Here is a 56,559-nt window from a genome sequence, read left to right as displayed (position 1 = left end):
ACCCGCCGGCCCGACCCGTCGTACGCGAGGTCGGTGAAGTCGCGGCGCAGGAACAGCCGGTAGGCCAGCGCGGTGGCGGCGACCGCCCAGACCACGCTCACCGCGATACCGATGAGGAGGGGGCCGGTCTGCGCCGGGCTGGTGAAGAGCCCGCGCCAGGCGATGAAGGCGCTGTTCGGCAGGGCCGTACGCACCGCCACCGGCAGCGGGAGCAGCTGCGCGAGCTGCAGCACCAGGGCGAGCAGCGCGGGCATCAGCAGCCCCATCGGTGAGCGGCCCAGGGCCACCGAGCCGAGGAGCCCGACGGCGGCGAACGCCACCGTCGGCGCCAGCACGCACAGCCAGGCGAGCGGAACCGTGGCGGCGGCGTCCGCCGGGGCGAGGAGATGGCCGTCCAGGCCGGCGAGCGGCCGGTTGCCGACCGCGGCCAGGCCGCCGATGACGCCCGACACGGCCAGCCCCGCCACCAGCAGCAGGAGCACGGTCAGGCTGGCGAGGCCCTTCGTCACGAAGATCCGCCTCGGTGAGCGGACCGCCACGAGGAGGTGACGCCACGTGCCCAGCCGGTCCTCGGCCGCGAAGACGTCGCCGGCGACCAGCGCGGTCAGCAGCGGAAGCGCCCAGCTGCACGAGAAGTCGAGTACGACCAGCGCCCCCGCCCAGCCGGTCGCGTTCATCCAGCGGCCGAAGACCGTGTCGGCGGGGAGCGAGCTCTGCAGGCTCACGGCGGCCACGAAGCTCGCCGGGGCGATCCAGCAGGCGAGCAGCAGCAGGCGGATGCGCCACTGGGAGAGCAGCTTGGCCAGCTCGAACCGGTAGCCGGGCAGCACGGGCGCCGGCCGGACGCCGACCGGGGGCCGGGTGACGGTTGCGGTCATCGCAGGTTCTCCTGATCGGTCTGCGCCTTCTGGCCGGTCTGCGCCTCCTGGCCGGTCCGCTCCTGCTGGCCGGTCCGCTCCTCCTGGGTCTGCGCAGGGGCGATGCCTGCCCCGGTCAGGGCGAGGAACGCGGCCTCGAGCGGCGTCACCACGGGCGCCAGCTCCCGGAGCGCCACGCCGGCCCGCACCAGCCGTACGACCAGCTCGTCGACGGCCGGCACGGGTCCGCGCACCACGAATGCGTCGGCGTCGAGTCGTTGGGCGGGGTCGCGGCCGGGCACGACGCGGAGCCCGGGCGTCTCCGACGCCAGCCGGTGGGCGGCCGCGGGGTCGGAGGTGAGCAGCCGGTAGTCGAGCTCGCCGCTCTCGGCGGCGAGCTTGCTCACCGGCCCGGAGAAGACGACCCGTCCGGCGGCGAGGATGGTCACCTCGGAGCACAGCGCGGCGAGGTCGTCCATGCGATGGCTGGACAAGACCACGGCGGCCCCGTCCGCGGCGAGTCCGGCGATGACGCGGTGCGCGTGGTGCTTGCCCGCGGGGTCAAGGCCGTTGGCCGGCTCGTCGAGGACGAGCAGTCGCGGCTTGGTGAGCAGCGCCGCGGCCAGCCCGAGCCGCTGGCGCATCCCCAGCGAGAAGCCCCGGACCCGGTCCTCGGCCACGTCGGAGAGCCCGACCTGCTCCAGCGCGTCGTCGACGCCGGTGGCGCCCCCGGCGTCGTACCGGCCCAGCGAGGCCAGGGCCGCGAGGTTCTGCCGCGCGGTGAGCGAGGGATAGAGCCCGGGCCCGTCAACGAAGCCCGCGACGCCGCCGGGGACGGCGAGCGTCCGCCCGACCGGCGTACCCAGGATCTCGAGGCGGCCGCCGTCCGCGACCGCCAAGCCCAGCAGCAGGCCGAGGAGCGTCGTCTTGCCCGCGCCGTTCGGGCCGACCAGGCCGTGGACCTGCCCGTACGCCACATCGAGGTCGACGCCGTCGAGTGCGGCCACATCGCCGAAGGACTTCGTGATCCCGCGAGCCCGGACTGCCGGGCTCCTGTTTCCGTCGACTTTTCCCATCCGTGTCCTTCCTCGGCAGCCGGCACTCGATCGCAGGTTCGTTGATCGGTACGGCAGCGAGAAAGTTAGACCCACTAAGGACGCTGGACGGTGTGCACCATGACAACACTGGGTTCACGCCGAGTAAACAAAGATCGTGACAGGCGGGAGACTTGGCCTGAGCAGTTAAAGATGTCTCCAGGCCACGTTCACCTACTGGTGGGTTTACGCCCGTAATATCCCCGTTTTGTAAACAAGTGCTCAACTGGGGGTTTTTACATGGGTTCCTCCCGCAAGCGTCTGCTGCGGCTGCTTGTGCCGACGACGACTGTGGCCACGGCGGCGGTCGTCGGCACGGTCCTCAATCCCGTCCTGCCCGCGAACGCCGCCACCTCGCACCACCACGACGGCGGCCGGGCACGCAGCGTGATCTTCATCAACGGCGACGGCATGTCCGCGGCTCATCGTGAAGCCGCGCGGCTGCACCTGGCCGGTCTCGACGGGCGGCTCGCCATGGACAAGCTCCCGGTCTCCGGGCAGCTGAGCACCAGCCCGCACGACCCCAAGACCGCCGTCACCGACTCCGCCGCGGCGGCCACCGCCTGGGCGACGGGGACCAAGACCTACAACGGCGCGATCAGCGTGGACGTCAAGGGCAAACCGCTGCCGATCCTGGGCCGTCAGGCCAAGGAGGCGGGCAAGTCCACCGGCCTCGTCACCACGTCTCAGGTGACCGACGCCAGCCCTGCCGCGTGGTTCTCCCAGACCGCCGACCGCGACTCTCAGGACGAGATCGCGCGGCAGTACCTGGCGGTCAGCAAGCCGGACGTCATCCTCGGCGGCGGCGAGGACTGGTGGCTCCCCGCGGGCACGCCGGGCGCGTGGCCCGACAAGCCCGCCGAGGACCCCGACGAGGCCAGCAAGGGCACCAAGGGCAACCTGATCGACAAGGCCAAGCGCGCCGGCTACCAGTACGTCTCCAGCGCGAAGCAGCTGGCCCAGGCAAAGCGAGGGAAGCTGCTGGGCCTGTTCAGCAACGAGGAGATGTTCCAGCAGCGGCCCGAAGGCCAGGGCGACGTCTACGCCCCGGCCGTGGACCTGGCCACCATGACCAAGAAGGCCCTCGACACCCTCAGCACGAACAAGAAGGGCTTCTTCCTGTTCGTCGAGGAGGAGGGCGTCGACGAGTTCGCGCACGAGAACAACGGCACCCGTGTGCTCCAGGCCATGGCCTCCCTGGAGAAGGCCGTCAAGGTCGCCAGGGCGTACGTGGCCGCGCACCCCGACACGCTTCTCGTCATCACCGGTGACCACGACTGCGGCGGCCTCACGGTGGAGGACACCGACGACACCGACGAGAGCGGCAGCGACCTGTCGACCGAGGACGGTCCGTTCAAGATCCACGGCAGCAACCTCACGTTCATGATGGACTGGACCACCACCGGGCACACCGGCGTGGACGTCCCGGTCACGGCCGAGGGGCCCCTGTCCGCCCTCTTCACCGGCAAGCACCCCAACACGTACGTGCACACGGTGCTCTCGAAGGTGCTGACCTCACGTCACTGATCGGCCGTTCGTCGCGCCGCCGCCGCCTCCATCGGCGGCGGCGCGGCCGAAGCTCCGCCGGGCACGGCGATAACCGGTTGCCCGCCGCGACCGGGCGTGGGGACACTCTGCGGCATGAACGTCCCCTACAGGCAGATCCGTGCCGCCTACAGCGAGGAGGCCGTCACCGTCTACCAGGCCTACGATCCGGCGATCGCCGTCAGAGCCGTCGCGGCTCAGAGGTTCGTGCCGCCGTTCAAGCGGGAGCGGATGACCTGGATCAAGCCGTCGTTCCACTGGATGATGTATCGCAGCGGCTGGGCCGCCAAGCCCGGCCAGACCCGCGTGCTCGCCGTCGAGATCACCCGCGACGGCTTCGAATGGGCGCTCGCCCGTTCCTGTCCCAGTCATCCCGGTCCCGGCGACGACCACGCCTCGTGGTCCGCCCGGCTCCGAGACAGCCCCGTGCGGATCCAGTGGGATCCCGAGCGTGACGCCCACCTGAACCCGCTGCCGTACCGGTCGATCCAGATCGGCCTGTCGCGCGAGGCCGTCGACCGCTACGCCGACCAGTGGATCGTCTCCGTCACCGACATCACAGACACACTCGGCGCGGTCCGGGCGGGCGCCTCCGCACCGCCCGCCGAACGGCCCTATCCGCTGCCGCCCGCCCTCGCCGCCGTCATCGGCGCCGCCTGAGCAGGGCCCCGTCTCCCGGCCTGTGCCAGACTGGCGGCGATGGCATCCGATCCCCTCACGCGCGCGACCGCATCCCTGTACGGCCTGGCATTGGGCGACGCGCTCGGTTCCCAGTTCTTCGTGCCCGCCAACCGCGAGGCGCTCGCCGCCCGCACTCTGCCGCCCGGGCCCTGGCAGTGGACCGACGACACGGAGATGGCCTGCTCGCTCTACCGCCTGCTGGCCGGCCGGGGCATGGTCGACCAGGACGCGCTGGCGGCCTCGTTCGCCGCGCACCACGACTTCGACCGCGGCTACGGCCCGGCCACCGGCACACCGCCCGGCGGCGTACGGGACGGGATCGGCGCGGCCCGGCGGCTGCTCACCATCGCCGATCCTGTGCTCGCGGCCCGTGCTCTGGGCAACGGCCGGAACACAGCGGCGCACGACACCCTGCCGTTCACCCTGTGGGCGGCGGCCCGGCACCTCGACGACGTCGAACGGGCGATCTGGACGACGGCGACGGCGGGCGGCGACGTCGACACCACCTGCGCGATCGTCGGCGGCGTCCTGGGTGGCCGCACCGGGCTCGGCGGACTGCCGCGCGACTGGCTGCGCCGCATGGAACCGCTGCCCGGCTGGGCCGAGGTGCCGGCCGGTCTGCGCCCGGAGACGGCGGACGGTTCCTGGCCGCACTCCACGGCCGGAGTTCCGGCGGATCGGTGACCGCGTACGACCGCCCGCTGCTGGAGCCGCTCATCGACACGATCCTGTTGCAGCGCCACGCCCCGCCGCTGGGACGAGCCGACGTCCCTGCGGTCAGGTGGCCGGCCACCCCCGAGGTATCGCTGGCGTGGAAGCTGCTCTGGCTGGCGTCCCGACATCTGGCCGCAGGGCAAGGACCTCTACGACGCCGTCCTGCTCGCCGAGCGCGTGGCGCTCCCCCGTGATCTTCTGTACGGGGTTCTGCGCGACGCGCTCGGGGAGCGCGAGGCCGACGAGTTCGGCCCGGAGACGATCCGTTCCCTCGATGTCGACTGGAACGAGTTCCGCGCCGAATATCCGCAGGTCACCGGTGATCGCTGTGACTGGCTGGAACGGCTGACGAGGGCGCTCGGCCCCGCCTTCGCGGAGGAGTGGCCCCGGATCAGGTGAGACGGCCGACGTAGGCGAGCGCCTGCTTGAGCAGCACGCCCTGGCCGCCGGTCATCTCCTGCTGCACGATCGGGGAGGCCGCCTCCTCGGGCGTGAACCACTCCAGGTCCAGCGCGTCCTGGCGGGGCCGGCAGTCGCCGCGCACCGGGACGATGTACGCCAGGGAGACCGCGTGCTGGCGGGGATCGTGGAACGGCGTGACCCCCGGAGTGGGGAAGTACTCCGCCACCGTGAACGGCGTCGGCGAGACCGGCACGCTCGGCAGCGCGACCGGCCCGAGATCCTTCTCCAGGTGGCGCAGGAGCGCGTCGCGGATGCGCTCGTGGTAGTACACCCGCCCGGACACCAGCGCCCGGCTCACGGTGCCGTCGGCGCCGATCCGCAGCAGCAGGCCGACGCGGGTCACGGTGCCCGTGTCGTCCACGCGCACCGGCACTGCGTCCACGTACAGGATCGGCATCCGGCCCCGCACCGACTCGATCTCGTCGGGAGCAAGCCAGCCTGGCGTCGTTTCGGTCATTTCGGTCACGGCTCGATCGTACTTGCCCAGGCGGGGGGCGGTCCGCATCTCGGAGAGGTTCCCGGTCGGACCTCTACGGCGCTCGCGGCGCATCTGCGAGACGATCCCCGTACGCTGCCCCGGCAGCGGGGAGCCGGAGATCGTCAGTGCGCCGATCGGGCCATGACGGCTCCACGACGCTTGGCAGGCACTCCCGAGGCGAAAGGTCTGGTCATGGTCGAGATCCCCCAGGACTTGCCGATCTTCGAACGTGACGCGGTTCGCATCGTGCTTCGCGATACCGGCGACCGCATCCTGCTTTTCCACACTCATGAACCGACCGCGCCGGAACTCGGCCAGTGGTGGGAACTACCCGGAGGCGGCGTCGACGAGGGCGAGACCTACCGGGAAACCGCGGCGCGGGAACTGCGCGAAGAGACCGGCATCATCATCTCCCCCGAACAGGTCGGGCCGCCGAACTGGAGCCGGACCGCGTCGTTCCGGCACCGCGACCGGCGGCATCTCCAGCATGAGGTCGTGGTCGAGGTACGCCTTGACCAGGCCGGCGACCTGATCGACGAGACCGGGCGCCTCGACTACGAGCGCGAGGACTACTTCGACTTCCGCTGGTGGCCGATCCCCGAAGTGGTGGCCAGCTCCAAACCGTTCTATCCCCGGAGTCTTCCCCGCTTGCTGACCGCCTTCCTGGCCGGGGAGAAGCTCAGCGAGCCGTTCGAACTCTGGTCGTGACCACCGATCAGGCCGGCCCGCGTCGTAGGTGGTGCTCGCCGTGCGGAGGGCCGAGCGGGCGGGCGAGGCGGGGATGCGGTTCGCGCCGCTCCAGCCAGTGGGCGGTCGACAGGGTCGCTCGATCGATCATGTCGGCCGTACCCCGGAAGTCGACGGGCAACACCTCCACCGGGCACAGCGGCGGCAGCACGTGCAGGCGTGTCCGCCGCGTGTTGTGCCTGATCGAGGCGCTGATGCGCTGCTCGCTCAGCAGGTTGTAGCCGTGCAGGGCCATGGCGATCGCCGTCGACGGCGCGGCCGGCAGGTGGCAGGAGAACCCGGGCGCCAGCAGGTACGCCTCGTCGGCCCCCGCGTCCACCGCGTAGTCCAGTGTGGTCAGGTCGGCGACGCCGCCGTCCATGAGCACGTGGTCGCCGATCGCCACGGTGGGATACAGGGCCGGGATCGCGGTGCTGGCCAGCAGGGCCGGCAACGCGGGCCCTCGCGAAAGGATCACCGGCCGCCCCGTCCGCACGTCCGCGGTGAGCACCGACAGCGGAACCCGCGTCTCCTCCAGGGTGCGGATCGGCAGGATGCGTTCGAGGAACCGCCGCAGGGAAGAGTTCTCGAACAGGTAGTTCCGACGGCCCAGCAGCGCCGCGACCAGCGTGGCAGGGTTGACCGGGAACGTGTAGTTGAGCACACCCAGCGCCTGCAGGGCTCCCCGCAGGGGATGAAGGGGAAGGTTTCCGGCCAAGGTACGGAGCACGTCGGGCCCGCTCACCGGATAAACGTCGTGGCTGCTCACCGACAGCCACAGCCGCGCCAGCTCCTCCACGCCTCCGGCGTCGGGGCGGGAGGCGTAATAGGCGCCGTTGAGCGCCCCGATTGAGGCGCCCACCACCATGTCGGCGCGGATCCCGTGAGCGGTGAGCGCGCGGAGCATGCCGACCTGCGCGGCTCCCAGGCTGCCGCCTCCCCACAGGATGAACGCCGTCGTCATCGGCCGCTTCCCCACGTTCCCCCGGCCCCGGTTCCCCCTCCTACCCGTACGCCCCCGTTTCACCCGCCGTACGAAGGGGTGTGGGGTTACGTAAGACAAGGGATTTCGACCGCGCCCTTGTTTATCCTGCCGAGGCGACAGTCGAAAGGCAGGAATCCCCCATGGCCTATGCCGATCAGATTTCTCCCGTTCTCCGTGCCACGTTCGAGATCCTGCGTGAAGCCGGACGGCCGCTGCGGCCCGAAGAAGTTCGGAAGGAAGTCGAAAGCAGAGTGACGATTCCTGCGGAGCTCCGGGGGCCCAACGCCCACGGCCAGGCGCGGTGGTGGGCGCAACTGGGCTTTCGCACGGGCGAGGCCGCCTCGATCGGCTGGATGACCAAGCGGAACGGCTGGGCCATCACCGAAGCGGGAATCCGCGCGCTCGACGACTTCGAGGGCACCGAGCTCTATCAGGAAATGGTGCGCCAATACCGCGCGAGGCGACTGCCGCCGCAGGTACGCGTTTACCGCGACCCCCGCTGGAGCAGCGTCCTGCAGGCCCTGGAGCGTCTGGAGCCGGGCTACTGGACCACGTATGGCGACCTCGCGGCCCTGGTGGGCATGTCGGCACAGGCAGTCGGGGGCTTCATGGCCGAAAGCACCGACGTCGGCAGCGCGCATCGCGTCCTGCAGTCGGGAGGACGGATCTCCCAGCAGTTCCGATGGCCGGACCCGGAACGGACCGATGATCCGCGTGAGGTGCTCGAAAAGGAAGGCCTGACCTTCGACCACGCCGGCCGAGCCGACCCGCAGCGGCACATCACCGCCGATCGCCTCCGCGCGATGCTCGCCGAGGACGGCGTCGCCCTGCCACCCGTGGGAGGTCCCCAGCCTCCGCCTCCGCCCGATCCGACTCCTGCCGCGTTCGAGCAGTTCCAGCAGAACCTCCAGTACGCCCGGCAACTCGTGGACGGGGGTCGCAATCTGGAACGACTCGCGGTCGGCTCCTTCGACGTCACCGACCTCTACCGCGCCGCCTGGACCCAGGCCGTGGCGGCCCTCGACCACTGGGTCACGCGCGAGATCGTCGACCGGGCCGTTGCTCTGGCCCTGAGTCCGGAAGTGCGCCGTCCTCCCAAGTTCAGCAACCTGAGCATCCCTGTTGAGCTGTTCGAGAGGGTTCACCATCACGACGAACCTCTCGGGGACAGCTTCCGCGCCCACCTGGAGAAGCATTTCTCCTTCATGACCTTCCAGAATCCAGAGAAGATCAAGGAAGGGTTCGCGTACGTCAGCACGGTGAACCTCTGGGTGAAGGTCGCCGAGGTCCTGACCGACCAGGACGCCAGGAGCCCGATCACCGCGGACGGCGTCCGTACGAGGCTGCGGGAGATCGCCTGGCGCAGGAACAACATCGCCCACACCGCCGACCACGACCCGCAACGCCCCGGGCAGAAGGCTCCGATCACCGCCGCCGAGGCGGAGGCGACCATCGAGTGGCTCGAAGCGATGGCCATCGCCATCCAGCAAGCCCTCGGAGATCCCCTTCCCGCTATGACCCCCGACGCCGCCGGTGAGCTGCGAGCCGCCCCGGTGACCGCTCAGGCGGAACCGGCCACAGGCCCGCGGGGAAAGCGCGCGTGGGACGAGCCCAGCTTCCTCCAGGCCGTGGAGGAGTACTGCCCCGCCGGAGTGCGCGACACGCTGCTGGCCGTCTACCGTCATGCCGAGAGCCACCCGTCCTTCCATGAGTACTACTTCGGCGAAGGCGAGTATCCCTCGGTCACCGCCTGGTTCAACCTCGGCTCCGACAAGGCATCCGTGTGGAGCATCTACACAGGGCCGGCCAAGTCGGTCCTGGCCGTCAACTTCGGGTCCATACGCAGTCACGGCGCTTCACGAGAACGTATGACACGACTCGCCGAGAGGCTCAGCGTCCTTCCGAGATCGGCCCACCTCCGCGACCAGCTCGAATCCGCCGACTACGGCAAGTACCCGTCGTTCCAGCCGGAAGCCCTCACACGTCCGGAGGCCCGGGAGGTCATCATCACGGCGCTGAACGAGTTCCTGACCGGCGAAACGCCCCGCTGACCGTGGCGAACAGCAGCAACGGCAGGCCGCCCCGGATTGGCTCCTGACGCTGCAGCCCGCACCGGGGAGAACGACGGGACGTGGCCCCTCGGCCTCATTCCGGGGACTGACACGTCTTACCTCGCGGCTATTTCTGTCAGATTGACAAAAAGCTAGTCTCAGCCGCATGACCGAGGACCAATGGGTGCCGCCCGTCGTTCTCCTCGCGGTCGATCTGGTGATCCTGACGTTGCGCCGGTCGCGCCTGCACGTACTGCTCGTCGAACGCGGTATCGAGCCGTACAAGGGTGCTCTCGCGCTACCCGGCGGGTTCCTCCAGCACGCCGAGGAAGAGATCACCGCCGCGGCTCACCGGGAGCTGGCGGAGGAGGCCGACCTCGACGTCGAAACCCTCCGCCTCGAACAACTGGGCGTGTACGGAGACCCGGGGCGCGACCCACGTGGCCGAGTCGTATCGGTGGCGTACCTGGCCATCGCACCCCGCCTGCCGGAGCCGACCGCGGGAACGGATGCGGCCGATGCAGGATGGCAACCCGTCGAAGGGGTGCTCGCCGACGACCTCACGCTCGCCTTCGACCACCGGCGCATCATCTCGGATGGTGTAGAGCGCGCTCGCGCCAAGCTTGAACACTCCTCCCTCGCCACGGCCTTCTGCGGACCGACATTCACCATCACCGATCTGCAGGACGTGTACGAGGCGGTCTGGGGGATCCCGCTCGACCCCAGGAACTTCTATCGCAAGGTCCAGAAGACCGAAGGCTTCATCGTCCCGGCAGGGACAGCCCGCAAAGCCACCGGCCGGCCCGCTCGCCTGTTCCGGGCCGGTCCGCGCACAGTCCTCTATCCGCCGATGGTGCGGCCAACCGAGCCACCGAGCCCAAAGGAGCAGGAGAGTGAGTGACCGCCCGATCGTGATCCTCACCGCGCTTGACCTGGAATATCAAGCGATCCGCAGGAAGCTGCTCGACCCGGAGTTACACCGTCATCACCACGGCACGCGCTTCGAGGTCGGCCGCCTCGACCGCAACCGCTGCCGACTGGCCCTGGCTCATGTCGGGACTGGCAACCAGTCGGCGGCAGTGCTGGCCGAACGCGCCATCAATGAGTTCCACCCGGCCGCGCTGCTGTTCGTGGGCGTGGCGGGCGCCCTGCACTCCCACATCGATCTCGGGGACGTCGTCGTTGCGACCCGTATCTACGCCTACCACGGTGGGACGAGCGAGGACGACGGGCTCAAGAGCCGCCCCCGCAGCTGGGAGACATCGCATGCCGCCGACCAGATCGCGCGCCACATCGGCCGCATCGGCGCGTGGACGCGTGATCTCCCTGATCCCGGCCGTGCCCCGCAGGTGCACTTCGGCCCGATCGCGGCCGGTGAGGTGGTCCTGAACTCCCAGGTGTCCGGACATGCCCGGTGGATACGGCAGAACTACAACGACGCCGTCGCTGTCGAGATGGAGGCCGCCGGAGTGGCCCAGGCCGGGCACCTGAACAGCGCACTTCCCGTCATCGTGATCAGGGGCATCAGCGACCGGGCCGACGGAACCAAGGAGGTGGCCGACCGCGACCAGTGGCAGCAGCGGGCCGTGGCCAACGCCGCGGCGTTCGCGGCGGCGCTGGCCGAAGAGATCGCCGCCGAGGACCGGGACGGTGGCTGGCTGACGAGGAGCACGGCGGCGAAAGGATCCACCATGCCCGAGCACGGGGCGACGTACAACATCGCACGTGACAACGCCCGGGTCGGCGTTCAGGCCGGAGTCGTCCACGGCGATGTTCGGCTCGGCTTCGAACCTGATCGGCCGACCGACCTGACGGAGGCGCTCGCCGGGTTCCGCTCCCAGCTCAAGCACGCACGGGACAACGGTCGCCTCGACGAGGACACCTATATCGCGGCTCAGGAGGAGCTTGCTGCGGCCGAGGAGGCCCTGCAGACGAAGGCGCCGCAGAGCAAGGGCAGACTGACCATGGCTCTCAAGAAGCTCCGCGGGTTGATCAGCGACGTCGGCGAGCTGGCGACGGAGCTCGCGGCCATCATCGCTCTCGCGCAGGCCTTGTCATGACGCCTCCGCAGGACACCACGACGAACGTCGCCGCCGACGACGCCCAGGTCGGCGTTCAGGCCGGCGTCGTGCATGGCGATGTCTACTACTACGCGGTCGCCCCGGATTCGCCGCCGGAGAAGAAGTTTGAAATCGGCGTCCATTTTCTGGAAGGCGGCGCGGCGGGGCGGGCCTTACGGCTCATCGACGAGGCACGTGCATCCAACTACGTAACGAACCGAGTGTGCTTCTACTGGCCGCTCGCCATGGTCAGCGGCAGGACCCGCCGGGAGCTGTCCGCCCAAGAGGCGGCCCGCCTCCGCGACTCGGACCGCTTCCTCCCGCTTACCGGCGACGACTTCTGGGCAGACGGCGTGCGGGTCATCCGCCGGCTCCTGGGCGCCGCGGAGAAACCCGGCGCGGACGTCCGCCTTCTGATGGCAGAGCTCGACGAGCTCCGCCCGACTCATCGGACCACGATCCTGCGCCATATGGGGCTGTTCCTCGACGGGTCGATCAAGGACCAGCTGTGGCATCTCACCCTCCGAGACGCCCGCGAGCAGCAGAAGGCCGGCAACCGCGAGAACCGGGTCTGGAAGTTCTTCGAGCCGGAGCCGGCCACCCCCCAGGTGCGACAGCCCGAGCAGCCGACGGTTCCCGTTGCGACCTGGCTCAAGGCGGTGGCGGGGACGCTGGTCTCCGTACCGGCAACCGTGCACATCGGCCTGCTACTGGTTCAGGGCGGCCGGGTCTCCGCTCTGCTCGCCTACCTGGTGAGTATCAGCGGGGGTTGGCTCGCCGCCCGCGCGGGCCTGGAATGGTGCTTCCGTTCGGGCCGCCGCAAGGCGACCGACGAGGCGTACGGGCTGACACCACGCCCCAGAACCGACACGTCTCCTGATCGCTTCGCGCGGAGAATCGACAATCGGCTCGTGTACTACCTCGCCAAGTACGTGCCGGACGGGATGGACCGCGAGGTGTGGCTCACGTGGACGGCCGGCATCCGCAGGCGTATTCGTGACGAGATCGCGGACGCGTACCGTGACACAGGCATCAAGGTCGAGGCGTTCAACTGGCTGATCCGCCATCGGGTGGACGAAGTGGTGCGCCGGTGGAGAGGCGGCACGCTGTGGAGCTACCGTCAGGAACTGGCCACTCCCCCGCCCACGATGGCGACGGCCATGCTCGGCGCGATGGCCTTCGCCGCCGGAGGAGCCTGGGCGGCGGGCGGCGCGATGCAGACCAATTGGCCTACCGGGATTCCGTCGGTCGTCCTGGCCGTCGCAGCCGGCTGGATCGCCGTAAGCGCCTGGCTGCGGATCGCCCTCGAACGCCGCCGATACAGGGCCGACGAGTCCGATTCCAAGGAAGTGTCGGCCGAGTGCGATAAGGCCTACATCCGATGGAAGAAGCGGCTTGCCGACAAGCCCGACGACGGAGAAATGGCCACCTGGCTGGACTGCGACCGCAAGATGCTGCTGGACGAGGCGCTGCGGCACTACCGGCTCAAGATGAGCGACGTCGTCGCTTACGCCTTCATCGAGGCGCGGAGCGGTTCGGCGACCCGGGCGCGGGTCAAGGGCGGTCCCTGGCGATACCGGAAGTACGACATGAAGATCTTCATCATCACCGCCGACGGGGTACGGCAGTGCAACGCCAAGCTGGACTTCGAGGCCGGCACCTTCCATGATCGGAATCGGCTGAACTACCGCTTCGAGGCGGTCACGGCCGTCCACGTCCAGCAGGCGGACGACAACTCGCATACCTTCGAGCTCTCCCTCATTGACGGCCAGAAGTTCACCGCTCAAATGATCGGGCCGGAACTCGAGGAACAGCAGCAGCCTGAGGATCCCAAAGATGTCTCCGAAGTGTCTCTGGATGCAGCGGGCCTGCGCCACACGCTCCATGTCCTCGAGGGTGTCGCCGCGGAGGGCAAGGCGTGGATGACGCGTGAGCGGGGCGGCCGATGACGAAGCGCTGCACCCCGGCCGGCCTGACACTTACCACTAGCCGCTCAGGTGGACCATGGCCGCGTAGAGCTGCTCTCCGGTCAGCGGAGGTTCCGGCAGTTCGTGCCGGTTCTCGGCCCGGAACGCGTCGATCATGAGATGCAGGTTGCGCCGCCAGGCCTGGGGTGCGGCGTGGCTCGTGGCCTCGATGATGCGGCCGTTGGCCCAGACCAGGGTGATGATGTCGGCCTCGGTGATGTCCGGGCGCACGACGCCGTGCTCCTGGGCGCGGTGCAGGATCTTCTCCAGGAGCTGGTAGAGCCGGTCGTGCATCGCCTCGGTGCGCTCGCTGGCCGGGAAGCGCATCGAGACCAGGTCGTTGAATCCGCGGTCTCCGGCCTGCATGCCGAACAGCGCTTCGAGGAAGACGCAGAAGCCTTCCCACGCGTCGTCCATGGCCAGGGCGTGTTCGGCGGTCTCGACGAACTTCTGCACCTTGGGTTCGAAGACGGCCAGCAGGAGATCGACGCGTGTGGGGAAGTGCCGGTAGAGCGTGCCGATCGCCAGGCCGACGTCGCGGGCGATCTGTTCCAGGGAGGCGTCGACGCCGTGCGCCGCGAACGCGGCCTGAGCGGCGGCGATGAAGCGCTCCCGATTGCGCTGCGCATCCCGACGCCGCGGCCGGGCCGGGGAGGCGGGCTCTTCGGCGGATCGCGACATGATCCCAGGATATCGAGATGAGGCACCCCTCAGATAACCCATCATGAGGGGTGCCTCATGTTAGTGCTACAGTCGAATCAACCTGAGGCATGCCTCACGATACGGATCCGCTCGACCGGCTGACCCTGGAGGGCACGCATGAGCACCCCCGACCGCGCCCCACGACCAGAGAAGAGCACCCCCCGATGAGCGAACATGACGCGACCGAGTCCGTGGAGCGGGAGAGGGTTCGCTTCACCAGCGGCGACACCGAGTGCGCCGCCTGGCACTATCCGGGAACCAACGGCGCCTGTGTGATCATGGCCGGAGGGTTCGCGGTGCCCAAGGAACCGGCCACCGACCTGTTCGCGAAGCGGTTCAACCAGGCCGGATTCGCGGTCCTCGCCTTCGACTACCGCCGCCTCGGGGAGAGCGGCGGGCGACCGCGCCTGGCCCTCCCGGTGAGGGACCAGCTCGACGACTGGCAGGCCGCGATCGGCTTCGCCCGGACTCTGCCGGGAGTCGATTCGACCAGGCTCACGGTCTGGGCCTTCTCCGCCTCCGGCGGTCACATCTTCCGCGTCGCGGCGCGCAACCCGCAGCTTGGCGCGGCGATCGCGCAGACGCCGAACGCCGACGGTCCGGCCATCGCCCGCAACGCCGCACGTCACCAGAGGCCGCTCGCGATGCTGCGGTTCACCGGTCGCGCCGTTCTCGATGCCCTCGGCGGTCTCGTGGGTCGCCCGCCGCGGCTGGTGCCGCTCGTCGGAGAGCCGGGGACCGTCGCGATGCTCACGACGCCGGACGCCCTCGACACCGGCCGCGCGCTGCGTCCGGAAAGGTACCCGGACTGGCAGCAGAGTGTCGCCGCCCGTTCAGCGCTTCGCCTCACGGTCTACCGGCCCGGCCGGTACGCGGCCGGGGTGCGGTGCCCACTGCTCGTCTTCGTCTGCGACCAGGATCAGACGTCACTCGTCGAGCCGTCCGTCCGGGCGGCGAACCGTGCTCCCCGCGGAGAGCTCGTCCGGATATCCGGCGGGCATTACGCCCCGTTCCTGGAGAAGCACGAGCAGGCCGTCGAGGCGCAGCTGTCCTTCCTGCGCCGGCACCTGCTCGAACCTGCGCGAGCGGATCGCTCCGCGCCCGTTGATCGCGTACGGCGCCGAGGAACAGGAACGTGAAGAAGATCGAGCTGTCCGCAGGGACGATCGAGTACGTGGACACCGGCGGCAGCGGGCCCACGCTCGTGCTGTTGCACGGATTGATGATGGACGCCTCGCTGTGGGACGAACTGATCTCCGGCCTGTCCGCCGACCACCGGTGCGTCGCGCCGACGCTGCCGCTCGGGGCGCATCGTCACGCGATGCGCCCCGACGCCGACCTGTCGCTGCGCGGGACGGCCCGGCTGGTCGCGGAGTTCCTCGAACGCCTCGACCTGCGTGACGTCACCCTCGTCGGCAATGACACGGGCGGAGCGCTCGTCCAGCTGCTCATGTGCGACGGCGCCGCGCCCGTGGGGCGCGTCGTGCTCGCCTCCTGCGATGCGTTCGACCGCACGGACAACTGGCCGAAGTGGACGACAGCTACACCCTCATCCCCCTGGACCAGCCGGAGAGACTCGCTCGGCTCATCCGAGACTTCACAGGCGTGGGCCCCGGGTGAGGAGTGGATCAGCGGACGGGGAGGCCGGTGACGGCGCGGCCGATGATGAGGCGCTGGATCTCGCTGGTGCCCTCGAAGATGGTGAAGATCTTGGCGTCGCGGTGGAAGCGCTCGACCGGGTGCTCGCGGGTGTAGCCGGCCCCGCCGAGGATCTGGATGGCCTGCTCGCTCGTCCAGACGGCCGTCTCGCTCGCGACCAGCTTGCTCATCGAGCCCTCGGCCTGCTCGAACCGCCGGCCGTGCCGGGCCATCCAGGCCGCCCGCCAGGTCATCAGCCGGGCGACGTCCACCCGGGTGGCCATGTCGGCCAGCAGGAACGCGACCGCCTGGTTCTCCCCGATCTTGCGGCCGAACTGCTCGCGCTCACGGGCGTAGTCGCGGGCGTACTCGTAGGCCGCACGCGCCACGCCGACGGCCATGGCGGCGACGAGGGGGCGGGTGGTCTCGAAGGTCCGCATCGCGGCCTGCTCGCCGGACCGCGCGCCGGCGCGTACGCGGGCGAGTCGCTCGTCCAGCTTCTCCTTGCCGCCCACCAGGCACCGGCCGGGCACCCGTACGTCGTCCAGGACCACCTCGGCCGTGTGCGAGGCGCGGATGCCGTGCTTCTTGAACTTCTGCCCCTGGGACAGGCCGCGCGTGCCGGGCGGAACCACGAAGGACGCCTGGCCCCGGGTGCCGAGCGAGGGGTCGACCGAAGCGACGACGACGTGCACGTTGGCGATGCCGCCGTTCGTGACCCAGGTCTTCACACCGTTGAGGACCCACTCGTCCTTCGCCTCGTCGTAGACCGCACGCGTCCTGATCGCGCCGACGTCGCTGCCGGCGTCCGGCTCGGAGGAGCAGAACGCGCCGAGCTTGACGTCGTCGGCGGTCCCGAACATCTGGGGCAGCCACTCCCCCATCTGCTCGGGGGTGCCGTTCGCGGCGATGGAGGCGGCGGCGAGGCCGGTGCCCACGATCGACAGGCCGATGCCGGCGTCCCCCCAGAACAGCTCCTCGAACGCCACGGGCAGGCCGAGCCCCGACTCCTCGAACCACTGCTGGGCGAAGAAGTCCAGCGAGTACAGCCCGATCTTGGAGGCCTCCTGGATCACCGGCCAGGGCGTCTCCTCGCGCTCGTCCCACTCCGCCCCAGCCGGGCGGACGACGTCCCGGGCGAACTCGCGGACCCAGTCGCGCAGTTCGCGAAGGTCGTCGCTCAACTCGGGGCAGAAGGTCATCGGGGGCTCTCCTCTCGTAGGGGTGTTACCAACGGTAACACTAGGAGGGAGCCCGATCAGCGCAGCCGGGACGCGTACTGCGGGACCGTCGCCATCGGCGGTCGCTCGGCCACCCCGACGTCCCTGGTCAGCGGGCGGTGCCCGGCAGGCCCGCGTTCGAACTGGACGAGCCGCGCGGACGGCTCGTGCAACGGAACGATCTTGTCCTGGCGCTCCAGCCGCGCCCAGGCGGTGTGCATGATCTGCCCGGCCATCCTGCCGAGCGCCTCCGTCGACTGGTGCGAGTGGACGCGGCGGCCCAGGTCGACCTGGGCGAGCGCGTCCAGTCCCACCATGTCGAGGAGGTCGATGAGAAGCCCCAGCTCCACGCCGTATCCGGTGACGAACGGCGCCCGTTCCAGGACCGAACGGCGGCCGGCGTACTCACCGGCGAGCGGCTGCACGAACCCGGCGAGCAGCGGCCAGTGCAGGTTGAGCAGCGGACGGGCGACCAGCTCGGTGACCCTGCCTCCGGCGTTCGGTTCCGTCGCGCCGAGCAACGGCCGGTCGTAGCACGCCTTCACGTATCCGACCGCGGGGTCGGCCAGCAGGGGCCCCAGCAGGCCGGTCACGAACGAGGTGCGGAACTCGCGCAGGTCGGCGTCGACGAACACCACCAGGTCGCCGCTCGTCACCGCGAGGGACTTCCACAGCGCCTCGCCCTTGCCGTCGTAGTCCGGATCGTGCAGCTCGGGCAGGATCTCGTCCTGCGCGAAGACCTTCGCCCCCGCGCGTAAGGCCCGGGCCGCCGTGTCGTCGGACGACCGGGAGTCGATCACGACCAGCTCGTCCACGAGCGGGACGGCCTCGACGAGGTCGCGCCGCACGGCGGAGACGATCTCCCCGACCGTCTCCTCCTCGTTCCTCGCGGGCAGCACCACCGAGATCGTGGTGCCTCCCTTGGCGGCCAGCAGGGCGCGGGCCGGCCAGTCGGCCGCCGACGAGGTACGCCGACTCAGCCAGGCCTCCACCTCAGCCAGCACGCCCGTCCTCCCCCTGTGCGCCACGTTTTACTGGCATCACCTTATGCGGCGGCCGGAAGAGGCGATCAGCACGAGCCCCCTCCCAGCGCCGGCACCCCCGCCATGCCGTACACGAGGGCGGCGAAGCCGTACGGCGCCGCGGCCGAGGCCGGGGCACATGCCGGCGCCGGTGAACAGCGCCGCCCTGCGGACCGGGAAGACCCGGGCCTCGGCCCAGGCCTTCCCTCGATCCCCCTGCATGTGCCGGACCAGGCGGCAAGGATCAGCTGCGCAGGCTCCACCGCTGGTTGTCCTGCCCGTTGCAGGACCACAGGATGAGTTTCGTGCCGTTCGCGGTGGCGGCGCCGTTGGCGTCCAGGCACAACCCGGACTGCACACCGGTGATGGTGCCGTTGCCGTTGACGTTCCACTGCTGGTTGGCCTGGCCGTTGCAGTCCCAGATGATCACCTGGGTGCCGTTCGACGTACCCTGGTTGTACGCGTCCAGGCACTTGTTGCCGTACACCTGCAACTGCTTCCCGGAGGTGTAGGTCCAGCGCTGCATGGTGCCGCCCCAGCAGTCCCACAGCTGGACCTGGGTGCCGTTGGCGGTGCTGCCGTCCGGCACGTCGACGCACCTGCCGGACTGGCCGCCGACGATCTCGACGTTCTGCTGCGGGCTGCCGCCTCCGGCCGACGCGTAGCCGGCGGCGGCGATGTTCGCCTGTACGGCGTTCTCGGTGGCCTCCGTCGGATAGCCGGAGGTCAACACGCCCTCATAGAAGGTGCCGCGCCCGGAGACGCTGTTGTCGCCGCCGATGCCGAGCAGGATGGCGCCTTCCTTCTTCATCGGGTTGTAGCCGTTGGGGCGACGTCCGTCGAAATAGGTCGTCAGGCCGCCCGACTGCGCGTTGCCGCCCCGGATCGCCCAGTGGTTCGGCTCGCCCTTGACGATGGCGGTGACGAAGCGGTGGTTGATGGGTGCGAGGTCGTTGTAGCCCGCGTTCACCCCGGAGAACAGTCCCCACTCCAGATCGGCCATGATCCAGGGACCGGCTCCGGATCCGTAGCCCCACTGCTTGTCGGCGCCGAAGTAGACCGTCTCCATGATGGCGGGGGCGTCGGCCTGGCCGTCCGTCTGCGCGTTGCCGTAGTCGAAGCAGCACCACTGGTTGTAGTGCGTGCCGTCGACGACGGCGTAGATGCCCTCGGGCTGGTCGCCGGTCGCGACACCGTTGGTGCTGTTGTTGCGGTAGCCGGTGCCGGGAGAGATGTAGACGCCGTAGGCCTTCTGGCCTCCGATGGTGATCGGGGCCGCCTTCGCGTCGGCGAGGTTGTCCCATCCGCCGGCAGCGGGACCGGGCCAATAGCCGGGTGGCGCCTGGGTGAGCCGGTTGTTGCGGCCGGACTGGTCGTAGATGATCGTGATCACGCAGGTGGTGCCGGAGCAGAACGAGTCCTGTGTGGCGGCGTCGGCCACGCCGCCCGCGCTGAGCACCCCGATGTCGCGGGTGGCGTTGTCCGAGGAACGGCGCACCTGGTAGAGCGGGCCGTTGTAGCCGCCGTAGAGAGCGCGCGTCGTGCTGTGCGCCGCCACACACGGCGTCCCGCCCGCGGCGTAGATGTCACACGGCCCCTGCGTGGCGGCCTCCGACGGTGCGGAGAGGCCGACGAGCAGGCCGGCGGCGACCACCGCGCTCGCCCCGGCTGCGAACGCCCTTCTCAGTCTTCCCAAAACCATGACGCCTTCTTCTCTCGGTCAGGAATCATGAGCGGACGGCGGCAGCCCGGCCAGGCGGTGTTAGCGCTAACATCAATCGACGCCCGACATCGATTCGCGGTTTGACGGTAATGCGGAGTCAATGCGCTGAAGGCTTCTGCGTCAAGGGCAAAGATGTGATGTCTCAGGCGGCCCGGTGCCGCCGGCGCACCGCTTGGACTCTTCCATTACCGCGGTCACCCCGCATCGGTGGGATGTCGTGAAACTTTCATCCGTGAGCCCGCCACCCGTCAGCCGTGGGCGGCGTGGCGCTCCAGGAACGCGTACACGTCGGCCTCGTCGACACCGGGGAACGACCCGGGCGGCAGCGCGGCGAGCACGTGGGAGTTGGCGCGCGCCGACGGCCAGGCGTAGCCCTCCCAGCGCTGCGCGAGCTCGGCCGGCGGGCGGCGGCAGCACTCACCGTTCGGGCAGTTCGAACGGGTGCGGTGGGTGGTCTCGCGCCCGCGGAACCAGCGCGACTCCCGGTAGGGCACACCGAGGGTGATCGCGAAGTCCTTCTCCTGCGACGGGTCCACGTGGGCGATGCAGAAGTACGTGCCGGTGGGCGAGTCGGAGTACTGGTAATAGACCGAGAACCGGTCGGGCGAGAGGAACACCTGGCGGCCCGACCACTGCTGGCACATCCGCTGGCCCTCGATCGCCCCCTGCTCGTCGGCGGGGAAGACGATCCCGTCGTTCTCGTACGCCTTGTAGATGATCCCTCCGGCGTCGTTGCGCACGAAGTGGCAGACGATGTCGAGGTGGCGGGTGGCGATGTTGGTGAACCGGTGCGCCGCCATCTCGTAGGACACCGCGAACACGTCGCGCAGGTCCTCCACCGACAGCGCCTTGTCCTGCTTGGCCTCCCGCAGGTAGGGCACGGCCGCCGCCTCGGGCACGAGGACGGCCGCGGCGAAATAGTTGGCCTCGACCCGCTGGCGCAGGAAGTCGGCGAAGTCGCGCGGCTTGTGGTGCTGGAGCGCGATGTGCCCGAGCGTCTGCAGCAGCACGGTGCGCGGCGTGTGCATGCCGAGCTGCTGGCGTTTGACGTAGATGCGCCGGTTGCGCAGGTCGGTCACCGATCGCGCCGAGCGCGGCAGGTCAGGCGCGGTGTGCACGGTGAACCCGAAGTGCGACACCAGCGCCTGCACGGTGCTCTCCGACAGCGCGCCGGTCCGGTAGCCGACGGCGGTCAGCGCCTCGGCGGCGGCCTTCTCGATCTCCTCGAAGTAGTTGCCCAGCTCGCGCTGCTTGCGCCGCAGCTCGGCGTTGGCGGCCCGCGCCTCCTCCGGCGTGGCCGTGCCCTTCGCCTCCCTGGCCTTGAGCTCCTCGAACAGGCCGAGGATGTGTTCGAGCACGTCGTTGGGCACCCGCGACGAGACCTTCAGCCGGCTCAGTCCGAGCCCCGCGTAGAGCGGGTCGCGCTGGGCCTCCTCCAGTGCGATCTCGAGCTGGGCCCGCCGGTTCGGCGCCTGCCTGCGCAGCAGCTCCTCCACCGGGACGTTCAGCGCGGCGGCGAGCGACTTCAGCAGCGAGAGTTTGGGCTCGCGCTTGCCGTTCTCCAGCAGCGACAGCTGGCTGGGCGCACGCCCGACGCGCTCGCCGAGCTCGGAGAGCGTGAGACCGCGCTGCTTGCGCAGGTGCTTGAGCCGCTGACCGAAGGCCAGGAGATCGAGCTCGTGCGTCAAAGACAGCGGTTCTTCGCCCAGGACGGAGGTCATAACCCGATCTTATGCGGAAAATCGGCGTTTCTTCCAACGAGACCCGATCCACTCCGCGCGGATTGGTCTAGTCCACAGCGAAAACTATGCGGTTCTTCACTGTCGAATACCCGTCAGTCTTGCGCAGGACGGAAGATTTGTGGTTCTTTCGCCCGACCACTCCTTGTGAGTGTCTTGATATCGACACAAACTCGGAAGCAAGCCCCAGGTGACGACAACGTACGCAACAAGGGAGTGACCGGAGATGTCGGATCGCCTCACCGCAGCCGCCCAGCGGCTGCAGCAGGACTGGGAGACCAATCCGCGGTGGACGAACGTCGAGCGGACCTACACGGCCGAGGACGTGATCCGCCTGCGCGGCTCCGTGCAGGAGGAGCACACGCTGGCCCGGCTCGGCGCGGAGCGTCTGTGGGACCTGCTGCACCACGAGGACTACGTCCACGCCCTGGGCGCGCTGACCGGCAACCAGGCGGTCCAGCAGGTGAAGGCGGGCCTCAAGGCCATCTACCTGTCCGGCTGGCAGGTGGCCGCGGACGCCAACCTCAGCGGTCACACCTACCCCGACCAGAGCCTCTATCCGGCCAACTCGGTCCCCGCCGTGGTCCGCCGGATCAACAACGCGCTGCTGCGTGCCGACCAGATCACCTGGGCCGAGGGCGACGAGGAGGCCCCCCACTGGCTGGCGCCCATCGTGGCCGACGCCGAGGCCGGCTTCGGCGGCGTGCTCAACGCGTTCGAGCTGATGAGGGCGATGATCGCGGCCGGCGCCGCGGGCGTCCACTGGGAGGACCAGCTCGCCTCGGAGAAGAAGTGCGGCCACCTTGGCGGCAAGGTGCTGATCCCCACCGGCCAGCACATCAAGACCCTCAACGCGGCCCGCCTCGCGGCCGACGTGGCGGGCGTCCCCACCCTGGTCATCGCGCGGACCGACGCCCAGGCCGCGACGCTCCTGACCAGCGACGTGGACCCCCGCGACCAGGCCTTCTGCACCGGCGAGCGCACCGCCGAGGGCTTCTACCGGGTCCGCAACGGCGTCGACGCCTGCGTCGCCAGGGGCCTCGCCTACGCGCCGTACGCCGACCTGCTGTGGATGGAGACCTCCACGCCCGACCTCGACGTGGCCCGCGCGTTCGCCGAGGCGATCAAGCGGGAGCACCCGGAGCAGATGCTGGCCTACAACTGCTCGCCGTCGTTCAACTGGAAGAAGCACCTGGACGACGCGACGATCGCCAAGTTCCAGCGCGAGCTGGGCCACATGGGATACAAGTTCCAGTTCATCACCCTGGCCGGCTTCCACTCGCTGAACTACTCGATGTTCGACCTGGCCAGCGGCTACGCCCAGGAGGGCATGACGGCGTACGTCGGGCTCCAGGAGGCCGAGTTCGCCGCCGAGCGGCACGGCTACACCGCCACCCGCCACCAGCGGGAGGTCGGCACCGGATACTTCGACCTGGTCAGCACGGCCGTCGCGCCGGACTCCTCCACGACGGCCCTGAAGGGCTCGACGGAGGAGGCACAGTTCGCAGGGGCTCACTAACCACAGCGGGCATATCGGGACACAGGTCGGTGGCGGGCCCCGCCGTCCGTCCGCAGGTCACCCTCGGGGATCTGACGGATCGGCGGCGGGGCCGCGCCGTGTTCGCGGCCGGGTCAGGGCTCCCGGCGGTCAGACGCGCAGGGCGCGGGCGTACCAGCGGCCGTCGAGCGCGTCGATGCGCAGCCGGCGGCCGAAGCAGCCGGACAGGTTCGGGCCGGTGAGCACGTCGTCGACGGGACCGGCGGTCAGGATGCGGGTGTCCCGCATGAGCAGCGCGTGCGTGGTGGTGGCCGGCACCTCCTCCAGGTGGTGCGTGACCATCACGGTGGTGAGCCCCTGCCGGGTGCGGGCCAGGTCTTCCAGCGCCTCGATCAGGTCCTCCCGCGCCGGCAGGTCGAGACCCGCGAACGGCTCGTCGAGCAGCAGGATCGCCGGGTCGGCCATCAGCGCCCTGGCCACCCGGATGCGGGCCCGCTCCCCCTGCGAGCACACCTGGAACCTGCGGTCGGCCAGGTCCTTGCAGCCGAGGTCGGCCAGCAGCCGGTGGGCCCGCTCCCGCTCCTCGTCGCCATACCGGTCCCACAGCGGCGCGCTCGTCCCGGTGTGGCCGGTGAGCACGACGGTCAGCGCGGTCGCGCCCTCCTCCTCCAGCAGCGACTCGTCCACGAGCCGCTGGCTCGCCGCGACCAGGCCGATGCTGCGGCGCAGTTCCCGGAGGTCGACGCTGCCGAGCCGCCGTCCGAGCACCCTGGCCGTCCCCGAGCTCGGGTGCCGTACGGCCGCGGCGACCGAGAGCATCGTCGTCTTCCCGGCGCCGTTGGGGCCGAGGATCACCCAGTGCTGGCCGTGCTCCACCCGCCAGTCGGCGCCGGTCACCAGGGTCCGGCCGACCACGCGGACGGTCACGTCGTCGAGTTCGAGAGCTGCTTCCATGAACAGACAGCATGCTGCACGCGGGCACGCGCTCGAGACGTCGTATCAGGGAATGGACGGGGCGGGGGTGGCCACCACGCTGGGCGGCGGGCTTGCCGGCGGGGTGCCGCCCGGGTCCGGCGGCGGCGACTCCCCGTCGCCCCACTGCGGCTCCTGGCTGACGCCTGAGGACGGGACCGGGGAATGAGCCTGCCCCGGCTGACCGGGCTGCCCGGCGTGGCCCGGCTGTCCGGGATGTCCCGGCTGTCCGGGGCGTCCTGGGCGGCCCGGCGGGGATGGCCGGGGCGGACGGCAGTCCCTCGGCCGCCCGGTGACGCAGCGCCCGTCGCCCGGATGCAGGGTCATCCCGGCCGGTGCCGGCGAGGGCGGCGAGGTCGGCCGGCCGTCGTCCGTGGTCACGGGCGCGGGCGTCGAGCCGGGCGGCATGGTCCGCGTGGCCGTCACCGTCACCCTGGGCCGGGCCGCGTCCGCGATGGGCACCACCGGCGGGCCGGTGCGGAGCGCGTCCTCCGGCGGCAGCGCGCTGTCCTCACCGGGGATGACCACGGGCGCCGCGGGCGGCGGATCGGCCGTGCTCTCCATGTGGGCCGACCCGGCGCCCGCCGCGACCACCGTCACCGCGGCGATCGTCACGGTGGCGAGCGCCGCGAAGCCCGCGTGGGACACCTGTCCCCGCGACCGCGCCGCCCGGCGCCGCTCCGCCCTGCCCTCCGGTGCCGGCCCCTGTGTCGCTTCCCCGGAGGCGCGGTTCCGTGTCCCCTGAGTGGCCCGGCCGGGGACGGCGCCCGCCGGATAGGGCACGGGCTGCCAGATCTCGTCGAGCACGGCCGCGACCGCCCGCCGGGGGTCGCTGGTCGCGCGGACCCCGCCCGCCGCGAGCAGGGAGGCCAGCAGCCACGCCGCGTCCGGACGGTCGGCGGGCTCGCGCTGCAGCGCCGCCGCCACGGCGCCCCACAGCAGCCTCGGCACGGCGTCGATCCGGGGCTCCTCGACCAGGATGCGCCGGGTGAGCGCGTCGAGGTCGCCCCCGCCGAACGGATGCAGCCCGGTCGCCGCGAACGCGACCAGGCAGCCCCAGGAGAAGACGTCGGAGGCGGGGATGGCGTGGTGACCGCGCAGCCGCTCGGGCGCGACCCAGCCCGGGCTGCCCATGATCTGCCCGGCCTGCGTGTGCGCCATCGCGACGTCGAGGTCGCGGGCGATCCCGAAGTCGATGACGAACGGCCCGCGCGGCGACAGCAGCACGTTGCCCGGCTTGAGGTCCCGGTGCACCAGCCCGGCCTCGTGCGTGGCCACGAGCGCGGCGGCCGTGCCGAGGGCCACGCCGTACGCGAGGTCGGGGGTGAGCGCCCCCCGGGCGGAGACGACCTGGGAGAGCGCGGGGCCGGGGACGTATTCGATGACGAGGTAGGGCCGCTCACCGTCGAAACCGTCCTCGATGACGGCGGCCGTGCAGAACGGCGCCACGCGCCGGGAGAGCGCGACCTCCTCGGCGAAGCGGGCCCGCAGCGTGGGGTCCCCCAGGTGCACCGGATGCGGCGTCTTCAGCGCGACGTATCCCCCACTGGGGTGCTCGGCCAGGTAGACGACTCCCATTCCGCCGCTGCCCAGCCGGCCGAGCAGCAGGTAGCGCCCGATGACGACCGGGTCGCCCACGGTCAGCGGGCGCACACCGGGAGGCATGCCGTTCTGGGAAGCCGTTCCGCCACGTGCCATACGGACGCTACCTCTCTCGAAGTGCCGCACAGCCACTGTGGCCGGTTGGAACGCACCCCGCGCCGAAGTAGCGCCAAGCGGCATGAGAGGTAAGCCCAATGGCACCTTTAGGTAAGGCCAGCCGGAGAAACCGCAGGTCACATTGGTCTCATAAACCACAAATGAGCGCCGTTCCCCGCATAAGCACCCCGATCGCCTCCCGCGCGCGCTCCCCGCCGGCACGCCTATCGCCGGCCGAAAGTAGATCAGGCGGCCTCGGCGCCGGAGGTGGAGGAGTGGGCCCGGACGGCGTCGAGGAAGCGGGAGACGTGGTCGAAGAACAGGCGGCCTTCGGGGAGGGCGTCGGCGAAGAGGGGGAAGATGTGCGGCATGCGGTTCCACTCCTCGTAGGTCACCTGCACGCCGTTCTCGCGGGCGCTGACCGCGACCCGGCGGGCCTCGTCGCGCAGGACCTCGGTGGAACCGGTGACGATCATCAGTGGGGGGATGCCGGTGTAGTCGCCGTACACGGGGGACACGAGGGGGTCGCAGCGGTCGAGGCCGTCGGTCCAGCGGCGGGCGAGCCAGTCGACGCGGCCGGCGGGGAGCATGGGGTCGGACCAGGCGTTGGCGCGGTGGCGGCCGGAGCTGAGGTCGGCCCAGGGGGACAGGCAGATGCCGGCGGCGGGGAGGGGCATGCCCCGGTCGCGGAGGGCCAGCAGCGTGGCGAGGGTGAGATGACCTCCGGCCGAGTCCCCGGCCAGCACGATGTCCCCGGCGGCGTATCCGAGGCCGAGCAGGCACTCGTACGCCTGGAGCGCGTCCGACAGCGACTCGGCGAGGGAGTGGACCGGGCCCTGGCGGTAGTCGAGGGAGAACACCGGACGGCCGGCGGCGGCCGACAACCGCCACGTGATCGGCCGGTGGGTGGCCGGGGAGCAGACGAAGTAGGCCCCGCCGTGGAAGTAGAGCAGCACCTTGCCCTCGTCCAGGCCGGAAGCTCCGCGCACCCATTCTCCCGTGCACGAGCCGAACCTGTCTGGAACGATGGACACGTGCTTGGGGAGGATGCCGGGGACCCGCTCGCCGAGGCACATGATGCGGCTGGCCACGGCCATCCCCGCGGTGTTGCGCACGAGGATGGTGGAGATCGGCTTCATGGTGCCCCGCAGGACTCCGTTGATCGCTGTGGCCTGCCAGCTGACCGGATATTCCGGACGTACGTCCACATTCAGCTCATGTCCCATACAAGCCTCCCAAAAGGGACATTCCCCGTTAGGTCATCCGTTCTACCGGTAGGCATGTTTCACTCACTTCACAGCAAGGTTACGACAAGATAACGGCGCAGGACATGAGGCACTTATGACGGTGATCCCCGGCCACGGCGCCGCCGTCTCCCTCTATCCGCGGCTGGCCTGGTACGGCTTCCGCAGGCACGCGACCTACTGGGCCGCCGCGCTGGCCGGGGCGTTCACCAACACCGTCTTCGGCGTGCTCCGCGCGTACGTGCTGATCGCGCTGTGGCAGGCCCGTCCCGGCCTCGGCGGGTACGACGCGGCGGACGCGGTCACCTTCACGTTCCTCACGCAGGCGTTCATCGGCCCGATGCAACTCTTCGGCGGCGGCCTCGACCTGCCGGAGCGGATCCGCACCGGCGACGTCGCGCTCGACCTGGTCCGCCCGGCGTCGCTGCAGTTGTGGTGCCTGTCGGAGGACCTGGGCCGGGCGGTGTACCTCTTCGTCGTCCGCGGCGGCCCGCCGACCCTCGTGGGCGCGCTGCTGTTCGGCATCGTCGCCCCGCACGCCCCGGCCGCGTTCTTCCTGAGCGTCGCCCTCGGCGTGGTCGTCAGCTTCGCGTGGCGCTACATCGTCGCGCTGGCCACCTGCTGGGTGATGGACGACCGGGGTCTCGCGGTGCTGTCGATGGTGCTCACGACGTTCTTCAGCGGGCTCATGCTGCCGCTGACGATCTTCCCCGGATGGTTCGGGGACCTGTCCCGGGCGCTGCCGTGGTCGGCGATGGCACAGGTGCCCGCCGACGTCTATCTCGGCACGGCCGATCCCGCCCGCGCCCTCGGCTTCCAGGCCCTGTGGGCGGCCGTCCTGCTGGCGCTGGGCGCGCTGATGACCGGCGCCGCCCGCAGGAAGGTCGTGATCCAGGGTGGGTGAGCGCCCGTGATCAGGACGTACGCACTGCTCGCCTGGACGTGGACGCGGGCGGCGGCGCAATATCCGGTGTCGTTCGCGCTCATGACGGCGGGCGGGGTGGTGGTCGGCGGCCTCGACATCGCGGCCATCTGGGTGATCTTCGCCAACACCGGCACGCTGGCCGGCTTCGGGCTGACCGAGGTCATGTTCCTCTACGGCGCGTCGCAACTGGCGTTCGCGCTCGCCGACCTGCTGTTCGGCAACCTCGACAGGATCAGCCGGCACATCGTGTCCGGCACGCTCGACGTCATGCTGATCCGGCCCGCGGCGCCCTTCGTGCAGGTCGCCTCCGACCGGTTCACGCCGCACCGGATCGGCCGGTCGATCCAGGCGGGTGCCGTGCTCGCCGTGGGCCTGTCGCGGCTGGACGTCCCGCTCGGCCGCGTCTGGATGGTGCCGGTCATGGTCGTCTCGGGCGTCGTGATCTTCGCGGCGCTCTTCACGCTCGGCGGCGCGCTGCAGTTCCTGCTCACCGCCGCCCCCGAGGTGGCCAACGCGTTCACGTACGGCGGGGCGACGCTCACGCAGTATCCGCTGAGCGTCTACGACCCCCGCATCGTGCGGGGACTGACCTTCGGGCTGCCGCTGGCGTTCGTCAACTGGCAGCCGGGCCTCTATGTGCTCGGCCGGCCAGATCCGCTCGGGCTGCCGTCGTGGACGGGCCTGCTGTCCCCCGCCGCCGCGCTCGCGCTGGCCGCCGTCGCCGCGCTCGCGTGGCGGGCGGGGATCCGCCGCTACCGATCGACGGGGAGCTGAGACGAGTGATCGAGGCAGACGGGGCCGGGAGAACTTTCAGGGTCCGCGGCCGGGTCGTGCACGCCGTACGGGACCTGTCCTTCCGGGTCGCGGCCGGGGAGTTCGTCGCGTGCCTCGGCCCGAACGGCGCGGGCAAGTCCACCACGATCAAGATGCTGACCGGGATCCTCACGCCCACGTCGGGCCGGGTCAGGGTGGCCGGTCTCGACCCCTCCCGGCGGCGTACGGCTCTCGCCCGCAGGATCGGCGTCGTCTTCGGCCAGCGGACGACCCTGTGGTGGGACCTGCCGCTGCGGGACAGCCTGGAACTGGTCCGGCTCCTTTACAAAGTAGATCGCAAGGTGTTCCGGGAGCGGCTCGACGAGATGTGCGACCTGCTCGACCTGGGCGGCTTCCTCGCGACGCCGGTGCGCCAGCTCAGCCTGGGCCAGCGGATGCGCGGCGACATCGCCGCCGCGCTGCTGCACGACCCCGTCGTGCTCGTGCTGGACGAGCCGACGATCGGGCTCGACGTCGTCAGCAAGGCGGAGGTGCGCGACTTCCTGCGGCGGCGATGCGCGGAGCACGGGACGACGGTGCTGCTGACCACCCACGACCTGGGCGACGTGGAGCGGCTGTGCCGGCGCGTGCTGCTGATCGACCACGGCCGGCTGGCCTTCGACGGCACCGTGGACGAGCTGCGGGCGACCGCGCCGGGACGCGCCTCGATCGAGGACGTCGTGGCCGAGCTCTATCTCAGAAGCCGTACGACTCCTCGTACTCCTCCTCTTCCTCTTCCTGCTCCGGACGGGCCCAGCGCGACGGCATGAGCACCGGGAGGAACAACGCGACGCCGAGCAGGGCGTACACGCCGGAGGACAGCAGCATGAGCGTCCCCCGGCCGGCCTGCAGCAGCTCGGCCTGCACGGACGGCCCGGTGGGCACGAGGCTCGCGGCGCGCGACACGTCGAGCACGTAGACCACGGTCCAGGCCAGCAGCGCCATCGACGGGATGAACGTCGCCAGCGGGGACACCCGGCCGACCAGCACCAGCCCGAGCAGCAGGCCCACAAGGGCCATCACGCCGATGGCGATCAGCATCCGGGTGTCCTTGGCCGGGTCGACGATCTGTGCCGCTCCCCGGACCAGCTCCTGGGACGCCCATCCACCACCGAGGAGAAGAGCCGCCGCGACGACAACGCCAAGGAGCAGCCCGAAGAAGTGCCGCATGAACACCGCCTTGGGTGAGAGGTCCGCGGCAACACTAGCGATAAAGAACGGTAAAGGGCAGCCTTACGCCGTGATGTCCTTACTCGTGAAGCGCGACCAGGCGAGAGAGCCGAAAACCAGGACGTACGCGGCGAAGGCGAACAGCCCTCGCCCCATCTCGTCGAACGCCACCGGCGCCCGCAACGCCCCGTCGAACGCGCCCCACCACGAGGTCAGCAGGACCGGCCGTACGGCCGCCACCTGCGGGATCGCGCTCAGCACCTGGCTGACCACCACCAGCACGACGCTCGTGGCCACCGCCCCGATCGGCGCCTCGGTCAGCGTGGAGACCGCGAGCGCGACCGCGCCGAGCGCGGCCATCCCCGCGGCGGCGTACAGGACGACCACCCCGACACGCAGCAGGGCGCCGGCCGCCGGGATCGTCGTGCCCGACAGCAGCGTCACCGGCCCGACGGGGAACAGCACCAGCCCGGTCACCAGCGCCGACACCGCCACAAGCGCGCACGCCGCGAGGCAGAAGACCACGACATTGGCATACTTCACCAGCAGCAGCCTGGTGCGGCCTGCCGGGGCGACGAGCAGGTAGCGCAGCGTGCCCTGGGCCGCCTCGCCGGCGATCGCGTCGCCCGCCACGACCGACACGGTCAGCGGCAGCACGATCGGCATCATGACGACGAACGCGGCGAAGGTCAGCATCAGGCCGTTGCCGGCGATCTGACCGATGATCGAGCCGCCCGCGTCGCCGTCCGACGCGACCCGCACCGCGATGCCGACCACGACCGGCACGACCGCGAGCACGCCGAGCATCGCGAGGTTGCGCGGGCGGCGGAAGGTCAGCCCGATCTCGGAGGCCAGCAACCGCGTCAGGTGCCGCACCGGGCCCGGGGCGGGCCGGGCGGGCCGCCGCTCCTCCCTGACGGGTGCCTCCTCCCGTGCAAGCGGCCGGGCCTCCGACACCGCTGTCCCGTTCTCACCCATCGACATCGAACCCCTCTCCCGTCAGCCCGACGAAGACGTCTTCGAGCGTGGGACGCACCACGCCGAACCCGCGCACGGCCACGCCCTCGCCCACGAGCAGCGCGCAGATCTCTTCCGGCGCCCGGGCGCCGGCGACCGCCGTGACCTCGCCGTCCGCGACGCGTACGTCGCCGAGCCCGGCCCCGGCCAGCACGGCCGCCGCCGCGTCCGTGTCCGGCGTCTCCACCCGCAGGCGCGGCTCCTCGCCCGACGCGCGCAGCGCGGCGATCGGGCCCTGGGCGACGAGCCGCCCGGCGCGCATGACGCCGAGGTGGGTGCACATCTGCTCGACCTCGCTCAGCAGATGGGAGGAGACGAAGACGGTCGTGCCGTCCTCGGCGATCCTCCTGATCAGCGTGCGGACCTCGCGGGTGCCCTGCGGGTCGAGGCCGTTGGTCGGCTCGTCGAGCACGAGCAGCTCCCTGGGCACCAGCAGCGCGGCCGCGATGGCCAGGCGCTGGCGCATGCCGAGCGAGTAGGTGCGGTAGCGCTTGCCCGCCGCCGCCGTCAGCCCCACCCGCTCCAGCGCCGCCGCGATCCTGGCCGGCGCCGTACGCGCGTCCGCCGAGGGATCGGCCGCGTCGAGGCGGCGCAGGTTGGCCTCGCCCGACAGGTACGGATAGAAGGCCGGCCCCTCGACCACCGCGCCGACGCGCGGCAGCGCCCGGGCCAGCCCGTCCGGCATGGGCGTCCCGAGCAGCGACCACGTGCCCGAGGTCGGGGCGACCAGGCCGAGCAGCATGCGGATCGTCGTGGTCTTGCCCGAGCCGTTGGGGCCGAGGAAGCCGAAGACCGAGCCGCGGGGCACGGCCAGGCCGACGCCGTCGACGGCCACCTGGCCGCCGCGGAAGCGCTTGGTGAGACCCGACGTGACGATGGCGGACGGGTCCGCGGCCCCGGCGGAGGGCGGGGGCGCCCCGGTGTCCTCCCGTGACGCCCCCGCGCGCGTGCCCACCGTCACCGCGTCCCGCCGGTCCACCGCGACCCCCGCTCGCGCGCGGTGCGTGGGCTCGGTCATCCCTTCACACCGGCCGCGCGGTAGAGGGCCTCCGGGGTGACGGCGCCGGCGAGCAGGCGGCCGTCGTCGGTGATGAGGATCGACACCACCTTGGTGCTCAGCAGCCGGCCGCTGCCCCACTCCCCGCTGACGGGGGTGGCCGCCCCCTTCAGGCCGTCGAGCAGCGCGGCCACGTCCAGGCCGCCGCGCTCCTTCCCGTCCTGCTTCTCGGCGGGGGCGTCGGGCTTCTGGGCGGGGGCGTCGGGCTTTTGGGCGGGGGCGTCGGGCAGGGAGGTGACGAGCACGCTGTCCCAGCCGGAGCCGACGACGCGGCCGCGGTCGTGCGCCTCGGCGACCGCCTCCGGCCGGTGGTCCGCCGGAGGCGTGGCCGTGCCCTCCTCGACCTTCGCTCCGGCCGGCGGCGTGAAGGAGAAGTTCTCCGCCGCGGGAGCGGTGAACGACAGCGACTCGAAGCCGACCTCGAAGGCCGGCTCGGCCGCCCCCTTCGTGTACACCTGGACGCGCAGCGGGATCAGCTTCTCGCCGTCGAGCGCCACCCGGACGTCCCTGATCAGCGAGTCGGCCGACTTCGGCGTCAGCACGATCTGGTAGGCCGCGCGGCCCGCGACCGTGACGTCGTCGCCGACGCTGATCGCGGTGTCGGTGCCGGCCGCCTCCAGCGCCTGCCGCGCGGCCTGGTCCGGCGTCGCGAACGGCGACGCGGCTCCGGACCGCATCGGGAAGGGGGCGTCATGCCCGCCGTGCCCGCCTGCCGACCCGGCCGGGACGGTGAGACGGGTCGCCGTGTTGGCGGCGCTGTCCCACAGCCACACCGTGCCGCCGTTGGCGACGACGTCGGTCTCGCTCATCTCCCCCGGCAGCATGAGGCGGAACCTGTCCTCCCCCGCGTACCAGATCTTGAGCTGGTGCGACCCCGACAGCAGCGACGCCATCGAGGCCCCGCCGGACGGCCCCGGCCCTCCGGACGACCCGGACAGGCCGGGCAGCGAGGGCAGGCCGAGCGACGCCGTCTCGACGATCGTGCCGGACATCTGCGGCATCCGGCCGGTCTGCCAGGTGCGCGCGACGTCGGCCAGCAACTGCTCCGCCGTACGGTCGGGCAGGGACGGCTCGCTGCGCACCGCCGCGATCACCGGCCCCGTCCCCACGGCCGCCGCCACCACGGCCACCGCCGCCACCGGCACTCCCCACCTCACGGCGCGGGCTCTCTTCGCCATTTCACATCTCCCACTATGTGCGGAAACCTGACGCCCCGAGACTGCCGCGATGTTCCTGTGCCGACGCTGAGACGGACTGAGAGGGCTCTCAGACTGGCCGCGCCCATGCCGTCAAAAAGGGCCACACTGGGGCAATGCGGGTTCTGGTGGTGGAGGACGAGCGGCGGATGGCGGCGGCGCTGCGCCGCGGGCTGCAGGCGGAAGGCTTCGCCGTCGACCTGGCGCACGACGGGAACGAGGGCCTGCACCTGGCGCGCGTCGGCGACTACGACGTGGTCGTGCTCGACATCATGCTGCCCGGCATGTCGGGCTACAACGTGTGCAAGCAGTTGCGCGCGGAGGAGAACTGGGTGCCGATCCTCATGCTGTCGGCCAAGGACGGCGAATACGACATGGCCGACGGGCTCGACCTCGGCGCCGACGACTACCTCACCAAGCCGTTCTCGTACGTCGTGCTGGTGGCCCGGCTCCGGGCGCTGCTGCGCCGGGGCGGCGGACGCAGGCCCGCCGTGCTGCGCGCGGGCGACCTGTCGCTCGACCCCGCGGCGCGGGTGGTCACTCGGGGCGAGGCGCCGGTCGAGCTGACGCCCCGGGAGTTCGCCCTGCTCGAATATCTGATGCGCCGGCCGGGCGAGGTGGTGTCGAAGCCGGAGATCCTGGAGCACGTGTGGGACACCTACGACACCGATCCGAACGTGGTCGAGGTGTACGTCGGCTATCTGCGCAGGAAGATCGACACGCCGTTCGGCCGCGCCGCCCTGCAGACCGTGCGCGGGGCCGGATACCGGCTCGCGAGCGACGGCGGCTGAGCGGTGTCCAGCCCTGTGTCCAGCCCTGTGTCCGGTCTGCTCATCCGCCCGGTGACGTGGTGGCGCCGGCAGAGCCTGCGGTTCCGGGTCACCGCGGCCGCCACCGCCGTGCTGGCCCTCGCCCTCGCCGCGTCGGCGTACGTGTTCGTCGCCGTGCTCGGCAAAGCGCTCGTCCAGGGCATCGACGAGCAGGTCTACCAGCGGGGACGCGAGATCGTCGCGCTGTCGGACGCGGGCCGCCTGTCCGATCCCGTCGTCTCCGTGGACAACACGATCGTGCAGGTGCTCGACCGGGACGGGCGGATCGTCGACGCCACCCCGAATACCGACCGCCTGGTCCCCCTGCTGCCCGCGCAGGCGCGGGAGGCCGCCCTGCGCGGCGGGACGCCCCTGTTCCTCGACGGCCGGCCGTACGCGCTGCCGGGGCCGCTGCGGGTGCGGGCGCTCAGCGCGGACCGCGGCGTGACGGTGATCGTGGCGCGGTCGTTCGGCGAGGTGGAGAGCAGCCTGGTGACCATCGGGCACGTGCTGATCGCCGGCATGCCGCTCCTGCTCGCGCTGCTCGCGGCGGTCTCGTGGCTGGTCGCCGGGCGCACGCTGCGGCCGATCGCGCTGCTGCGGCGGGGCGCGGCCGAGGTGGGCGCCACGGCCCGGTCGCGGCGGCTGCCGGTGCCCGAGGCACGCGACGAGGTGCACGCGCTCGCCACGACGCTCAACGACATGCTCGGGCGGCTGGAGGAGGCCGACGCGCGCCAGCGGGCGCTGGTCTCCGACGCGGCGCACGAGCTGCGCAGCCCGCTCGCGAGCATCCGGCTCCAGCTCGAGGTCGCGCTCAGCCACCCGGAGGGGCAGGACTGGAAGGAGACCGCCGAAGGGGTGCTCGAGGACACCCTCCGGCTGTCCCGCCTCGCCGAGGACCTGCTCGCCCTCGCCCGGCTCGACGAGGGCCGCGCCGGCCGTCGGGAGCCGGTCGACCTGGCCGAGATGGCCCGCCGTACGGCCGAGCGGCACGGCCTCGACCTCGACCTGCCGGCCGGCGCGCCTCCCGTCGTGCTGGGCGACGCGCTCGACCTGCGGCGGGTGCTGGCCAACCTGGTCGACAACGCCCTGCGGCACGCGACGTCCGCGGTCCGCGTCGGCGTACGCGCCGAGGGGGGCGCCGCCGAGCTCACCGTCACCGACGACGGGCCGGGCATCCCGCCCGAGGACCGGGAGCGGGTCTTCGACCGGTTCACCCGGCTCGACGACGCCCGCAGCCGCGACGACGGCGGCGCCGGGCTCGGTCTCGCGATCGTGCGCACCACGGTCGAGGCCCATGGCGGTACGGTCCACCTGGAGGACGCCTCCCCCGGACTGCGTGCCGTCGTCCGGCTCCCCCTTGCACCTTGAGGAGATCCATGCTTCCCGATCACGGCAGGCCCGTCACCGAACTGCTCGCCGAGCTGACCGCCCTCAAGGAGGCCGACCTGCCGGTGCGCGGCGGCAAGGTCACGGCGTACGTCTACGACACGGGCCTGCCGGAGGTGCACGAGGCCGCGCACCGGGCGTACGCGGAGATGCTCGAGGTCAACATGCTCGACCCGACGGCCTTCCCCAGCATGGTCGCGCTGGAGCGGCAGGTGGTCGGGGCGGTCGCCGAGCTGCTCGGCCGTCCGGGCGCGCCGGGCATCTTCACCAGCGGCGGCACCGAGTCGATCATGCTGGCGGTGAAGGCCGCCCGCGACGCCCGTCCCGGCGCCGCCCGGGTCGTGCTGCCGGTCACCGCGCACCCGGCGTTCCACAAGGCCGCGCACTACCTCGGCATGGAGGTCGTGCCGGTGCCGGTCGACCCGGTCACCTATCGGGCCTCGGTCCCGGCGTTCGAGGCCGCGCTGGACGACCGTACGGCGCTGGCGGTGGTGTCGGCCCCCTCCTACCCGCAGGGCGTCGTCGACCCGGTCGAGGAGGTCGCCGCGCTCGCAGCGGCGCGCGGCGTGCCGTGCCACGTGGACGCCTGCGTCGGCGGCTGGCTGCTCCCGTGGCTGCGCGAGGCGGGCGCCGCGATCCCGCCGTTCGACCTGAGCGTCCCCGGCGTCACCTCGATCTCGTGCGACCTGCACAAGTTCGGGTACGCGCCGAAGGGGGCGTCGGTGCTGCTGTTCCGCGACGCGGAGCTGCGCCGCCGGGCCTACTTCGCCTCGGCGGCCTGGCCCGGCTACACGATCATCAACGCGACCGTGCAGAGCTCGCGGTCGGCCGGGCCGCTCGGCGGCGCCTGGGCCACGCTGCAGGCCCTCGGCCGGGAGGGCTACCTGGAGCTCGGCCGCAGGACGCTGGAGGCGACCCGGCGGCTGGCCGAGGGCGTGGCGAAGATCCCCGGACTGCGCGTGCTCGGGGAGCCGGAGGCCGCGCTGGTCGCCATCGCCGGATCCCCCGAGGTGGACGTCTTCGTGCTCGCCGACGAAGCGCGCCGGCTCGGCTGGTTCCTCCAGCCGCAGCTGTCGTACGCCGGGATCCCCGCCAACATCCACATCACGGTGACCGGTGTGACGCTGGCGGGGGTGGACGCGATGCTGGAGGTGATCGCGGAGGCGGCCGACGCCGCCCGGCGACGGGGACCGGCCGACGTGCCCGAGGGTCTGCCCGAGCTCATCGCGTCCCTCGATCTCGACGCGCTGGACGACGCCACGTTCGCCGAGCTGGCCGCGTCGGTGGGGATCGACCTCACGGCGACGGGACAGCCCGGGATGGCGGTGGTGAACGCCGTGCTCGACGCGCTGCCGGCCGCCACCCGCGAGGCGATCCTCGTCCGCTTCCTGTCCGTCCTGTATTCCTGACGCGACGCCTCTTCAGCTCTCGCGTTCAGCGGGTGGCGCGGCGCCTCGGAGACGTCCGCACGCCGGTCGTCCCGGTCCTCGCGGCGGCCAGGGCCGGCCACGCCAGCGCCACCAGCAGCGCGCTGACCCACAGGGGAGACCGGTAGCCCAGCCCGGCGCCGATGGCGGCCCCGCCCAGCAGGGGCCCGGCGGTCGCGCCCACGTTGAGGGCGGCGGTCGCGAACGAGCCACCCAGAGACGGCGCGTCGACGGCCTCGTAGAGCGCCCGCGTGATCAGCGTGGAGCCGACGGCGAAGGACAGCGTGCCCTGCACGAAGACGAGCACGAGGACGGCCGCCGGGTTGGCCGCGGCCATGCCGAACGCGATCCAGCCTGCCGTCAGGGCCAGGCCGCCGGGCACCAGCAGCCGCATGGGCCGCCGGTCCGCCGTCCGGCCGCCGATCGTCACCCCGGCGAACGACCCCAGGCCGAAGAGCGCCAGCAGCACCGGCACCCACCGCGGCCCGTATCCGCCGACCTCGGTGACCACCGGAGCCAGGTAGGTGAAGGTGCAGAACGTGGCGCCGTTCACCAGCGCGCCGAGCAGGAGGGTCACGAGCAGCCGGGGGCGGCGCAACGCCCGCAGCTCACGCCGCGCGCCGGGCACGGCCACCTCCGACGCCGTGGTCGTCCCCGGGTGCGGGGCCGTCTCCCATGCCGTGGTCGTCCCCTGGTGCGCGGCCGTCTCCGGTGGCATGGCCGTCTCCGGTGGCATCGACGGAACGGAGGCCGCGACCGCGACGACGGCCGGCACCGAGACGACCGCCACCGCCCAGAACGCCGAGCGCCAGCCCCACACCTGGCCGAGCACGGCGCCGGCCGGCACCCCGGCGACGCAGGCGAGCGTGATCCCGCCCAGCAGTACGGAGGCGGCCCGGCCCTTGGCGCCGGGCCCGGCCATGGCGGTCGCCGTCGCGAGACCCACGGCCAGGAATCCGGCGTTGGCCAGCGCTCCGGCGACGCGGGCGGCCAGCAGGACGCCGAAGCTGGTGGTGACCGCGCCCACCACGTGAACCACCATGAAGACGGTCAGGAAGACCAGCAGGGCCCGCCGCCTCGGCCACCGCAGGCTGAGGACGGCCGTCAGGGGCGCGCCCACGATCATCCCCGCGGCGAAGGCCGACGTCAGCGCCCCTGCGGCGGGGACGGATACATGAAGGTCGCGGGCTATGCCGGGCACCAGGCCCGACAGCATGAACTCGGAGGTCCCCTGGGCGAAGACCGCCAGTCCGAGCATGTAGATGGCGATTGGCATGACAACTCCACACCCGTCGTAAATGGTCGCGAAAGCCCACGAAAAGCCCACGAAAGCCACGCAGGATCGCGAACGGTCGATGAGCACGCGGTGAGCCGCTGCGGACCACAGCCGGACGACGAGGGGAGGGTCCAGCCGGGCCCGCGGGATCACCGCGCGGACGAACCCGGGGTCCGGCGGCGGAAGCAGTCGAAGGCGACGGTGCGCGGAGCCCCAGGAGAAACGGCCCGTACGACGGTGATTCGGCGGCAGGCACTGGCAGGGTCGGTCACCGCGCCGCAAGGAAGCTCCGCTCCCTCCAGCCGGCCGTACCGGGGATCGAGGGGCTAGGAAGACGCGCCGGAGAGGCGGTTGACGACTGCGAGAGCCGTACGGGCGCTCGCCGCGTCGTGGACGCGGAACACCCGGGCGCCCTGCAGCGCCGACACGGCGAGCGTGGCCAGCGTGCCCGAGTGGCGCTCCTCCACGGGCAGGCCGCCCAGGGTCTCACCGACGAAGTCCTTGTTGGAGACGGCCACCAGCACCGGCCACCCTGTGGCGGTCAGCTCGTCGAGCCGCCTGCTGACCTCCAGCGAGTGCCACGTGTTCTTGCCGAAGTCGTGGGCCGGGTCGATCAGGATCGCGTCGCGGCGGACTCCCGCGGCGACCGCGCGCTCCGCGAGCTCGGTCGTGTACGCGACCACGTCGGCCACCACGTCCTCATAGGCGATGCGGTGCGGGCGGGTGCGCGGCTCCACCCGCCCGGCGTGCGCGCACACCAGGCCGATGCCGTACGCCGCGGCCACCTCGGCGAGCCGGGGGTCCACCCCGCCCCAGGTGTCGTTGAGCAGGTCGGCCCCGGCCTCGGCGACGACCTTGGCGACCTCCGACCGCCAGGTGTCGACACTGATGATCACATCAGGGTGCCGGTCGCGCACCGCGGCGACGACCTCCGCCACACGGCGTATCTCCTCGGCCGGGTCGACCTCCGTGCCGGGACCGGCCTTCACGCCGCCGATGTCCACGATGTCCGCGCCCTCCTCGATGAGGCGGGAGGCGGCGTCGACCGCCGCCGAGAAGGCGTAGGTCGATCCCCTGTCGTAGAAGGAGTCGGGGGTCCGGTTGACCACGGCCATGACCGCGAAGTCGCCGGGACCGAAGGCACGGCCGCGCAGGCGCAGGACGGCGGGCAGGCCGGGCGCCTCGGCGGGCATCGGCGAAGTGGACATCGCCGCCAGCGTACTAGCTGGACGGCGTCCTCTCGCGTGCCCGCCGAAGACGCGGTCGTGGAACGGTCCAAAAAGACGGCATGCGCTCACGCCGCCGAGCCGCCCTCGGCCAGGGCCACGAAGTGCTGCGCCATCGCGGGCAGCCGCCGCCGGGCGTGCACGACCGCGATGATCTTGCGGAGCGAGGGGTCGAGCGAGCGGACCACCAGGCCGGCCTTGGCCGCCTGCTCGGCCATGCCCCGATACCACAGCAGCGAAGCCCGCCCCTCCCGTACGGTCCGCAGCCAGCCCCGGCGCTCGTCGGACTCGACGGCCGGGACCGGACGGACGCCGTGCGTGGCGAAGATCTGGTCGAACTCCCTGCGGCGGGGGCTGCCAGGGGCGGGCAGCACCAGCCTCATTCCGTCGAGCCTGGCCACCGGGACGGGGTCGGGCAGGTCGAGGCCGGGCGGGGAGATCAGCACGATCTCCTGGCGTTCGAGCGGGTGGCTCACCAGGTCGGTGGGCACCGGGAGGTCGGTCAGCCCGAGATCGGCCCGCTGCTCGCGGACCGCGCTGACCACCGCCTCCCGGCCCTCGCACCGTACGATCTGCACCCGGATCCCCGGATGCTCGGCGGCGTAGGCGGGCAGCAGACGCCCGGCGAGGCCGGGCTCCAGGCTCGGGGTGGACGCGATCCGCAGTTCGGCGCCGGAGGAGTTGCTCTGCGTCGCGAGGGCCTCGATCTCGGCCACCGCGTCGAGGGCCTCACGGGCCAGCTTCACCACCCGGCGTCCCTGGGCCGTCACGACGACCCCGCGGCCCGAGCGGGCGAAAAGCGTCATTCCGAGTTCACGTTCCAGGTCGCGTATCGCGCGGGACAGAGCAGGCTGCGCGATATAGAGCGATCTGGCGGCATCGGTCATAGTGCGGTGCTCCGCAGTGGCGACCACGTAACGGAGCTGCTGCAGATTCATGCGAAAAACGCTAGGGCAGACGAGCCCGGCGATTCCGGAACATCGCAGAGATCACGCCGGTCGATTACGCATCGTGCCCGACATCTGCTACATCCGTGATGGATGGGGAAACAGTATTCTTTTGCCCCAAATCCACAAAGGGGGCAATGTCGTGGCGCAGCAGTACCCTCCCCAGGAGCCGCAAGGGGAGAGTTCTCCCTATTCGGGGCCGCCGTACTCGCCGCAGCCGGAGGCCGTGCCCGGCCCACCGGACGGATCGCGATCACCCGGCGCGGCTCCGGGGCCGTACGGTCCGCAGGGATGGGGCGGACCCGAGGGCGGCGCGTGGCAGCAGGCGCCCGGCACCGCTCCTTATCCGCCGCCGGCACAGCCGCTGAACGGCTCCCAGCCGCCGGGGGGTCAGCCGTACGGCGGGCCCTACCCGCCCGGAGCGCACCAGGGCCCGCCCGGCTACCCGGCCCCGCCTCCCGGACCTGCCTATCCGGCTAACGCCGCGCCACAGGGCGCTCCCCCTGTTCCCGGCATGCCGCAGGGCGACGGGATCTACCCCGGGCCGCCGCAGGGTGCCGGGGCGTACCCCGGGTCTCAGCCGCAGGGCGGGGTTCCGTACCCCGGTCCGAACAGCGGCGGCGCCTATGGGCAGGGCGCGCCGCCCTACGGCCCGGGAGCTCACGCGGGGGCGGAGGCGCAGGGCGGCGCCTATGCGCAGAACGCCCCTTATCCGGGCGCGACGCCCTACCCGCCGGGGCCCCAGGGCGGGACGCCGTTCCATGACGGGGCACAGTTCCCGGGAGGACAGTTCCCGGGAGGAGCGCAGTTCCAGGGCGGGGCGCAGCCTCAGCCCCAGGCTCCGGGGTGGCCGGACGCGGCGGGCGCCGGAGCGAACGGACAGCCTCCCGCGCAGTCCTTTGCGCAGCCCTCTATGCAACCCCCCGTGCAACACGCTGGGCAACCCCCCGCGCAGCCCCCGGCTCAGTCTTATGCCGGGCCCTACGGGCAGCCCTACGCGCCCCCGTCGTCCCCCGCCGCCCCGGCGGGCCCGCCGCCTGGCGCACCGTACGCGCCGAACGGGGCGGGCCACCAGGGAGGCCAGGCGTACACGCCGGGCGGACCGGGATATCCGCAGGACTTCCCGGGATCGTGGGGCAACACGGCGCCCCCCGGCCCTTCGCAGGACATGCCGTTCCAGGCGGCGCCGTTCCAGGTGCCACCGCCACCGCCGCCGGCACCGGCGCAGCAGCCGGCACCGCCCCAGGGGCCGGGGTGGGCTCCGCAGCCTCCGCCTCCCCCGCGCGGGCCCGCCGCCCCCTATCCGCCCGCCTGGCGCCCGCCCCGCCGCAAGTCCGGCGCGGGGGCGGTCATCGGGGCGCTCATGGGCGTGCTGGCGCTGGTCTTCGTGCTCGTCGTGGTCGTGAGCGCGCTGGCCGGCCTGTCGAACCACGACGAGACGGTCTCGCCGGTCGCGATCCCGAGCTTCACCTTCTCGCCGTTCCCCACCGACGACGCCACCACGGACACGGAACCGACCCAGCAGCCCACCTCGAAGCCGACGTCGCAGCCCACGACGCGGCCGAAGCCCGTGCTCAACCGCACGACGAAGAACAACACCGTCTATCGGGCCGGGTCGCTGGCGAAGACGAACTGCCGGGCCGGGAACGCGAGCATCTACAACCACACCCAGTTCAAGGCGCTGATCCTCAAGACGGGCACGTGCATGGGCAAGGCGTGGGGGCCGGCGCTGGAGCGGGTCGGGATCGACTGGAGCCCGCCGAATTACATGATCGCGGCCCGCAAGGGCAGGGGCGCGTGCGGCGACTATCCCTCCCCCGGCAGCAACGTGCCGTACTACTGCCCGAGCAACAGGACGATCTACGCCTCCACCTCGGCCATGGCGAGGGAGTACGGCCCGCTCGGCTCGTGGAACGGGATCATCATCAGCATGATGGCCCATGAGTACGGACACCACATCCAGAACATCACGGGCATCTCCGACTCCTGGTGGCGGCAGACGCTCGACTCCAGCTCCCGGAGCGGCAGGCTGACCCTGAGCCGCCGGCACGAACTGCAGGCGACGTGTTTCGGCGGCATGTTCATGCAGTCGGTCGCCGCCTCGTATCCGATCGACACCACCAAGCGCAACACGCTCCTGTGGGCCTACAGCCACCTGGGCGATCCGCCGGGAGGGCCACGCGACCACGGGAACACGCGCAGCAACGCGGCCTGGTTCCGTCAGGGCTACACCCGCCCGAAGGCGTACCAGTGCAACACCTGGGTCGTCGGCTCCAGCTCGGTATCGTGATCAACGCCACAGTTTGCGTCTACCTTGTCCGGATATGGGGGCTAGAATCCCTAGCCACAGCTTCGGGAGAGAGAGCGGTGAACCATGCGAGGCGGGGGTCCCGCTGACGAGGCCGGAGGGCCCCGGGAAGGTCAGCGGCCAGGTCAGTACGGCGGAGACCCAGGTCAGCCCGGTGGTGGGCACCCCGGCCAGCCCGGCGGGCACGCAGCTCCGCCCGGCGGGAATCCAGGTCCACCCGGCGGGCACGCAGGTCCACCCGGCGGGAGCCCAGGCCGATCCGGCGCAAACGCAGGGCAGCCCGGTGGTCACCCGGGCCGGCGCGGCGAGGACGCGGGCCGGCCAGGAGACCCGGGCCGGGCCGGTGGAGACGCGGGGCGGCGTGGTCGGAGCGAGGACGGCAGGACGCCCACGGGCTCGCCGCCCACATCGGCCCCGCGCGGCGGGCAGCCGCGTTTCGGCCCCCCCGCTGACCACCGCCTCCCTGATCGGCTGGACGGCCCTGTCGGCCGTCCTGCCCGGAGCGGCCCATCTGCGGGCGGGCAACCGCCGCACCGGGATCGCGCTGCTGGCGACGTTCGGCGTCGTGCTGGTCGCCCTGGTGATCCTGGTCCTGCGTCTGAAGGACGACGCGGGGGTCGCGCTGCGCGGCAGCACGATGACCGCCATCATGGCCGGGGCCGCCGTGTGCGCGCTCGCCTGGTTCGCGCTCGTACTCCTCTCGTTCGTCGCCCTGCGGCCACAGCGCCTGACGCAGACCGGCCAGGTGGTGTCGGGCGTCGTCGCGGGCGTCCTGTGCGTGGCCGTGATGGCCCCGTTCGCCTTCACCGCGAACACCATCAGGACGGCCAGTCAGTTACTCGACGACGTCACGGCCCCGGCGGAGGGCTCGACCCCCGTCCCCGTACGCGCCGAGGATCCATGGAACGGCCGCACGCGCGTGAACTTCCTGCTGATCGGCGGCGACGCGGCGGGCAACCGGGTCGGGGTGCGCACCGACTCGATGACCGTGGCCAGCGTGAACATCGCCACCGGCAACACCGTCCTGTTCAGCCTGCCGCGCAACCTCCAGTACGTCCGCTTCCCCCCGAGCAGCCCCCTGCGCAAGGTGTTCCCGAACGGCTTCGACGCCGAGGGGCAGGGGCTGCTCAACTCCGTCTGGTATTACGCCGACAACAACCCCCAGGTCATGGGCGGCAAGAACAGGGGCGCGCAGGCGCTGAAGGACGCGATCGGCTACACCCTGGGCCTGCACATCGACTACTACGCGATGGTCGACATGTACGGCTTCGCGGCGCTGATCGACGCGGTCGGCGGGCTCAAGATCCGGGTCGAGCAGGACGTCAAATGGGGCGGCAAGTTCGGCACCGCCGGGACTATCAGGGCCGGCTACCGGACGCTCAACGGCGAGGAGGTGCTCTGGTATGGCCGCTCGCGGGTGGACAGCGACGACTTCTCCCGTATGGCCCGCCAGCGCTGCGTCATCGGCGCGCTCGCCCAGCAGGTCACCCCGGCCACGGTGCTCGCGAACTTCAACAAGATCGCCTCGGCGGCCCGGCACATGTTCCGCACCGACATCCCCCGCGACCTGCTGGAGCACCTCGTCCCGCTCGGCATGAAGGTGCGCAGCGCCAAGATCACCAGCCTTCAGTTCGTGCCGCCGCTCATCTACACGGGCAACCCGGACTGGGTCAAGATCAGGAAGCTGGCCAGGGAGGCGATCCGGGACTCGATGGCCGAGCGGGGCGCCGTCGCGGCCACCGCCTCGCCGATGACGTCCGCCGGATCGGCGGCGTCCGCCACCCCCTCCGGCTCGCGCTCCCCGTCCGCGTCGCCGAGCCCGTCCCCCTCCCGTACGCCGGTCATCGCAGGGGCGAGCCCCCGGGCGACGCCCACCACGAACGACAAGGCGGCCAAGAGCCTCTCGGAGCTGTGCGGCTTCTGACCGGGCGCTTTCGGGCGCGGGCTTCCGGCCGGGCGACACCGGGCCGTTTTTACGCGAAGGCGTGGACGCGCCCTTCCGGATGCAGCATGGTTGTCACGTAACGTATCCACCCAGTCACGATCCGCACAGTAACGGAGTGGACTCGTCGTGCGCGTACTCATCCAGTTGCGTCCGTCCCCCGACCTGGTCGCCGCCGTCGCCGACCCGTCGGTCCCCTCGATGGCGTCGGACGTGGCCGACGGCCTGCCCGGGGTGGTCCTCGACCACTCGTACGCCCCGGTGGCCGTGCCCCGCCCGATGCCCGCGTCCCCCGGCGGGGACCCGCTGTCGCTCAACCAGCCGCTGGTCTTCTCCATGTCGCCGCAGGACGCCTCGGTCGTGGTCCGCGGGGAGATCGCCGACGACGAGGTCGCCAGCAGGGTCGCCCTCCTGCCCGTGTCCCGCCGCGACGTGGTCGCGGTGTACGCCGACCCGGCGATCGAGACCTCCCTCACCTGCGGGGGCGACCCCGCCGTGGGCGACTGGCACGACGTCGAACGGCTGCTGCGCGTGCCCGACCTGGCGGCCGAGGGGCTGGACGGCTCCGGCGTCAGCCTCGCGGTCGTCGACACCGGCATCAACGCGGCGTACGTCAAGGCCGCCCGCGGGCAGGACGTGACGGTGGATCACGAGCGGAGCTGGAGCCCCGAGGGCGTCTCCGGAACCCCGGGGGACTTCGCGGTCGACCACGGCACGATGTGCGCCTTCGACGCGCTCATCGCCGCGCCCAAGGCGTCGCTGGTGGACGTGCCCGTGCTGCTGTCGCGGCGGCAGGGCGGCTCGACGCTCGACGGCCTGCTGTCCGACGCCATCGCCGCGTACGCCCACCTGCGCGAGGTCCTCGACGCTCAGCCCGCCGAGTCGCGGGCGCTCGTGGTGACCAACAGCTGGGGGTCGTTCTCCCCGCGCTGGGACTTCCCGCCCGGGCACCCCGGCAACTATTCGGACAGCGCGGCCCATCCGTTCAACCTGATCGTCGGCAGCCTGGCCGAGGCGGGGGCGGACATCCTGTTCGCCGCGGGCAACTGCGGGACGCAGTGCCGCGACAGCAGGTGCGCCTTCCCCGACCGGCCCATCGTCGGGGCCAACTCCCACCCCAGCGCGCTGTCGATCGGCGGGGTCGACACGGCGGGGACGCGGGTCGGCTACTCCTCCCAGGGGCCCGGGCGGCTGACCAAGCGCAAGCCGGACGTCTGCGCCTACACGCACTTCGCCGGGTCAGGGGCGCTCGGCGACGACGAGCCCGACTCGGGCACCTCGGCGGCCTGTCCCGTCGCGGCCGGTCTGGTCGCCGCCGTCCGCTCCCTCTGGCCTTCCACCGTGCTGTCGCCCGCCCAGCTCCGGACGCTGCTCCGCAGGACGGCCGATGATCGCAGTGCCGTAGGGTATGACCACGACTACGGGTACGGCGTGGTGGACGCCGCCGGCATCATCGCCGCGCTGCGCCGCCGAGCCGCGAAAGCGGCCTGAAAAACGCAGCGCCGCGAAAGCGGCCTGAACAACACAGCGCCGCGAAAGCGGCCTAAACGACACAGCGCCGCGCCGTCCGGTGACGAGACGTCCAGCAGAGGGAGGCGGGGCCGGTGGCCGAGGTGCTCATCACCGTCCGGCTCGCCGCGCCCGCGACGCTGGAGGCCGCGATGCGGCGGCTCGGCCTCACCGAGGACGATGTCGACACCGGTTACGGTCTGGTGCCCGTCGATCCCGGCAGGGACCTGTACGTCCTGCGGGTGACGGAGGAGGCCGGACGGCGCGTCGGCGACTCGGGCACGGGGGTGGCGGACGGCGGGGCGGCGGACGGCGGGCCCTACTCCGATCCGCCCATCGAGCCCTACGGGCCGCCGCGATGACCGCTCCCGTCTGGGTGGTGTCCGGTCCGCCGGGCGCGGGCAAGTCGACCGTCTGCGAGCTGCTGCTGGCCCGCCTCGATCCCGTGCCCGCCCTGCTCGACAAGGACACGATGTACGGCGGCTTCGTCGAGGCCATGCTCGCGGCGTACGGCAGGCCCACGGGCGAGCGCGAGGGGCCGTGGTATGACGAGCACGTCAAACGGCACGAGTATGCGGGCATGACGGCGACGGCCAGGGAGATCCGCTCCCACGGCTGCCCGGTGATGCTCGGCGGGCCCTTCACCTCCCAGGTGCACGACGCGGCGCTCTGGCACGCGTGGGTGGAGGCGCTGGGCGGGCCGGACGTACGCCTGATCTGGATCCGATCCGACGGCCCGACGCTGCGGGGGCGGCTTCTCCGCCGGGGCCTCGTCAGGGACGGGCAGAAGCTGGAGAACTTCGCCGAATACCTGCGTGCCATCCGCGTCGACGAGCCGCCCGCCGTGCCGTACGACGAGGTCGACAACCGCCTCGGCGCGCCTCCGCTCGAAGTCCAGATCGACCGGCTGGCGGCGAGGGCGTAGGTCGCCTCCTCAGCGGTTCTCCCGTGCTGCTCGCCGGGCGCCTGCCGCCTCCAGCATGCGTTCACGGCCGTCCAGAGAGCCGGACCGCGGGATCCGAGTCAAGTGGTCGCTCGCCGTTCTCACTTCGGCCGCCCGGGCGGCGGGGTTCGTTAGCGTCCGAGACGTGGAAGCCGCGCGCTTCCCCGGGTGCGGCCCTCGGGCACCGCCGGCCGCCCCGGCACAGGTGATCGATCCCAGCAGCATGGAGACGACAGTGAAGGCAGTCGCGATCAAGGCATTCGGACGTCCCGAAGGTCTGGCCGTCATCGACCTCCCCGCCCCGGTCCCGGGCGCCGGGCAGGTGCTCGTCGCCACCGAGGCGATCGGCGTCGGCGGCGTGGACGCCGTGATCCGAAGCGGCGCTCTGGCCGCCTACGGTTTCACGGAGGGCCACATCCCCGGCGGCGAGGTGGCGGGCACCGTGATCGCCGTCGGCGACGACGTCGATACGTCATGGATCGGTCAGCGGGTGTGGGCGTCCACCGGCGTGGGCGGCGGCTACGTCGAGCAGGCGGTCGCCCCGGTCGAGGAGATCGTTCCCCTCCCCGCGGACCTGTCCGCCGTCGACGCGGTGACGCTCGGAAGCTCCGGTGTGGTGGCCCACTTCGGCCTCGCCCATGCCCGCTTCGCCCCCGGAGAGTCGGTGCTGGTGCGCGGTGCGGCGGGCAGCATAGGGATCATGACGGTCCAGCTCGCGGCTCTCGGCGGCGCCGGTGCGATGGCGGTCACCACCTCGTCCGCCGAGCGCGGCGAGCGCCTGCGCAAGCTCGGCGCGACCCACGTACTGGACCGCTCCGGCGAGGGCGGCAAGGACGCTCCCGCGGGCTACGACGTCGTCATCGACGTCGTAGCCGGACCGGACCTGCCTTCCTTCTTCGGCAGGCTCAACCCGAACGGCCGGATGGTGGTCATCGGCGTGGTCGGAGGGCAGCCTCCGGCGGACTTCGGCACGGCGATGATGGCGGCGTTCCGGAAGTCGATGTCCTTCGCCACCTTCAGTGCCGACACCGTGGCCGCCTCCGACCGGCATGCCGTGCGGATCGAGCAGTTCGCCGCCGCGGGCCGCGGCGCGCTGCACACCGTGGTGCACGAGGTGCTGCCATTGGACCAGGCCGTGGTGGCGCACCGGAAGATGGACGCCGGCGAGGTGTTCGGCAGAATCGTCCTCACCCCGTAGGCCGCGCGGCGCATGCCGGTCACGGTCACACGATCTCGTGTCCGTACGCCGCCGCGAGCGGCCGCAGGTCGGGGACGCCGAAGACGGCGCACATCGACGCGAACACCTCGGCCTTGTCGTCGCCGTATCGGCGCACGTGGGCCGCGTAGGTGTCGGCGGTGACGAACCTCGGCGGGTCGGTCTTGCTGTGAAACTTGTCCGCGAACATCACGAGCCGTTCCTCGGCCGACTCGGCGAGGTAGTCGCGGGGAGGCAGCGGCAGCCCCTGTCGCAGCACGTCCTCCCGGCTGATCCCCACGCCCGTGTGATGGGAGCAGAACCGGCACAGGCTCTCGGGGAGGCCCTCCGTGCGGAGCAGTTCGTGGCCGAGGACTCCGTGGCGTACGTAACCGGCGTGGTCGAGCCGCCCGTCCTCGTCGTAGAGCAGGTAGACGCCGATGTCGTGCAGGAGGCTTCCGGCCCGCACCAGGTCGGCGTCGATGTCGAGTCCCGCGCGGTCGGCGCGGCCGGCCAGTCGCAGGGCGATCGCGCAGACGATCTCGCAGTGCGTGTAGACGCGGTCGAACGCTTCCTCCGTCGGCGCGTGTTTCGCGTGCAGTGCGCGGATCTCAGCGTCCGTCGGAAGCCGCATGCGCGGAGTCTAGCAAGCGATGATCACTGGCCGGCGGCCCCGCGTGTCAGGAGGGCACCCGTTCGCCCAGGCTCTCGCGCAGGCTCCTGATCTCCTCGCGCAGGGCCGACAGCTCGGCGAGCGTCGAGCGGTCGTCCCTGGCCTCCTCCTCCATGGCGCTCACCACGACCGCGATGAAGAGGTTCAGCACGACGAAGGTGCAGATCAGTACGAAGACGACGAAGTAGATCCACGACGAGGGATGACTCTCCATCAACTGACGGTTGATCTCCGACCAGCCGTCCCCCGTCATGACCTGGAACAGCGTGTAGAGCGACGTGGGCAGGTCGCCGAAATACTCGGGCGCGGCGGTGCCGTAGAGCTTGGTGCCCATGACGCCGGCGACGTACAGGATGAGGCCGAGCAGGACGACGATCGAGCTCATCCCGGGGATGGCGGTGAGCAGCGCGGAGACCACCCGACGCAGCGACGGCACCACCGAGATCAGCCGCAGCGCCCGCAGGACGCGCAGTGCCCGCAGCACCGACAGGCCGCCCGCCGTGGGGAGGAACGAGAAGCCGATGATCAGCAGGTCGAAGACGTTCCAGGCGTCGCGGAGGAACCGCCACCGGTAGACGTAGATCTTGGCCAGGATCTCCGCCACGAAGATGTACAGGGCGACGTGGTCGGCGACGTGCAGTTCCGTGCCGTAGCGGGCGGTCGCCTCGGCCGAGGTCTCGACGCCCAGCGTGGCCGCGTTGAAGAGGATCACCACCGTGATCACCTGCTGGAACCGCGGCGACTCGATCAGACGGCGGACACGTTCACGCACGAAAAACTCCTGGGAGGCACTGGAAGATCGGCACAGAGCCTAGTGCCCCCCGGGGACATTTCCGTTACCCGGCCTGGGCACTCCGATGACCGGCGTTCGACCCCGCCACGTCGCCGCCGGCCGTCACCGCGCGGCGAGACGGCCGGTGCGGCGGCCGGTGCGGCGGCCGGAGGGCCGCAGCGCCCAGGACACCACGGTGAGTGCGGCCAGCATGGAGAGCACCCACACCTCGCCCACGGCATATCCGGTGGTCAGATGGGAGACCACGGCCCCCGTGTAGGTGAAGAGGACCCCCGCGTAGGCCCACTCCTTGACCAGCGCGCGGCGCGGGACGAGCAGGGCGATCGCCCCCAGCACCTTCCAGGCGCCCAGCAGCACCAGGAAGTAGGACGGATAGCCCAGGTGCGTCACCAGGTCGCGCACGTACGGAATCCGCCCGATGTCCCAGACGCCGCCGACCGCCAGTTCGGCCGCCACCGCCACGGTGGCCGTCCAGTAGGCGGCCGCGCGCACGTGTGCCCAGCGCCTGGTGCTGCTCGAAATCGTTGCCATGAGATGCTCCTTGTCACATCCGAGCGAGGTCCGGGTTCATCGCCATGAACCCCGGCGGCGGAAGGATGTGACCGATGGACGAGAACGGGCTGGCCGCGCGCTTCGAGGAGCAGCGGCCCCGCCTGCGGGCGGTCGCCTACCGGATGCTGGGCTCGCACGCGGAGGCGGACGACGCGGTGCAGAACGCGTGGCTGCGGCTCAGCGGCGCCGACACCGCCGAAGTGGCCAACCTCGCGGGCTGGCTCACCACCGTCGTCGCCCGGGAGTGCCTGAACATGCTCCGCGCGCGCCGTAATCGCCGCGAGGAACCCCTCCCCGAGGGCCCCGCCGAGGTCACGGCCGAGCTCTCCGCCGAAGGCCACGACGCCGGAGATCCCGAAGCCGAGGCCCTGCTGGCCGACTCGATAGGTCCCGCGCTGATGGTCGTGCTCGACGGTCTCGCCCCCGCCGAACGGCTCGCGTTCGTCCTGCACGACGTCTTCGCCGTGCCCTTCGGCGAGATCGCCAACATCCTCGGAAGGTCTCCGGCCGCCACCCGTCAGCTCGCCAGCCGGGCCCGCAGACGGGTCGTGGGCGCGATCCCGCCCCGGCAGGTGGACATCGCCCGCCAGCGGCGGGTCGTCGACGCCTTCCTCGCCGCGCTGCGGCACGGTGACTTCGACGGGCTGCTCGCCGTGCTCGATCCCGATGTCCTGCTTAGCGAAGGCGACGCGGAGCCGGTGCGGGGCGCGCGAGCCGTGGGCGCCCACGCGCTCACCTTCTCGCGGGCCGCCCGGTTCGTACGGCCCGCGCTGGTGGACGGCGCCGTGGGCCTCGCGATCGTCCCGCGAGGACGCCTCATCGGGGCGCTGGCCTTCACCTTCGATCACGACAAGATCGCCGGAATCGAGGCGATCGACGATCCTGGCCGCCTGCGGCACGTCGACCTGGCGGCTCTCCGCTCGTGACCGCGGCCGGAGTGGGGAACCGGAGTGGGGATACAGCGACGCTCCCTGCCGCGCGCCGGCGTGCGCGCACCGGTCATGGCTCCACTCTCCTGGCTGCCCGCGTGGCGGACCAGGGCGTCCACCGGCCATTCGCCGGGCATTACCCGGGCATGCGAACGGCGGGCTTCAGCGGGCGGCGGCGTCGACGGCCTGGGCCGACAGGACGTGGTCGAGCACCATGAGGGCGCAGCCGGTGATGCCCGCGCCGGGCCCGAGGCGGCTGCGCTCGATGCGCAGGCTGCGGGTGGCGAGCTGGGTCGAGCGCCGGTAGACGACCTCGCGCACGCCCGACACCAGCGGCTGGAACATCTCGGCGACGTCGCCGCCGAGGACCACGACGGCGGGGTTGAGCAGGTTGACCGCGCCGGAGATGACCTCGCCCAGCCAGCGGCCGGCCTGCCGCACGACGGCCATGGTCTCCGCGTCGCCGGCCCGGACCAGGGCGGTCACGTCGGCGAGCGACGTCACGTCGCGGCCCTTGGCCCGCAGGTCGCGCAGGATCGCGGTGCCGCTGGCGACCGAGTCGACGCAGTCGAGGTTGCCGCAGCGGCACAGCACTCCCCCGCCGTCCCGGACCGGGATGTGCCCGATCTCCCCGGCCGCGCCGAGCGCGCCGCGCAGGATGCCGCCGCCGGAGATCACACCCGCGCCGATCCGGGTGGAGACCTTCACGAACAGCAGGTCGTCGAGCTCCGAGGCGTAGACGACCCGGTGCTCGCCCATCGCGATGACGTTCACGTCGTTGTCCACGAGCACCGGCACGTCGAACCGCTCGGCGATTATCGGTGGGATCACCACGCCGGTCCAGCTCGCCATCACGCGAGCGCTCTCGACCCGTCCGGCGGCGAACTCCACGGTCGCCGGCACGCCCAGGCCGATGCCGACGACGTCGTCACGCCCGTCGAGCAGCTTCTCCCAGGTGTCCATGAGCAGGGGCAGGACGACGCCCGGCCCCTCCTCGACGTCGATGTCCAGGTCGGTGCGGTGCAGCACCTCGCCCGCGAGGTCGCACAGCGCGATCTGGGTGCGGCGGGCGCCGAGCGAGGCCACCGGGACGACTCCCCCGGAGGTGGCGAAGCGCAGCCGCATGGGCGGGCGGCCCCCGGTGGACGGCCCTTCGGCGTCCTCCACGATCAGTCCGCGCTGCAGCAGATCGCTGACGCGGTGCGCGACGGCCGGGCGGGACAGGCCGGTAACACGGCCGATGTCGGCGCGCGTCACCGCCTCCCCGCTCCGGATGAGCTGGAGGACCTCGCCGGTGGTGGCTAGACGTGACATCGAGCGTAAGTGAAGCACAGAAGCTCACCTAAGTTCAATGACTTATTCATTCGAAGTTACAAAAGTCGGCTTGAAAAGTCGCATAACTTCCCGATACTGTCCCTTCCGTGCCCGATCGACACCTGGTGCCCGATCAACGGATCGGGGGCCGGACGTCCCGCCGGGCACACGTCCCGGGACGAAGGCTCCGGGGCGAGTTGGACCCCGCCTCGCGGCGGCCCCGGCAGGAGGAGAACCTTCCGTGACGAACCCCGTTATCACCGAGGTCACCGAACGCGTGGTCGCGCGAAGCCGCGAGAGCCGCGGGGCCTACCTGGAGCGGGTGCGCCGCGCCGGGGCCGAGCTGCGTGAGCGGGGGCCGGCCCGGGGGCGGCTCGGCTGCGCCAACCTGGCCCACGGCTTCGCCGCGGCGCCCGCCGAGGACAAGCTCGGCCTGCGCGGTACGGCGAAGCCGGGCGTGGCCATCGTGACCTCGTACAACGACATGCTGTCGGCGCACCAGCCGTACGAGACCTACCCGCCGGAGCTGAAGCGGGCGGTCCGCGAGGCGGGCGGCGTGGCGCAGGTGGCGGGCGGCGTGCCCGCGATGTGCGACGGCGTCACCCAGGGCCGGGCCGGCATGGAGCTGTCGCTCTACAGCCGCGATGTGATCGCGATGGCGACCGCGATCGCGCTGTCGCACGACATGTTCGACGCGTCCCTGCTGCTCGGGGTCTGCGACAAGATCGTCCCGGGGCTGCTCATCGGCGCCTTACGCTTCGGACACCTGCCGGCGATATTCGTCCCCGCCGGGCCCATGACCTCGGGCCTGCCCAACAAGGTCAAGGCCAGGGCGCGGCAGGCCTTCGCCGAAGGCAAGATCGGCCGCCTGGAGATGCTCGACGCCGAGGCGTCGTCCTACCACTCCCCCGGCACCTGCACGTTCTACGGCACCGCCAACTCCAACCAGCTCCTCATGGAGGTCATGGGCCTCCACCTGCCGGGGGCGACGTTCGTCAACCCCCACACCGAGCTGCGGCGCGCGCTGACCGCGGCGGCGGCCCGGCGGGCGGTCGAGATCACCCCGCACGGCGCGGAGTACACGCCCCTCGCCGAGGTCGTGGACGAGAAGGCGATCGTCAACGCGGTCGTCGCGCTGCTCGCCTCCGGCGGCTCCACCAACCACACGATGCACCTGGTCGCCATGGCCGCGGCCGCGGGCATCGAGCTGACCTGGGACGACATGGCGGCCCTGTCCAAGGTCGTCCCGCTGATCACCCGCATGTACCCCAACGGCCAGGCGGACGTGAACCACTTCCAGGCCGCGGGCGGCATGGCGGTGTTCATCGGCGACCTGCTCGACGCCGGGCTGCTCCACGAGGACGTGCTCACGGTCGCCGGGCGCGGCCTGGGCCTCTACCGCTCCGCCCCCGTACTCAAGGAGGGCGCAGCGCTCAAGGACGGCGCGCTGGTGTGGGACGAGCGGACCGAGCCCAGCACCGACACCGAGGTCCTGCGGCCGGTCGCCGAGCCGTTCTCCTCCGACGGGGGCATCCACATGCTGTCGGGCAACCTGGGCCGGGCGGTGAGCAAGGTCTCCGCCGTCAAGCCCGAGCACCTGGTGATCGAGGCCCCCGCCAAGGTGTTCGACGACCAGCTCGACCTGCTCGCCGCGTTCGAGCGGGGCGAGCTCGACGGGCAGGACTTCGTCGCGGTCGTCCGTTATCAGGGCCCCCGGGCCAACGGCATGCCCGAGCTGCACAAGCTCACGCCGCCGCTGGCCGTCCTGCTCGACCGCGGCCAGAAGGTGGCCATCGTCACCGACGGCCGCATGTCCGGCGCCTCGGGGAAGGTCCCCGCGGCGATCCACCTGTCTCCCGAGGCCGCCGACGGCGGGGCGATCGCGCTGCTGCGCGACGGCGACGTGATCCGCCTCGACTCGGCCGCCGGGACCCTCACCGTGCTCGCCGACCTCACCGGTCGTACGCCGGAGGGCGCCCCACTGACCGACGAGCAGTGGGCCGGCACCGGCCGCGAGCTGTTCGCCTCGTTCCGTCGCACGGTCGGCCCGGCCGAGCGTGGCGCGAGCGTCTTCGGAGGTGCCGCGTGAGCCTTCCCTGGCTGGTCGCGGACGTCGGCGGAACCAACGCCAGGTTCGGTTTGGTGACCCGGCCCGGAGGGCAGCCGGAGGCGGTAGCCGTACTCGACGTTTCCCAGCATCTCGGCCTTGCCGATGCCGTAGCCGCCTATCTCGCAGACCATGCGGGCGGAGTTCGGCCGGGGGCCGCGTGCCTGGCGATCGCCGGTCCGGTCGAGGACGACCGATACCGGCTGACGAACGCGGGATGGACCGGGTCCGTCAAGGAGCTCGGCATCCCGCGTGCGGTGCTGCTCAACGACTTCGAGGCGCTGGCGATCTCACTGCCGCACCTGGCGGGGGACGACCTCGTGCCGCTCGGCGGCCCGCCGCCGGCAGCCGGCCTGACGAAGGTCGTGCTCGGGCCCGGCACCGGGCTCGGAGTGGCCGGTCTCGTGCCCGTACGGGAGGGGTGGCAGCCGGTGCCCGGCGAGGGCGGGCACATCGCGGCGCCCGCCGTCACCGACCTGGAGATGGAGATCGTCCGGGCGGTGCGCGCGGACGGCCTGCCGTACGTGGACGCCGAGCACCTGCTGTCGGGCACCGGGCTGCCGCGCCTGCACCGCGGGCTCGCGCTCGTGCGCGGCGTCACGCCCGAGGACCGCACGGCCGCGCAGATCACCTCCTCGGACGACCCGCTGTGCGCCGAGACCGTGGAGGTCTTCCTCGCCATGCTCGGTGGCTTCGCCGGGGGCGTGGCGCTCACCTTCGCCGCGCGGGGCGGGGTCTACCTGGGCGGCGGCGTGCTGCCCCGCCTGGTCTCGCGGATCCCCGGCAGCGCGTTCCGGGCCCGGTTCGAGACGACCGCGCCGGCGCTGACGGAGTATGCCGCCGCGATCGCCACCGTCCTGATCACCGCCGAGCAGCCCGCGCTGACGGGTGCGGCCGCCTGGCTCGCCCAACGAAATCCCGATGTGGAGCTGGTATGAGCAACCTTCTCGACCTCGCGCCGGTCGTCCCGGTGGTCGTCCTGGACGACGCGGACAGCGCCGTCCCCCTCGCCCGGGCCCTGGTCGCGGGCGGGCTGCCGGTCATCGAGGTCACGCTGCGCACCCCGGCCGCCCTCGACGCGATCCGGCGGATCGCCGCCGAGGTGCCGGAGGCCGTGGTCGGCGCGGGCACCGTGCGCTCGCCCGAGGACGTGGAGGCCGCGACCGGGGCCGGGTCCCGCTTCCTCGTCTCCCCCGGCACCACGCCCGCCCTGCTCGCGGCCATGCTCGCCTCGGGCGTGCCGTTCCTGCCGGGCGTCGCCACGGCCACCGAGGCGATGACGCTGGCCGAGCGCGGCGTGCGCGAGCTCAAGTTCTTCCCGGCCGAGCCGGCCGGCGGCGTGGCGTACCTCAAGTCGCTGAGCGGCCCGCTGCCCGACGTGCGGTTCTGCCCCACGGGCGGGATCACCCCGTCGAACGCGCCGGCCTACCTCGCCCTGCCGAACGTCGGCTGCGTCGGCGGGAGCTGGCTCACCCCGCGCAGCCTCGTGGCCGCGGGCGACTTCGCCAGGATCGAGAAGCTCGCGTCCGAGGCCGCCGCGCTGCGCCCTTGAGCGCTCCGGCCTGCGCCGCGTCCCTGGGCGCGCTCAGCCGCGCCGGTGCGGAGTGCTCCCGCCCGGGCCCCTGGGCGCTTTCCGGGGCTCCTCAAGCTCACCGGTCCGTCCTTCCTCCCTCGGCGGAGCCGGTGGCCATGCTCGTGACCGCGACCCGGACACGTCCATGGGTGCCGGGCCCGCGACCGCTCACCTGCGGTGGCGAGCCCGGCGTCACCCCATGACACCCCCATAACAACCCGGCGGACCCCCTCAGGACAGCCTTACGGCTGTGCGCCCAGCAGGGCGTCGAGACCGATCGGGTCCTCGTGCGTGCCCTCCGAGGTGCACGCGTGCGCCCCGGCCACGGCGCCCAGCCGTACGCACTCCTCCGGAGGCCGGCCAGTCAGGCGGCCGTACAGGAAGCCGGACACG

Annotated in this window: 52 protein-coding genes (2 of these 52 running past the window's edge); 28 read left to right on the top strand and 24 right to left on the bottom strand. The window is 71.7% G+C overall.

All coding sequences use genetic code 11. The features are described 5' to 3' along the window. Positions 1-878, bottom strand: the 5' portion of a protein-coding gene (locus FLX08_RS20440) for an ABC transporter permease (RefSeq protein WP_142620474.1). Its footprint begins 478 nt before the window's first position; the window shows 878 of its 1,356 coding nt (coding positions 1-878); its start codon is at positions 876-878; the stop codon falls past the left edge of the window. Further along, positions 875-1,933, bottom strand: coding sequence for an ABC transporter ATP-binding protein (locus FLX08_RS20435; RefSeq protein WP_142620473.1), 1,059 nt, complete (start codon positions 1,931-1,933; stop codon positions 875-877). The genes FLX08_RS20440 and FLX08_RS20435 overlap by 4 nt, the downstream gene beginning before the upstream one ends. Before the next feature lie 258 nt (positions 1,934-2,191). Between FLX08_RS20435 and FLX08_RS20430 the strand changes: the two genes are divergently transcribed. From FLX08_RS20430 to FLX08_RS20415, 4 genes are all read left to right on the top strand, one after another. Beyond that, entirely contained in the window at positions 2,192-3,478 is a 1,287-nt protein-coding gene (locus FLX08_RS20430; protein WP_142620472.1) for an alkaline phosphatase, read from the top strand. 114 nt (positions 3,479-3,592) lie between these two features. Beyond that, positions 3,593-4,156, top strand: a complete 564-nt coding sequence (locus tag FLX08_RS20425) for a DUF4291 domain-containing protein (RefSeq protein ID WP_142620471.1) — start codon at positions 3,593-3,595, stop codon at positions 4,154-4,156. Between the two features lie 39 nt (positions 4,157-4,195). Next, the gene (locus FLX08_RS20420; protein ID WP_142620470.1) at positions 4,196-4,861 is read left to right on the top strand and encodes an ADP-ribosylglycohydrolase family protein; all 666 of its coding nucleotides are present in this window, start codon (positions 4,196-4,198) and stop codon (positions 4,859-4,861) included. Between the two features lie 207 nt (positions 4,862-5,068). Continuing rightward, the gene (locus tag FLX08_RS20415) at positions 5,069-5,290 is read left to right on the top strand and encodes a hypothetical protein (RefSeq protein WP_142620469.1); all 222 of its coding nucleotides are present in this window, start codon (positions 5,069-5,071) and stop codon (positions 5,288-5,290) included. On the opposite strand, the gene FLX08_RS20410 is transcribed toward FLX08_RS20415, so the two are convergent. Continuing rightward, complete coding sequence (locus FLX08_RS20410) at positions 5,283-5,819, bottom strand: NUDIX hydrolase family protein (protein WP_244312778.1); 537 nt, start codon at positions 5,817-5,819, stop codon at positions 5,283-5,285. The two genes, FLX08_RS20415 and FLX08_RS20410, sit on opposite strands and share 8 nt — an antisense overlap. A 204-nt stretch (positions 5,820-6,023) precedes the next feature. Here FLX08_RS20410 and FLX08_RS20405 point away from each other — a divergent pair, with 204 nt between their 5' ends. Then, positions 6,024-6,539, top strand: a complete 516-nt coding sequence (locus tag FLX08_RS20405) for an NUDIX hydrolase (RefSeq protein ID WP_142620468.1) — start codon at positions 6,024-6,026, stop codon at positions 6,537-6,539. Between the two features lie 7 nt (positions 6,540-6,546). Here the strand turns inward: FLX08_RS20405 and FLX08_RS20400 are convergent, their stop codons facing one another. After that, the gene (locus FLX08_RS20400) at positions 6,547-7,521 is read right to left on the bottom strand and encodes a patatin-like phospholipase family protein (protein ID WP_142620467.1); all 975 of its coding nucleotides are present in this window, start codon (positions 7,519-7,521) and stop codon (positions 6,547-6,549) included. Between the two features lie 272 nt (positions 7,522-7,793). On the opposite strand from FLX08_RS20400, the gene FLX08_RS20395 reads away from it, so the two are divergent. The 4 genes from FLX08_RS20395 (at position 7,794) to FLX08_RS20380 (ending at position 13,602) form a co-directional block, all read left to right on the top strand. Further along, positions 7,794-9,593: an MGMT family protein gene (locus FLX08_RS20395; RefSeq protein WP_167530496.1), complete on the top strand. Its 1,800-nt coding sequence runs from the start codon at positions 7,794-7,796 to the stop codon at positions 9,591-9,593. A 166-nt stretch (positions 9,594-9,759) separates the two neighbouring features. After that, a complete protein-coding gene (locus tag FLX08_RS20390; protein WP_142620465.1) occupies positions 9,760-10,494 on the top strand; it encodes an NUDIX hydrolase in 735 nt (244 codons plus the stop codon). After that, a complete protein-coding gene (locus FLX08_RS20385) occupies positions 10,487-11,653 on the top strand; it encodes a 5'-methylthioadenosine/S-adenosylhomocysteine nucleosidase (protein WP_142620464.1) in 1,167 nt (388 codons plus the stop codon). Before FLX08_RS20390 ends, FLX08_RS20385 begins: the two co-directional genes overlap by 8 nt. Beyond that, positions 11,650-13,602 (top strand): hypothetical protein, encoded by a 1,953-nt coding sequence (locus FLX08_RS20380; RefSeq protein WP_142620463.1) that lies wholly within the window; start codon positions 11,650-11,652, stop codon positions 13,600-13,602. Before FLX08_RS20385 ends, FLX08_RS20380 begins: the two co-directional genes overlap by 4 nt. A gap of 36 nt (positions 13,603-13,638) precedes the next feature. Here the strand turns inward: FLX08_RS20380 and FLX08_RS20375 are convergent, their stop codons facing one another. Next, positions 13,639-14,301, bottom strand: a complete 663-nt coding sequence (locus FLX08_RS20375) for a TetR/AcrR family transcriptional regulator (protein ID WP_142620462.1) — start codon at positions 14,299-14,301, stop codon at positions 13,639-13,641. 185 nt (positions 14,302-14,486) lie between these two features. On the opposite strand from FLX08_RS20375, the gene FLX08_RS20370 reads away from it, so the two are divergent. Next, positions 14,487-15,461, top strand: coding sequence for an alpha/beta hydrolase (locus FLX08_RS20370; protein WP_142620461.1), 975 nt, complete (start codon positions 14,487-14,489; stop codon positions 15,459-15,461). Further along, a complete protein-coding gene (locus FLX08_RS20365) occupies positions 15,458-15,973 on the top strand; it encodes an alpha/beta fold hydrolase (RefSeq protein ID WP_208761556.1) in 516 nt (171 codons plus the stop codon). Before FLX08_RS20370 ends, FLX08_RS20365 begins: the two co-directional genes overlap by 4 nt. On the opposite strand, the gene FLX08_RS20360 is transcribed toward FLX08_RS20365, so the two are convergent. The 4 genes from FLX08_RS20360 to FLX08_RS20345 form a co-directional block, all read right to left on the bottom strand. Further along, positions 15,951-17,162 carry an acyl-CoA dehydrogenase family protein gene (locus FLX08_RS20360; protein WP_142620460.1) on the bottom strand — a complete coding sequence of 404 codons (1,212 nt, stop codon included), beginning with the start codon at positions 17,160-17,162 and terminating at the stop codon, positions 15,951-15,953. The two genes, FLX08_RS20365 and FLX08_RS20360, sit on opposite strands and share 23 nt — an antisense overlap. A 56-nt stretch (positions 17,163-17,218) precedes the next feature. Further along, entirely contained in the window at positions 17,219-18,184 is a 966-nt protein-coding gene (locus tag FLX08_RS20355) for a glucosyl-3-phosphoglycerate synthase (RefSeq protein ID WP_142620459.1), read from the bottom strand. A gap of 262 nt (positions 18,185-18,446) precedes the next feature. Next, positions 18,447-19,904, bottom strand: a complete 1,458-nt coding sequence (locus tag FLX08_RS42190; protein WP_142620458.1) for an arabinofuranosidase catalytic domain-containing protein — start codon at positions 19,902-19,904, stop codon at positions 18,447-18,449. A gap of 269 nt (positions 19,905-20,173) precedes the next feature. Continuing rightward, complete coding sequence (locus tag FLX08_RS20345) at positions 20,174-21,646, bottom strand: helix-turn-helix domain-containing protein (RefSeq protein WP_244312777.1); 1,473 nt, start codon at positions 21,644-21,646, stop codon at positions 20,174-20,176. Between the two features lie 244 nt (positions 21,647-21,890). On the opposite strand from FLX08_RS20345, the gene aceA reads away from it, so the two are divergent. Beyond that, positions 21,891-23,183 (top strand): isocitrate lyase, encoded by a 1,293-nt coding sequence (gene aceA / locus FLX08_RS20340; protein WP_142620457.1) that lies wholly within the window; start codon positions 21,891-21,893, stop codon positions 23,181-23,183. A 129-nt stretch (positions 23,184-23,312) separates the two neighbouring features. Here the strand turns inward: aceA and FLX08_RS20335 are convergent, their stop codons facing one another. The 3 genes from FLX08_RS20335 to FLX08_RS20325 form a co-directional block, all read right to left on the bottom strand. Further along, the gene (locus FLX08_RS20335) at positions 23,313-24,116 is read right to left on the bottom strand and encodes an ABC transporter ATP-binding protein (RefSeq protein ID WP_142620456.1); all 804 of its coding nucleotides are present in this window, start codon (positions 24,114-24,116) and stop codon (positions 23,313-23,315) included. 45 nt (positions 24,117-24,161) lie between these two features. Next, positions 24,162-25,832 (bottom strand): serine/threonine-protein kinase, encoded by a 1,671-nt coding sequence (locus tag FLX08_RS20330; RefSeq protein WP_167530495.1) that lies wholly within the window; start codon positions 25,830-25,832, stop codon positions 24,162-24,164. 245 nt (positions 25,833-26,077) lie between these two features. Then, positions 26,078-27,058: an alpha/beta hydrolase gene (locus FLX08_RS20325; protein ID WP_142620454.1), complete on the bottom strand. Its 981-nt coding sequence runs from the start codon at positions 27,056-27,058 to the stop codon at positions 26,078-26,080. A 115-nt stretch (positions 27,059-27,173) separates the two neighbouring features. Here FLX08_RS20325 and FLX08_RS20320 point away from each other — a divergent pair, with 115 nt between their 5' ends. Genes FLX08_RS20320 through FLX08_RS20310 form a run of 3 tightly spaced genes read left to right on the top strand, consistent with a single transcriptional unit; the run spans position 27,174 to position 29,584 of the window. Further along, the gene (locus FLX08_RS20320) at positions 27,174-27,980 is read left to right on the top strand and encodes an ABC transporter permease (RefSeq protein WP_142620453.1); all 807 of its coding nucleotides are present in this window, start codon (positions 27,174-27,176) and stop codon (positions 27,978-27,980) included. 6 nt (positions 27,981-27,986) lie between these two features. Continuing rightward, on the top strand, positions 27,987-28,775 hold the full coding sequence (locus tag FLX08_RS20315; RefSeq protein ID WP_244312776.1) for an ABC transporter permease: 789 nt from the start codon (positions 27,987-27,989) through the stop codon (positions 28,773-28,775). A 5-nt stretch (positions 28,776-28,780) separates the two neighbouring features. Then, a complete protein-coding gene (locus tag FLX08_RS20310; RefSeq protein ID WP_142620452.1) occupies positions 28,781-29,584 on the top strand; it encodes an ABC transporter ATP-binding protein in 804 nt (267 codons plus the stop codon). On the opposite strand, the gene FLX08_RS20305 is transcribed toward FLX08_RS20310, so the two are convergent. The 4 genes from FLX08_RS20305 to FLX08_RS20290 all read right to left on the bottom strand — a co-directional run bounded on the left by FLX08_RS20305 (position 29,511) and on the right by FLX08_RS20290 (position 33,236). After that, a complete protein-coding gene (locus FLX08_RS20305) occupies positions 29,511-29,984 on the bottom strand; it encodes a hypothetical protein (protein WP_142620451.1) in 474 nt (157 codons plus the stop codon). The genes FLX08_RS20310 and FLX08_RS20305 overlap by 74 nt on opposite strands. Positions 29,985-30,047: 63 nt before the next feature. Further along, a complete protein-coding gene (locus FLX08_RS20300) occupies positions 30,048-30,962 on the bottom strand; it encodes an ABC transporter permease (protein ID WP_142620450.1) in 915 nt (304 codons plus the stop codon). After that, positions 30,955-32,019: an ABC transporter ATP-binding protein gene (locus FLX08_RS20295; RefSeq protein ID WP_142620449.1), complete on the bottom strand. Its 1,065-nt coding sequence runs from the start codon at positions 32,017-32,019 to the stop codon at positions 30,955-30,957. The genes FLX08_RS20300 and FLX08_RS20295 overlap by 8 nt, the downstream gene beginning before the upstream one ends. Further along, positions 32,016-33,236, bottom strand: a complete 1,221-nt coding sequence (locus tag FLX08_RS20290; RefSeq protein ID WP_142620448.1) for a LolA family protein — start codon at positions 33,234-33,236, stop codon at positions 32,016-32,018. Before FLX08_RS20290 ends, FLX08_RS20295 begins: the two co-directional genes overlap by 4 nt. Positions 33,237-33,370: 134 nt before the next feature. Between FLX08_RS20290 and FLX08_RS20285 the strand changes: the two genes are divergently transcribed. Genes FLX08_RS20285 through FLX08_RS20275 form a run of 3 tightly spaced genes read left to right on the top strand, consistent with a single transcriptional unit; the run spans position 33,371 to position 36,861 of the window. Further along, positions 33,371-34,045, top strand: a complete 675-nt coding sequence (locus FLX08_RS20285; protein WP_142620447.1) for a response regulator transcription factor — start codon at positions 33,371-33,373, stop codon at positions 34,043-34,045. Positions 34,046-34,060: 15 nt separating this feature from the next. After that, entirely contained in the window at positions 34,061-35,434 is a 1,374-nt protein-coding gene (locus tag FLX08_RS20280; RefSeq protein ID WP_244312775.1) for a sensor histidine kinase, read from the top strand. Between the two features lie 8 nt (positions 35,435-35,442). Continuing rightward, complete coding sequence (locus FLX08_RS20275; RefSeq protein WP_142620446.1) at positions 35,443-36,861, top strand: pyridoxal phosphate-dependent decarboxylase family protein; 1,419 nt, start codon at positions 35,443-35,445, stop codon at positions 36,859-36,861. 25 nt (positions 36,862-36,886) lie between these two features. On the opposite strand, the gene FLX08_RS20270 is transcribed toward FLX08_RS20275, so the two are convergent. The 3 genes from FLX08_RS20270 to FLX08_RS20260 form a co-directional block, all read right to left on the bottom strand. Beyond that, positions 36,887-38,155: a Cmx/CmrA family chloramphenicol efflux MFS transporter gene (locus FLX08_RS20270; protein ID WP_142620445.1), complete on the bottom strand. Its 1,269-nt coding sequence runs from the start codon at positions 38,153-38,155 to the stop codon at positions 36,887-36,889. 326 nt (positions 38,156-38,481) lie between these two features. Next, positions 38,482-39,363 carry a dihydropteroate synthase gene (gene folP, locus FLX08_RS20265; protein ID WP_208761555.1) on the bottom strand — a complete coding sequence of 294 codons (882 nt, stop codon included), beginning with the start codon at positions 39,361-39,363 and terminating at the stop codon, positions 38,482-38,484. An 86-nt stretch (positions 39,364-39,449) separates the two neighbouring features. Further along, positions 39,450-40,319: a LysR family transcriptional regulator gene (locus FLX08_RS20260; protein WP_142620444.1), complete on the bottom strand. Its 870-nt coding sequence runs from the start codon at positions 40,317-40,319 to the stop codon at positions 39,450-39,452. 1,177 nt (positions 40,320-41,496) lie between these two features. On the opposite strand from FLX08_RS20260, the gene FLX08_RS20255 reads away from it, so the two are divergent. The 6 genes from FLX08_RS20255 (at position 41,497) to FLX08_RS20230 (ending at position 48,228) form a co-directional block, all read left to right on the top strand. After that, positions 41,497-42,618, top strand: a complete 1,122-nt coding sequence (locus tag FLX08_RS20255) for a neutral zinc metallopeptidase (protein ID WP_142620443.1) — start codon at positions 41,497-41,499, stop codon at positions 42,616-42,618. Between the two features lie 34 nt (positions 42,619-42,652). Then, positions 42,653-44,560 carry an LCP family protein gene (locus FLX08_RS20250; protein WP_142620442.1) on the top strand — a complete coding sequence of 636 codons (1,908 nt, stop codon included), beginning with the start codon at positions 42,653-42,655 and terminating at the stop codon, positions 44,558-44,560. A 147-nt stretch (positions 44,561-44,707) separates the two neighbouring features. Beyond that, positions 44,708-46,069 (top strand): S8 family serine peptidase, encoded by a 1,362-nt coding sequence (locus tag FLX08_RS20245; protein WP_142620441.1) that lies wholly within the window; start codon positions 44,708-44,710, stop codon positions 46,067-46,069. A 113-nt stretch (positions 46,070-46,182) separates the two neighbouring features. Next, on the top strand, positions 46,183-46,449 hold the full coding sequence (locus FLX08_RS20240; protein WP_244312774.1) for a hypothetical protein: 267 nt from the start codon (positions 46,183-46,185) through the stop codon (positions 46,447-46,449). After that, the gene (locus tag FLX08_RS20235; protein ID WP_142620440.1) at positions 46,446-47,012 is read left to right on the top strand and encodes a P-loop nucleotide/nucleoside kinase family protein; all 567 of its coding nucleotides are present in this window, start codon (positions 46,446-46,448) and stop codon (positions 47,010-47,012) included. The genes FLX08_RS20240 and FLX08_RS20235 overlap by 4 nt, the downstream gene beginning before the upstream one ends. A gap of 253 nt (positions 47,013-47,265) precedes the next feature. Next, on the top strand, positions 47,266-48,228 hold the full coding sequence (locus tag FLX08_RS20230) for a zinc-binding dehydrogenase (protein ID WP_167530494.1): 963 nt from the start codon (positions 47,266-47,268) through the stop codon (positions 48,226-48,228). A gap of 25 nt (positions 48,229-48,253) precedes the next feature. Here the strand turns inward: FLX08_RS20230 and FLX08_RS20225 are convergent, their stop codons facing one another. The 3 genes from FLX08_RS20225 to FLX08_RS20215 all read right to left on the bottom strand — a co-directional run bounded on the left by FLX08_RS20225 (position 48,254) and on the right by FLX08_RS20215 (position 50,222). Continuing rightward, entirely contained in the window at positions 48,254-48,859 is a 606-nt protein-coding gene (locus tag FLX08_RS20225) for an HD domain-containing protein (protein WP_142620438.1), read from the bottom strand. Positions 48,860-48,905: 46 nt separating this feature from the next. Beyond that, entirely contained in the window at positions 48,906-49,670 is a 765-nt protein-coding gene (locus FLX08_RS20220) for an ion transporter (RefSeq protein WP_142620437.1), read from the bottom strand. 123 nt (positions 49,671-49,793) lie between these two features. After that, complete coding sequence (locus FLX08_RS20215; protein WP_142620436.1) at positions 49,794-50,222, bottom strand: DoxX family protein; 429 nt, start codon at positions 50,220-50,222, stop codon at positions 49,794-49,796. A 74-nt stretch (positions 50,223-50,296) separates the two neighbouring features. Between FLX08_RS20215 and FLX08_RS20210 the strand changes: the two genes are divergently transcribed. Further along, on the top strand, positions 50,297-51,169 hold the full coding sequence (locus FLX08_RS20210) for a sigma-70 family RNA polymerase sigma factor (protein ID WP_142620435.1): 873 nt from the start codon (positions 50,297-50,299) through the stop codon (positions 51,167-51,169). Positions 51,170-51,334: 165 nt separating this feature from the next. On the opposite strand, the gene FLX08_RS20205 is transcribed toward FLX08_RS20210, so the two are convergent. Beyond that, a complete protein-coding gene (locus FLX08_RS20205) occupies positions 51,335-52,486 on the bottom strand; it encodes an ROK family transcriptional regulator (RefSeq protein ID WP_142620434.1) in 1,152 nt (383 codons plus the stop codon). A gap of 241 nt (positions 52,487-52,727) precedes the next feature. Between FLX08_RS20205 and edd the strand changes: the two genes are divergently transcribed. From edd to eda, 3 genes are read left to right on the top strand one after another with little or no spacing between them, the layout of a single operon-like run. After that, complete coding sequence (gene edd, locus FLX08_RS20200) at positions 52,728-54,575, top strand: phosphogluconate dehydratase (protein WP_142620433.1); 1,848 nt, start codon at positions 52,728-52,730, stop codon at positions 54,573-54,575. Next, the gene (locus tag FLX08_RS20195) at positions 54,572-55,531 is read left to right on the top strand and encodes a glucokinase (RefSeq protein WP_142620432.1); all 960 of its coding nucleotides are present in this window, start codon (positions 54,572-54,574) and stop codon (positions 55,529-55,531) included. The genes edd and FLX08_RS20195 overlap by 4 nt, the downstream gene beginning before the upstream one ends. Further along, a complete protein-coding gene (gene eda, locus FLX08_RS20190) occupies positions 55,528-56,145 on the top strand; it encodes a bifunctional 4-hydroxy-2-oxoglutarate aldolase/2-dehydro-3-deoxy-phosphogluconate aldolase (protein ID WP_142620431.1) in 618 nt (205 codons plus the stop codon). The genes FLX08_RS20195 and eda overlap by 4 nt, the downstream gene beginning before the upstream one ends. Before the next feature lie 263 nt (positions 56,146-56,408). Here eda and FLX08_RS20185 read toward each other — a convergent pair whose 3' ends face one another. Then, positions 56,409-56,559, bottom strand: partial view of a carbohydrate kinase family protein gene (locus tag FLX08_RS20185; protein ID WP_142620430.1) — the final stretch only. Its footprint extends 743 nt past the window's final position; the window shows 151 of its 894 coding nt (coding positions 744-894); its start codon lies off the right edge, out of view; it ends in the stop codon at positions 56,409-56,411.

The organism is Microbispora hainanensis (assembly GCF_006874475.1).
Lineage (GTDB): Bacteria > Actinomycetota > Actinomycetes > Streptosporangiales > Streptosporangiaceae > Microbispora > Microbispora hainanensis.
Note: the sequence above shows the minus strand (reverse complement) of the source record. Positions and strands in the feature narration are given on the sequence as shown.

Coding starts and splice junctions, on each gene's coding strand:
- FLX08_RS20435 (WP_142620473.1), bottom strand. CDS start 1,933: ATGGGAAAAGTCGACGGAAACAGGAGCCCGGCAGTCCGGGCTCGCGGG.
- FLX08_RS20430 (WP_142620472.1), top strand. CDS start 2,192: ATGGGTTCCTCCCGCAAGCGTCTGCTGCGGCTGCTTGTGCCGACGACG.
- FLX08_RS20425 (WP_142620471.1), top strand. CDS start 3,593: ATGAACGTCCCCTACAGGCAGATCCGTGCCGCCTACAGCGAGGAGGCC.
- FLX08_RS20420 (WP_142620470.1), top strand. CDS start 4,196: ATGGCATCCGATCCCCTCACGCGCGCGACCGCATCCCTGTACGGCCTG.
- FLX08_RS20405 (WP_142620468.1), top strand. CDS start 6,024: ATGGTCGAGATCCCCCAGGACTTGCCGATCTTCGAACGTGACGCGGTT.
- FLX08_RS20400 (WP_142620467.1), bottom strand. CDS start 7,521: ATGACGACGGCGTTCATCCTGTGGGGAGGCGGCAGCCTGGGAGCCGCG.
- FLX08_RS20390 (WP_142620465.1), top strand. CDS start 9,760: ATGACCGAGGACCAATGGGTGCCGCCCGTCGTTCTCCTCGCGGTCGAT.
- FLX08_RS20380 (WP_142620463.1), top strand. CDS start 11,650: ATGACGCCTCCGCAGGACACCACGACGAACGTCGCCGCCGACGACGCC.
- FLX08_RS20375 (WP_142620462.1), bottom strand. CDS start 14,301: ATGTCGCGATCCGCCGAAGAGCCCGCCTCCCCGGCCCGGCCGCGGCGT.
- FLX08_RS20370 (WP_142620461.1), top strand. CDS start 14,487: ATGAGCGAACATGACGCGACCGAGTCCGTGGAGCGGGAGAGGGTTCGC.
- FLX08_RS20360 (WP_142620460.1), bottom strand. CDS start 17,162: ATGACCTTCTGCCCCGAGTTGAGCGACGACCTTCGCGAACTGCGCGAC.
- FLX08_RS42190 (WP_142620458.1), bottom strand. CDS start 19,904: ATGGTTTTGGGAAGACTGAGAAGGGCGTTCGCAGCCGGGGCGAGCGCG.
- FLX08_RS20345 (WP_244312777.1), bottom strand. CDS start 21,646: ATGACCTCCGTCCTGGGCGAAGAACCGCTGTCTTTGACGCACGAGCTC.
- aceA (WP_142620457.1), top strand. CDS start 21,891: ATGTCGGATCGCCTCACCGCAGCCGCCCAGCGGCTGCAGCAGGACTGG.
- FLX08_RS20335 (WP_142620456.1), bottom strand. CDS start 24,116: ATGGAAGCAGCTCTCGAACTCGACGACGTGACCGTCCGCGTGGTCGGC.
- FLX08_RS20330 (WP_167530495.1), bottom strand. CDS start 25,832: ATGGCACGTGGCGGAACGGCTTCCCAGAACGGCATGCCTCCCGGTGTG.
- FLX08_RS20325 (WP_142620454.1), bottom strand. CDS start 27,058: ATGGGACATGAGCTGAATGTGGACGTACGTCCGGAATATCCGGTCAGC.
- FLX08_RS20320 (WP_142620453.1), top strand. CDS start 27,174: ATGACGGTGATCCCCGGCCACGGCGCCGCCGTCTCCCTCTATCCGCGG.
- FLX08_RS20305 (WP_142620451.1), bottom strand. CDS start 29,984: ATGCGGCACTTCTTCGGGCTGCTCCTTGGCGTTGTCGTCGCGGCGGCT.
- FLX08_RS20300 (WP_142620450.1), bottom strand. CDS start 30,962: ATGGGTGAGAACGGGACAGCGGTGTCGGAGGCCCGGCCGCTTGCACGG.
- FLX08_RS20295 (WP_142620449.1), bottom strand. CDS start 32,019: ATGACCGAGCCCACGCACCGCGCGCGAGCGGGGGTCGCGGTGGACCGG.
- FLX08_RS20290 (WP_142620448.1), bottom strand. CDS start 33,236: ATGGCGAAGAGAGCCCGCGCCGTGAGGTGGGGAGTGCCGGTGGCGGCG.
- FLX08_RS20285 (WP_142620447.1), top strand. CDS start 33,371: ATGCGGGTTCTGGTGGTGGAGGACGAGCGGCGGATGGCGGCGGCGCTG.
- FLX08_RS20275 (WP_142620446.1), top strand. CDS start 35,443: ATGCTTCCCGATCACGGCAGGCCCGTCACCGAACTGCTCGCCGAGCTG.
- FLX08_RS20270 (WP_142620445.1), bottom strand. CDS start 38,155: ATGCCAATCGCCATCTACATGCTCGGACTGGCGGTCTTCGCCCAGGGG.
- folP (WP_208761555.1), bottom strand. CDS start 39,363: ATGTCCACTTCGCCGATGCCCGCCGAGGCGCCCGGCCTGCCCGCCGTC.
- FLX08_RS20260 (WP_142620444.1), bottom strand. CDS start 40,319: ATGAATCTGCAGCAGCTCCGTTACGTGGTCGCCACTGCGGAGCACCGC.
- FLX08_RS20255 (WP_142620443.1), top strand. CDS start 41,497: ATGCCGTTCCAGGCGGCGCCGTTCCAGGTGCCACCGCCACCGCCGCCG.
- FLX08_RS20250 (WP_142620442.1), top strand. CDS start 42,653: ATGGGGGCTAGAATCCCTAGCCACAGCTTCGGGAGAGAGAGCGGTGAA.
- FLX08_RS20235 (WP_142620440.1), top strand. CDS start 46,446: ATGACCGCTCCCGTCTGGGTGGTGTCCGGTCCGCCGGGCGCGGGCAAG.
- FLX08_RS20225 (WP_142620438.1), bottom strand. CDS start 48,859: ATGCGGCTTCCGACGGACGCTGAGATCCGCGCACTGCACGCGAAACAC.
- FLX08_RS20215 (WP_142620436.1), bottom strand. CDS start 50,222: ATGGCAACGATTTCGAGCAGCACCAGGCGCTGGGCACACGTGCGCGCG.
- FLX08_RS20210 (WP_142620435.1), top strand. CDS start 50,297: ATGGACGAGAACGGGCTGGCCGCGCGCTTCGAGGAGCAGCGGCCCCGC.
- FLX08_RS20205 (WP_142620434.1), bottom strand. CDS start 52,486: ATGTCACGTCTAGCCACCACCGGCGAGGTCCTCCAGCTCATCCGGAGC.
- eda (WP_142620431.1), top strand. CDS start 55,528: ATGAGCAACCTTCTCGACCTCGCGCCGGTCGTCCCGGTGGTCGTCCTG.